The 57,671-nt window shown below is 56.7% G+C and carries 49 protein-coding genes and 1 tRNA gene (1 of these 50 running past the window's edge); 35 read left to right on the top strand and 15 right to left on the bottom strand.

What is annotated here, in order from left to right; genetic code table 11:
• The 3 genes from pheT to JAO29_RS04490 all read left to right on the top strand — a co-directional run.
• Positions 1 to 1,938: the 3' portion of a phenylalanine--tRNA ligase subunit beta gene (pheT, locus tag JAO29_RS04500; protein ID WP_334266990.1), read on the top strand. The gene continues 192 nt to the left of window position 1, outside the view; only the last 1,938 of its 2,130 coding nucleotides appear in the window; its start codon lies beyond the left edge, outside the window; the stop codon is at positions 1,936 to 1,938.
• A 109-nt stretch (positions 1,939 to 2,047) separates the two neighbouring features.
• Positions 2,048 to 2,305: a hypothetical protein gene (locus tag JAO29_RS04495; protein ID WP_334266989.1), complete on the top strand. Its 258-nt coding sequence runs from the start codon at positions 2,048 to 2,050 to the stop codon at positions 2,303 to 2,305.
• 14 nt (positions 2,306 to 2,319) lie between these two features.
• Complete coding sequence (locus tag JAO29_RS04490; RefSeq protein ID WP_334266988.1) at positions 2,320 to 2,688, top strand: cell division protein ZapA; 369 nt, start codon at positions 2,320 to 2,322, stop codon at positions 2,686 to 2,688.
• Between the two features lie 86 nt (positions 2,689 to 2,774).
• Here JAO29_RS04490 and JAO29_RS04485 read toward each other — a convergent pair whose 3' ends face one another.
• Positions 2,775 to 5,303 carry an amylo-alpha-1,6-glucosidase gene (locus JAO29_RS04485; RefSeq protein ID WP_334266987.1) on the bottom strand — a complete coding sequence of 843 codons (2,529 nt, stop codon included), beginning with the start codon at positions 5,301 to 5,303 and terminating at the stop codon, positions 2,775 to 2,777.
• A 231-nt stretch (positions 5,304 to 5,534) separates the two neighbouring features.
• Here JAO29_RS04485 and JAO29_RS04480 point away from each other — a divergent pair, with 231 nt between their 5' ends.
• The 9 genes from JAO29_RS04480 (at position 5,535) to JAO29_RS04440 (ending at position 17,417) form a co-directional block, all read left to right on the top strand.
• On the top strand, positions 5,535 to 5,804 hold the full coding sequence (locus JAO29_RS04480) for an acyl carrier protein (protein WP_334266986.1): 270 nt from the start codon (positions 5,535 to 5,537) through the stop codon (positions 5,802 to 5,804).
• A 24-nt stretch (positions 5,805 to 5,828) separates the two neighbouring features.
• Positions 5,829 to 7,049 (top strand): beta-ketoacyl-[acyl-carrier-protein] synthase family protein, encoded by a 1,221-nt coding sequence (locus JAO29_RS04475; protein WP_334266985.1) that lies wholly within the window; start codon positions 5,829 to 5,831, stop codon positions 7,047 to 7,049.
• Between the two features lie 259 nt (positions 7,050 to 7,308).
• Positions 7,309 to 8,514 (top strand): acetate/propionate family kinase, encoded by a 1,206-nt coding sequence (locus JAO29_RS04470; RefSeq protein ID WP_334266984.1) that lies wholly within the window; start codon positions 7,309 to 7,311, stop codon positions 8,512 to 8,514.
• 63 nt (positions 8,515 to 8,577) lie between these two features.
• Positions 8,578 to 10,986 (top strand): phosphoketolase family protein, encoded by a 2,409-nt coding sequence (locus JAO29_RS04465; protein ID WP_334266983.1) that lies wholly within the window; start codon positions 8,578 to 8,580, stop codon positions 10,984 to 10,986.
• Positions 10,987 to 11,225: 239 nt separating this feature from the next.
• On the top strand, positions 11,226 to 11,984 hold the full coding sequence (locus JAO29_RS04460) for a response regulator transcription factor (protein ID WP_334266982.1): 759 nt from the start codon (positions 11,226 to 11,228) through the stop codon (positions 11,982 to 11,984).
• 11 nt (positions 11,985 to 11,995) lie between these two features.
• Entirely contained in the window at positions 11,996 to 13,777 is a 1,782-nt protein-coding gene (locus JAO29_RS04455) for an ATP-binding protein (protein ID WP_334266981.1), read from the top strand.
• Entirely contained in the window at positions 13,774 to 15,339 is a 1,566-nt protein-coding gene (locus tag JAO29_RS04450; protein WP_334266980.1) for a hypothetical protein, read from the top strand. The genes JAO29_RS04455 and JAO29_RS04450 overlap by 4 nt, the downstream gene beginning before the upstream one ends.
• Positions 15,339 to 16,031, top strand: a complete 693-nt coding sequence (locus JAO29_RS04445) for a hypothetical protein (RefSeq protein ID WP_334266979.1) — start codon at positions 15,339 to 15,341, stop codon at positions 16,029 to 16,031. Before JAO29_RS04450 ends, JAO29_RS04445 begins: the two co-directional genes overlap by 1 nt.
• Positions 16,032 to 16,151: 120 nt before the next feature.
• Complete coding sequence (locus JAO29_RS04440; RefSeq protein WP_334266978.1) at positions 16,152 to 17,417, top strand: hypothetical protein; 1,266 nt, start codon at positions 16,152 to 16,154, stop codon at positions 17,415 to 17,417.
• Positions 17,418 to 17,444: 27 nt separating this feature from the next.
• Here the strand turns inward: JAO29_RS04440 and JAO29_RS04435 are convergent, their stop codons facing one another.
• A complete protein-coding gene (locus JAO29_RS04435) occupies positions 17,445 to 17,783 on the bottom strand; it encodes a DUF2934 domain-containing protein (RefSeq protein WP_334266977.1) in 339 nt (112 codons plus the stop codon).
• A gap of 98 nt (positions 17,784 to 17,881) precedes the next feature.
• Positions 17,882 to 18,172 (bottom strand): hypothetical protein, encoded by a 291-nt coding sequence (locus tag JAO29_RS04430; protein WP_334266976.1) that lies wholly within the window; start codon positions 18,170 to 18,172, stop codon positions 17,882 to 17,884.
• Positions 18,173 to 18,311: 139 nt separating this feature from the next.
• On the opposite strand from JAO29_RS04430, the gene JAO29_RS04425 reads away from it, so the two are divergent.
• From JAO29_RS04425 to JAO29_RS04415, 3 genes are all read left to right on the top strand, one after another.
• Entirely contained in the window at positions 18,312 to 18,641 is a 330-nt protein-coding gene (locus tag JAO29_RS04425) for a hypothetical protein (protein WP_334266975.1), read from the top strand.
• 236 nt (positions 18,642 to 18,877) lie between these two features.
• Complete coding sequence (locus JAO29_RS04420) at positions 18,878 to 19,390, top strand: O-methyltransferase (protein WP_334266974.1); 513 nt, start codon at positions 18,878 to 18,880, stop codon at positions 19,388 to 19,390.
• 70 nt (positions 19,391 to 19,460) lie between these two features.
• Complete coding sequence (locus JAO29_RS04415) at positions 19,461 to 20,132, top strand: BON domain-containing protein (protein ID WP_334266973.1); 672 nt, start codon at positions 19,461 to 19,463, stop codon at positions 20,130 to 20,132.
• A 15-nt stretch (positions 20,133 to 20,147) separates the two neighbouring features.
• Here JAO29_RS04415 and JAO29_RS04410 read toward each other — a convergent pair whose 3' ends face one another.
• The 6 genes from JAO29_RS04410 to JAO29_RS04385 all read right to left on the bottom strand — a co-directional run bounded on the left by JAO29_RS04410 (position 20,148) and on the right by JAO29_RS04385 (position 25,684).
• A complete protein-coding gene (locus JAO29_RS04410) occupies positions 20,148 to 22,811 on the bottom strand; it encodes an ABC transporter permease (RefSeq protein ID WP_334266972.1) in 2,664 nt (887 codons plus the stop codon).
• A gap of 18 nt (positions 22,812 to 22,829) precedes the next feature.
• The gene (locus JAO29_RS04405) at positions 22,830 to 23,156 is read right to left on the bottom strand and encodes a PadR family transcriptional regulator (RefSeq protein WP_334266971.1); all 327 of its coding nucleotides are present in this window, start codon (positions 23,154 to 23,156) and stop codon (positions 22,830 to 22,832) included.
• An 84-nt stretch (positions 23,157 to 23,240) separates the two neighbouring features.
• A complete protein-coding gene (locus JAO29_RS04400) occupies positions 23,241 to 24,062 on the bottom strand; it encodes a LytR/AlgR family response regulator transcription factor (protein WP_334266970.1) in 822 nt (273 codons plus the stop codon).
• A gap of 43 nt (positions 24,063 to 24,105) precedes the next feature.
• On the bottom strand, positions 24,106 to 24,654 hold the full coding sequence (locus JAO29_RS04395; RefSeq protein ID WP_334266969.1) for a zinc ribbon domain-containing protein: 549 nt from the start codon (positions 24,652 to 24,654) through the stop codon (positions 24,106 to 24,108).
• Positions 24,651 to 25,049, bottom strand: coding sequence for a hypothetical protein (locus tag JAO29_RS04390; protein WP_334266968.1), 399 nt, complete (start codon positions 25,047 to 25,049; stop codon positions 24,651 to 24,653). Before JAO29_RS04390 ends, JAO29_RS04395 begins: the two co-directional genes overlap by 4 nt.
• The gene (locus JAO29_RS04385) at positions 25,046 to 25,684 is read right to left on the bottom strand and encodes an RNA polymerase sigma factor (protein ID WP_334267206.1); all 639 of its coding nucleotides are present in this window, start codon (positions 25,682 to 25,684) and stop codon (positions 25,046 to 25,048) included. Before JAO29_RS04385 ends, JAO29_RS04390 begins: the two co-directional genes overlap by 4 nt.
• Positions 25,685 to 25,867: 183 nt before the next feature.
• Here JAO29_RS04385 and rlmB point away from each other — a divergent pair, with 183 nt between their 5' ends.
• The 7 genes from rlmB to JAO29_RS04350 all read left to right on the top strand — a co-directional run bounded on the left by rlmB (position 25,868) and on the right by JAO29_RS04350 (position 35,339).
• A complete protein-coding gene (gene rlmB, locus JAO29_RS04380; protein ID WP_334266967.1) occupies positions 25,868 to 26,668 on the top strand; it encodes a 23S rRNA (guanosine(2251)-2'-O)-methyltransferase RlmB in 801 nt (266 codons plus the stop codon).
• A 17-nt stretch (positions 26,669 to 26,685) separates the two neighbouring features.
• On the top strand, positions 26,686 to 28,773 hold the full coding sequence (locus JAO29_RS04375; RefSeq protein ID WP_334266966.1) for a hypothetical protein: 2,088 nt from the start codon (positions 26,686 to 26,688) through the stop codon (positions 28,771 to 28,773).
• Positions 28,774 to 28,842: 69 nt separating this feature from the next.
• Positions 28,843 to 30,711, top strand: coding sequence for a tetratricopeptide repeat protein (locus JAO29_RS04370; RefSeq protein WP_334266965.1), 1,869 nt, complete (start codon positions 28,843 to 28,845; stop codon positions 30,709 to 30,711).
• A gap of 64 nt (positions 30,712 to 30,775) precedes the next feature.
• Complete coding sequence (gene rnc / locus JAO29_RS04365; RefSeq protein WP_334266964.1) at positions 30,776 to 31,618, top strand: ribonuclease III; 843 nt, start codon at positions 30,776 to 30,778, stop codon at positions 31,616 to 31,618.
• Positions 31,615 to 32,466 (top strand): signal peptidase I, encoded by an 852-nt coding sequence (gene lepB / locus JAO29_RS04360; RefSeq protein WP_334266963.1) that lies wholly within the window; start codon positions 31,615 to 31,617, stop codon positions 32,464 to 32,466. Before rnc ends, lepB (JAO29_RS04360) begins: the two co-directional genes overlap by 4 nt.
• A gap of 149 nt (positions 32,467 to 32,615) precedes the next feature.
• On the top strand, positions 32,616 to 33,416 hold the full coding sequence (gene lepB / locus JAO29_RS04355) for a signal peptidase I (RefSeq protein WP_334266962.1): 801 nt from the start codon (positions 32,616 to 32,618) through the stop codon (positions 33,414 to 33,416).
• Between the two features lie 27 nt (positions 33,417 to 33,443).
• Positions 33,444 to 35,339: a DUF748 domain-containing protein gene (locus JAO29_RS04350; RefSeq protein ID WP_334266961.1), complete on the top strand. Its 1,896-nt coding sequence runs from the start codon at positions 33,444 to 33,446 to the stop codon at positions 35,337 to 35,339.
• 285 nt (positions 35,340 to 35,624) lie between these two features.
• Here JAO29_RS04350 and JAO29_RS04345 read toward each other — a convergent pair whose 3' ends face one another.
• The gene (locus tag JAO29_RS04345; protein ID WP_334266960.1) at positions 35,625 to 36,308 is read right to left on the bottom strand and encodes an anti-sigma factor family protein; all 684 of its coding nucleotides are present in this window, start codon (positions 36,306 to 36,308) and stop codon (positions 35,625 to 35,627) included.
• A complete protein-coding gene (locus JAO29_RS04340) occupies positions 36,305 to 37,021 on the bottom strand; it encodes an RNA polymerase sigma factor (RefSeq protein WP_334266959.1) in 717 nt (238 codons plus the stop codon). The genes JAO29_RS04345 and JAO29_RS04340 overlap by 4 nt, the downstream gene beginning before the upstream one ends.
• Positions 37,022 to 37,227: 206 nt before the next feature.
• Between JAO29_RS04340 and JAO29_RS04335 the strand changes: the two genes are divergently transcribed.
• Positions 37,228 to 37,303: transfer RNA gene (locus JAO29_RS04335), tRNA-Ala, on the top strand.
• A 1-nt stretch (position 37,304) separates the two neighbouring features.
• Here the strand turns inward: JAO29_RS04335 and JAO29_RS04330 are convergent.
• The gene (locus JAO29_RS04330; protein ID WP_334266958.1) at positions 37,305 to 38,549 is read right to left on the bottom strand and encodes a tyrosine-type recombinase/integrase; all 1,245 of its coding nucleotides are present in this window, start codon (positions 38,547 to 38,549) and stop codon (positions 37,305 to 37,307) included.
• A 74-nt stretch (positions 38,550 to 38,623) separates the two neighbouring features.
• The gene (locus JAO29_RS23415) at positions 38,624 to 38,833 is read right to left on the bottom strand and encodes a helix-turn-helix domain-containing protein (RefSeq protein ID WP_442886309.1); all 210 of its coding nucleotides are present in this window, start codon (positions 38,831 to 38,833) and stop codon (positions 38,624 to 38,626) included.
• A gap of 222 nt (positions 38,834 to 39,055) precedes the next feature.
• On the opposite strand from JAO29_RS23415, the gene JAO29_RS23410 reads away from it, so the two are divergent.
• The 8 genes from JAO29_RS23410 (at position 39,056) to JAO29_RS04295 (ending at position 48,777) form a co-directional block, all read left to right on the top strand.
• Positions 39,056 to 39,961, top strand: a complete 906-nt coding sequence (locus tag JAO29_RS23410) for a LysR family transcriptional regulator (RefSeq protein ID WP_442886317.1) — start codon at positions 39,056 to 39,058, stop codon at positions 39,959 to 39,961.
• Between the two features lie 367 nt (positions 39,962 to 40,328).
• Positions 40,329 to 40,880 (top strand): DNA methyltransferase, encoded by a 552-nt coding sequence (locus JAO29_RS04325; protein ID WP_334266957.1) that lies wholly within the window; start codon positions 40,329 to 40,331, stop codon positions 40,878 to 40,880.
• Positions 40,881 to 41,452: 572 nt separating this feature from the next.
• The gene (locus tag JAO29_RS04320; RefSeq protein ID WP_334266956.1) at positions 41,453 to 41,845 is read left to right on the top strand and encodes a hypothetical protein; all 393 of its coding nucleotides are present in this window, start codon (positions 41,453 to 41,455) and stop codon (positions 41,843 to 41,845) included.
• A 21-nt stretch (positions 41,846 to 41,866) separates the two neighbouring features.
• Positions 41,867 to 42,148, top strand: a complete 282-nt coding sequence (locus tag JAO29_RS04315; protein ID WP_334266955.1) for a hypothetical protein — start codon at positions 41,867 to 41,869, stop codon at positions 42,146 to 42,148.
• Positions 42,149 to 42,927: 779 nt separating this feature from the next.
• The gene (locus JAO29_RS04310) at positions 42,928 to 43,728 is read left to right on the top strand and encodes a hypothetical protein (RefSeq protein WP_334266954.1); all 801 of its coding nucleotides are present in this window, start codon (positions 42,928 to 42,930) and stop codon (positions 43,726 to 43,728) included.
• The gene (locus tag JAO29_RS04305) at positions 43,719 to 45,038 is read left to right on the top strand and encodes a S1 family peptidase (protein ID WP_334266953.1); all 1,320 of its coding nucleotides are present in this window, start codon (positions 43,719 to 43,721) and stop codon (positions 45,036 to 45,038) included. The genes JAO29_RS04310 and JAO29_RS04305 overlap by 10 nt, the downstream gene beginning before the upstream one ends.
• 1,422 nt (positions 45,039 to 46,460) lie before the next feature.
• Positions 46,461 to 47,747: a hypothetical protein gene (locus JAO29_RS04300; protein ID WP_334266952.1), complete on the top strand. Its 1,287-nt coding sequence runs from the start codon at positions 46,461 to 46,463 to the stop codon at positions 47,745 to 47,747.
• A gap of 10 nt (positions 47,748 to 47,757) precedes the next feature.
• The gene (locus JAO29_RS04295; protein WP_334266951.1) at positions 47,758 to 48,777 is read left to right on the top strand and encodes a hypothetical protein; all 1,020 of its coding nucleotides are present in this window, start codon (positions 47,758 to 47,760) and stop codon (positions 48,775 to 48,777) included.
• 869 nt (positions 48,778 to 49,646) lie between these two features.
• Here the strand turns inward: JAO29_RS04295 and JAO29_RS04290 are convergent.
• Positions 49,647 to 51,191 carry a peroxidase family protein gene (locus JAO29_RS04290; protein WP_334266950.1) on the bottom strand — a complete coding sequence of 515 codons (1,545 nt, stop codon included), beginning with the start codon at positions 51,189 to 51,191 and terminating at the stop codon, positions 49,647 to 49,649.
• A gap of 2 nt (positions 51,192 to 51,193) precedes the next feature.
• Positions 51,194 to 52,147: a catalase family protein gene (locus JAO29_RS04285; RefSeq protein ID WP_334267205.1), complete on the bottom strand. Its 954-nt coding sequence runs from the start codon at positions 52,145 to 52,147 to the stop codon at positions 51,194 to 51,196.
• 479 nt (positions 52,148 to 52,626) lie between these two features.
• On the opposite strand from JAO29_RS04285, the gene JAO29_RS04280 reads away from it, so the two are divergent.
• The 4 genes from JAO29_RS04280 to JAO29_RS23405 form a co-directional block, all read left to right on the top strand.
• On the top strand, positions 52,627 to 52,794 hold the full coding sequence (locus JAO29_RS04280) for a hypothetical protein (protein ID WP_334266949.1): 168 nt from the start codon (positions 52,627 to 52,629) through the stop codon (positions 52,792 to 52,794).
• 992 nt (positions 52,795 to 53,786) lie between these two features.
• The gene (locus JAO29_RS04275) at positions 53,787 to 54,956 is read left to right on the top strand and encodes a hypothetical protein (RefSeq protein WP_334266948.1); all 1,170 of its coding nucleotides are present in this window, start codon (positions 53,787 to 53,789) and stop codon (positions 54,954 to 54,956) included.
• 1,676 nt (positions 54,957 to 56,632) lie between these two features.
• Positions 56,633 to 57,238 carry a hypothetical protein gene (locus JAO29_RS04270; RefSeq protein ID WP_334266947.1) on the top strand — a complete coding sequence of 202 codons (606 nt, stop codon included), beginning with the start codon at positions 56,633 to 56,635 and terminating at the stop codon, positions 57,236 to 57,238.
• 230 nt (positions 57,239 to 57,468) lie between these two features.
• Positions 57,469 to 57,671 (top strand): glycosyl hydrolase 115 family protein (locus JAO29_RS23405; protein ID WP_442886316.1); only part of this gene is annotated, 203 nt, incomplete at its 3' end.

The following is a 57,671-nucleotide window of genomic DNA, read 5'->3' as shown; positions in this document are numbered from 1 at the left end:
GCACGTGAAGCCGCTACCATTTACGATCTGTCCGTCGATCCGCTCCGCCCAAAGCTCCCTATCGGCACACTAGTCGACAATCCCTTTTGCATACGCATCGCGGACGATGCTAAGGGCCTCTGTGGCCGGTTTACAGCTCAGGTCCTGCACGACGTGACCATTGGCGCCAGTTCCGGTCAGGTTGCGGAGTTCTTCGCTCTGCTCGGCCAGAAGCAGATCTCGAACGCAGTCGACGCCTCCAACTTCGTCCTGCTCGGCATGGGCCATCCCACCCACGCCTTCGACCTCGACAAGATCGAGGGCAGCATCATTGTCCGCCTCGCACGCAGAGGCGAAAAGCTGCGCCTCCTGGACGGAAGCGAACGCACTCTCGAGGCCGACGACCTGGTGATCGCCGACGAAGAAAAGGTCCTCTCCCTGGCCGGAGTGATGGGAGGCTGGGACTCCATGATCACCTCTGAGACGAAGAACATTCTTGTCGAGGCTGCATGGTTCGATCCCGCCAGTATTCGCCGCAGCTCGCGCCGTCACCTTCTGCATACTGACGCAAGTCACCGTTTCGAACGCGGTGCCGATTTTAATGCTGCTCCAATCGCCAATGGCCTTGTCTGTCAGCTCATTCTTGAGAGCGGAGGTTCTATCGAAGGCGAGATGATCGACCTCGTCGACCCGGAAGTAGCAAAGCGCACCGCCAGCCGTCCCGCAATTGAGCTCTCCGTAGCCCAGGTGCAGCGCCACCTCGGAACCACTCTCGACCCCCACGGCCTGACCGGTGACCTCATCTTGCGTTATCTCACCTCCCTGGGATGCGATCTGCTTCTCCACGGCATCGATATCTATGCCGTCAAACTGCCCTCCTGGCGTCTCGATCTGGATCGTGAGATCGATCTCATTGAGGAGGTCGCCCGCGTCTATGGCTACAACCGATTCGCCAATACCCTGCCGACCGCATTACCGGTCACCGGCTCCCCATTTGCAGCAGCAGAGCGTGCCGTACGCCAGCGTCTCCTCGATCTCGGATTCAGCGAAGCGGTCTCCACCACCTTCGCCGGCCAGCATGACGCGGACATCTTTTATAGCTCCCCCACCTCTTCCGCCGCAGGCAAACGACCAGTCCAGATGGAAAATCCTCTCTCCGAGGAGGCCTCGCTGCTGCGCCCGTCCCTCGTACCCGGGATGTTGACCATGCTGGCCAACAGTCTCAACCGGGACGTTCGCGAGGTCCGCCTCTTCGAGCAGGGGGAGATCTTTACAGGAAGCTCCACTCCCGACAGCGGCTTTATCACCGACGTTCACGAACTGCCGCAACTCTCCATCGGGATCACAACAGCCACACCTCCGGAAAGCCGCCTATACCCTCCGGCAGACGCGCCCATCTTTGAGCTCAAGGGAGTCATAGAGTCCCTGACCTCGCTCTTTGCAATTCCTGGAGGACAGGCCGCTCTCACGTTTGCCACGTCTGGTGCGCCAGCCTGGCTCGAGCCGGGCCGCTCGGCCCTCGCTCTGCTTGACAACCAGCCTCTCGCGAGCTTTGGCGAGCTCGTCGCCTCCGAGCGAGAGATGCGCAAGCTTCGCCAGCCCGTTTATCTGGCTCAGCTTGACCTCACCCGCCTTTACGAGCTGCCGCTTCGCCGCGTCACCTCTCGCGAACTCTCTCGGTATCAGGCCGTCGAGCGCGACTTCTCCTTTGTCCTACCCGACCACCTCCAGTGGCACACCATCGCGGCCGCGGTCGACGCACTGGCCATCGGCGAACTGCAAAGCCGTAGACCGGCCGAAATCTGGCGCGATCCTAAGAGATATCCGGGCGTCTACTCGCTCCTGCTTCGTACCCAGTTTCAGTCTCATGACCGGACCCTCCGAGACGAAGAGATGTCGACCTGGTCGAAGCGGATCATCGATGCCATCACGGCTCTTGGGGGAACTCTCCGCTCCTGATCCTGTGCTTCTGGTAATGGGTGGCACCCAACTCGATTCCCCCTTGTGAAAATCCACTTGGGAGGGTTCTATACTTTTCACAGAATCTTCGAAGCAGGAGTAGATGTCCATGAGCACAGCCACCGTCAGCGTAGACGAGTTCCAGGCCCTCGAACAGAAGGTGCTTCGCGCCGTCGAGATCATCAAGCAGGAGCGCGAGGCTCGTGCCAGAGCCGATGCCGAGATCACCAGCCTGCGCGAGCAGCTTGAGTTCCAGACCCTCGTCGCTCAGGAGGCCCAGACTGCGGTCAACACCCTGAACAAGGATCGTGACAACGTTCGTCAGCGTGTCGAGAAGATGTTGCAGCAGATGGATGAACTCATCTAAATCGAGGAGAACTGATGGATCCAAACTCTACCCAGACCGCTACCGCCTCCTCGTCCTCCCTCCAGGAGGAGAGCAAGTCCGTTGCCGTAGAGATCTACGACCAGATCTACCGCCTTCGCGGAACCGACCCCGCCTATATCGAGCAGCTCGCCCGGGTCGTAGACTCCAAAATGCGCGCCGTATCCTCCATGGGTAATACGGTCGACTCTCTTCGGGTTGCCGTTCTCGCTGCCCTGAATATCTGCGACGAACTTGAAACTCTCCGTCAGCGCTATGATGCCCTTGCAGGAAGCCTTTCGCTCTCGCAGGTCACCATGCGCTCCCGTGCCGGGTCTCTTGCCGGAATGCTCGACGAGATCCTCGAAGACCGTAGAGTCGGCTAAAACCTGTTTGTCTGGGGAGTGAGGCCGATCGGGGGCGATGAGGCGATTATCTCGATTCCGAAAGCCTATTCGATGAGATTGCCTGCTTACCAGGTAATCTGGACGGTGCGTTCGGAGTAGCCAGCAGATTCGCCTCCAGCAACGCGGATCCAGCTCTGATCGCGCTCTCCTCCCGTAACCTTCACGTCGCTCACGTTGCTCACGTTACCTCCATTCAGCCTCAGGAACAACTTGGCGCTGTGTCCTCCTGGAATTTGCAGTCTCAATCGCAGGTATCGATCACCATACTCCTGCCGCAGAACCTTCGGCTGCTGTGTACTGTCGCCCACAGTAGTTTCCTCCGTCTCTAAACCTAACTCCACAGGAGGTAGTGGAATCTCCAAGCTATGACTTCTCGCCTCAACTGCCCTGCACGGCGCTTCGTTGAAAAAGTCCTCGGATCTCTCGAGACACAACTTGACCGGCTTCTCAGAAGAAGCCTCGACCTCAAGCTTCGACCCGACTCTGTGCATCGTCACTGTCAGGCGAGCATCGCCAAAGGGAACATTGTTCAGAGTTGCTTCCGTCCACTGCGGTGGCAGCTGTGGATCGACCCGCAGCCTGCCTGTGGAACGATCGGCCTCGACCCCAAAGAGTCCGCGTACTGCTGGTGTGAGGACCATGGCCGAGGACCATAGCTGGTGGGAGCTGCTTCTGCCCAGTGGCTGATAGAACTCACCAGATAAGACTTCCGTGACCGCGCCCGGGTCCTGGAGCCAGGTCAGCGTTGCATTTTGCTTGAGGCCGGCAAAGGCCGCCTGAGACCGCCCCGCCCGATACTCCGCGAGAACCGCCCAGCCGGTGTAGAGCGGCCACACCGAGCCATGGTGATAGCTGATCGGGTCGTAGGTTTGCTCCCCCTGCTCCATCGACCGCAGCCCCCAATCCGTCGCGAATCCTGGTCCTGCCCAGCTATCGAGCATCTGACCCGCCAATGGAAGCTTGAGATTTCCACTCCACCAGGCGACGGCTGGAAAGATAGTATGCCGACCGTCGAAGGTATCGTCGCTATTGCGGCTGAAGCTGTAAAACCCGTCGTTCTTTCGATAGGACGCCAGATATTCACCGATGGTCTTCGCCTTCTGCGCAGCCTCCGTCGCCAGAGACGGGTCATTCATCAATCTCGCGAGCATGGCCATCGACTCTGAGGATTGCTGGTCGAGCGCAGCCAGGTAAATCTCTTGGTGCGGCAGCTTTGGCAACCACTCTTCCACCCAGCCGGTACCCTGTGAGTTGTCATACACCCCATGGGTCGTATGGGCTCGAGTAAACGCGTATGCGTTCTTTACATTATTCCAATGCTCTCGCAGATAGGACAAGTCGCCGCTTTCCTTGACGTAATCGGCCATCTGCATGACAAACAGTGGCGTGGAGTCCGCTGCAGCGTAAAGATAAGGAAGGTGCTCCCAGTCCACCAGGTCGGCGGTCTGGGAGTATTCATGCATCATCTTTCCATCGGCGCGCTGATGCGCCAACAGAAAGCTCATTGCCTCACGGCTAAGCTGGAAATCACCATAGCTATTCACCGCATATAGCGTCCAAAGGGTATCGCGCCCGAAGAACCATCCAAACCCTGGGCGCGCAGAGTCGCCAGACGTGTACCAGCCGCCGGCCAGACCAAACCCCGCAGAATACGCGACCTTAGCTTGTTCGATCGCGATCTCCGCCCATTCCATTGCTTCATCGAGCTGGTGGTCGGGCGTGTGTGCGGTCAAACGGCTTTCGAAGAAGTGATCGAAGAAATCAGCAGTAGATCGGTAGAGTGCGGGGACTTTAGAGGCAGCATCCAATAATCGCTCGCGAAGCTGCGCCTGCGTGAGTTCCGGGCGGCCGCTCACTCCGGTCACTGCGGCAAGCAGTGGAAAGAATCTCCCATCGTCTTTCGCCGGATCATAGTGGATGTGGAACTCCAGCGGCAGCGTCTTCGGGCGCTCCTGATAGGGACGCAGAGGACCGGGATCGCTGCCCGGCATCGCGACCATTCCGAAGAAGTTGGGATTATCGGTCGCAAGCGTATAGATTCCTCCACTATCGGCCCGCATCCAAGAGGCGGAGGGCCGGCCAAAGTTAGGCGCCGGCCACTGTCTCTCCACAGAGGGCTCGAACTGCAGGGTCATGACAGCTGGGCGAATTGCATGGATTTCAAAGACCACGAGGGCAGTCGCGACACCCGGCGATGCCGATCGCGGAACGAACATGTGCTGCTTCACCGTGATGCCCGCGTGCGAGTAGGTAATCGTCGTATGGTCCGGCCGAACCTCTATCTCGGATGCGTGCTCATTAAGATCAATGGTCGTCTCGTAGCCTTCCAGGGTCGCCGTCAGACGGGCGTTGTGCAGTATCTTCACCGGCAGCAGCCATAACTCAAAGCTGCCGTCCTGTTGTCCGAGAATCGCACCCCGTTGCCCGGTTACGCTAAAGGGTCGATTGGGCTGCGCGGGCTGCCGGATCACAAGAGGATTGCTGCTGAGCGAAAAGCTTGAAATCGGCTTGAACGATGGACCATCCACGGCGAAAAGCGGCCCGGAGAGCAGGCCAAAAACCATACTGCACACGATATACTGAAAGTGCCGCACAAAACCTCTTCTTTCCATTGAAGATTCTACGGAAACGGCCGCTCCCAGAGCTATGGAATTCCATACCTGACGGACTCGCGAGTTCGACGCAAGCGCTGGAGGGCTGTCCAGGAAATCACATTAATCGGCAGTGCAGGTTGTGAAGTGACTACCTTTAGAGCCAACTACCTTTACACTACCCAAGGCGTCCTGTAACTTTGAGCACTCCAGTACAGAAAGGGGGAGCCACCCGTGAACGAAATAGCACAACGTTGCATCGCAATCATCGCCAAGGCTAAGAACATTCCTGCCGACTCGATCACTCTCGACACAACGTTCGAGGAGCTGAATATAGACTCCCTCGACAAGATCAACATCTCTTTCGAAGTTGAAGAGGCCTTTGACATCGCCATTCCGGACAATGCGCTGGGCTCTCTCAAATCAGTTGGAGACGTCGTGCGGGGTGTCGAACAACTGGTTGCGGCTAAAGAGACTTCAGGTTCTACCACAGCAACCTCGTAACTTTCCGGGAGCCCTCTTTCGATCGTGAATCGCGTTGTCGTTACAGGATTAGGCTGCATTACCCCAATCGGTACTTCTGTTTCAGAGTTCCGAGACTCACTCTTTGCGGGAAAGAGCGGAATAGCCCCCATCATTCATGTGCCCGACGCCCCTGACGGCAATCCCGGAGTCCGCTACTCCCAGGCAGCTCAGGTCTTCGACTTCGACCCCACGACTCACCTCGACTCCGGAGTCATCGCCGCAGCCAATCGCAATACCCACTTCGCCATCGTCGCCGCCCGCCAGGCAGCCCGGCAGGCCGGACTGATGGAGCATCACCAGCCCGGTGACATCGCCATCATCATGGGCTGCGCATGCGGTGGCCGCTCTTCAGAAGAGAGCGAGGTAAAGAATCTTTACACCCGCAATGCGCGGGCACATCCACTGACGATCGTTCGTACCATGTCCTCGGCCGGGGCAAGCAACATCTCCATCGACCTGAAGATTACAGGCCCCACCCTGGACATCTCCACCGCCTGCGCCTCCGCAACTCATGCGATCGGTCTGGCGTTTCACATGGTGCGCTCCGGGATGTCGACTGCGGCGCTCGCGGGGGGGCACGAAGCTCCTCTCAGCTGGGGCTTCTACCGCGCATGGGATTCGATGCGAGTTGTCTCACCGACCCGCTGTCGCCCATTCGCAGCCGACCGCGACGGCATGACGCTTGGCGAAGGTGCCGCCATGCTGGTGCTGGAGTCTCTTGAATCCGCGCAGGCGCGTAACGCCACCATCTTTGCAGAGATTGTTGGTTTTGGCATGTCTGCCGACGCCAACCACATCACCCAGCCCCAGGCCGAAGGTGCCGCCTCAGCAATGCGCAAAGCCCTTTCCGATGCGGGAGCTTCACCCCACGAGGTCGGCTACATCAACGCTCATGGCACCGGAACCCAGGCCAATGATGCGACCGAGGCGGAAGCGATCCATAAGGTGTTTGGCGAGCGCGCGGGGCATATACCGCTCAGTTCGACCAAGGCTCTTCACGGGCACTCTATCGGCGCCAGCGGCGCTCTCGAGGCCTTGGCAACCACACTTGCACTGCATGAAGGACGTCTGCCTCAGACCGCTGGAGTGGACAATCCGGATCCGTCGCTCGATATTGACCTCATCATCGATGAACCGCGAACGACCGGACCAACGCTGGCGCTCTCAAACTCCCTCGCCTTCGGGGGCCTGAATGCTGTCATCGCGCTCAAAACCTGGAAGTAGCGATACCAAACAGAATGGCCCTTCCGGTGTGCACGCCTTGAACCAGCAGACCACCACTCCAAGTAAAGTTCATCGTTAACAGCGTTCTCAAGTAAAGCCTGCCGGTACTCCCGTATCATCGGAGACGGTACTCCTGCTTCTTCCTTTCCCGACAGGGGCGAGAATAGCGCCGCTGGGGATCGGCTAATACCGCAGAGCTCGACCTCAGCTGTCTCACGGATCTAAGGGCTGGGTCCCTTTTAGAACGGAGGAACAACCTTTGAACCTGCTCGTTCTCAACAGCGGATCGTCCTCCATCAAATTTTCGATCTTCGCTGCATCAAGCGGCTCGCCCCGATCCCTCTTTGAAGGAGATGTTGTGGGGATCGGCTCGGATAATGCGACCTTTAGCTTCCACCCCACTGAGGAGAAATCCTCGCCATCTCCAATCAACGCTGAGACCCCTCTCGCTGCCATTGCGAACGTCATTGATGCTGTAACTCAACCATCGCTACCCCGGATCGATGCTGTGGGATACCGTGTTGTGCATCCGGGTCCAAAGATCGATCGTCACCTTCGTATCGATGACGCGGTTCTGCGGGATCTCGACAGCGCCGCCCTCTTTGCGCCGCTTCATGACCCCTCAGCGGTCGAGATTATCCGCGAGACCATGGCACGCCTCCCTCAGATTCCTCATTTCGCCTGCTTTGACACGATCTTCCATCAGACGATGCCGGACGTCGCCACCATCTATCCAATCCCTGTCAAATATCACGAGCAGGGTGTGCGTCGCTACGGTGCTCACGGCCTCAGCTGCGAGTCTGTGGTCGAGCGGATGCGTCGTTATCAACATCCGATTCCTCCGCGAATGGCGATCGCCCATCTCGGTAGCGGATGCAGCGTCACAGCTTTGGTAGACGGCCGCTCTATCGATACGACGATGGGCCTCACTCCAACCGGGGGAGTTGTGATGGGGACGCGCCCCGGCGACCTCGATCCGGGACTGATTCTCTATCTTCTTCGCCAACAGAAGGGTGATCGAGACGAGGCGGTCAACGCTGTTGAGCAACTTCTCAACCGCAACTCCGGCATCGCAGCACTATCAGGCCTTCCCAACGATATGCGCAACACGAGAAAAGCCGCAGAAGAAGGCAATTCTCGCGCCAAGATTGCTATCGACATATTCACCCGCAGCATTCGCAAGGCCCTTGGAAGCTTCAGCTGGATCATGGGCGGCCTTGATACGATCGTCTTTACCGGTGGCATCGGCGAACACGACCCGCAGAGCCGCGCCGGTATCGTCGCAGGGCTCGAACCTCTCGGAATGGTTCTCGATGCTCGACTAAATGTCGGTGAAAACAGAAGCCCCGAGAACCCGATCCAAAAGATCTCAGCATTAGACTCAGGGACAGATATATTGATTATCCCCGCCCAGGAAGACTGGATGATTGCCGTACACCTTCAGCGCATGATGGGAAAAAGCTAACGCGCTAAGCTTGTACTCCCCCGGCCAGGAAATCGCACCCCAAACCAAAGGAGATTCGAGGATATGCCGACAACGCGCTCCGAAAAACCGAAGAAGTCCGGCGAAGGGACTCTAAGCAGCGAAGAGTTGCGCAAGATGGACGCCTACTGGCGTGCCTGCAACTATCTCTGCGCAGGGATGCTGTACCTGCAGAACAATCCTCTTCTGCGCGAACCTTTGAAGCCGGAGCACATCAAGAATCGCCTCCTCGGTCACTGGGGCTCAGATCCCGGGCAGACCTTCACATGGGTTCACCTCAATCGGCTCATTAAAAAATACGATCTCGATCTGATCTATGTCTCGGGTCCCGGCCATGGTGCGCCAGCGGTTCTTTCCAACTGCTATCTCGAGGGTGTTTATTCAGAGATCTATCCGGATAAAAGCCCTGACATCTCTGGCATGCAGAAGTTTTTCAAGCAGTTTTCTTTCCCCGGAGGCATTGGAAGTCACTGCACCCCCGAGACACCGGGCTCCATTCACGAAGGCGGCGAGCTCGGTTACAGCCTTTCGCATGGCTTCGGAGCTGCCTTCGACAATCCAGACCTGATTGTGACCGTCGTGGTTGGCGATGGAGAAGCTGAGACCGGACCTCTCGCTACCAGCTGGCATGCGAATAAATTCCTTGATCCTGTTCGTGATGGAGCGGTTCTCCCGGTGTTGCATCTCAATGGTTATAAGATCGCCAATCCTACAATCCTTGCCCGTATCTCGCACGAAGAACTTGAAGCTCTCTTCCGTGGCTACGGCTGGACCCCTTACTTCGTCGAGGGTAACGATCCCGCGATCATGCATCAGTTGATGGCTGAAGCTACTGAGCGGTGCATCACGGAAATTCGTGACATTCAGGCACAGGCTCGCAGCAAACCGTCCAAATCGCCCGAGCGGCCGCGATGGCCGATGATCGTTCTACGCAGCCCAAAGGGCTGGACAGGTCCCAAGGAGGTCGACGGACATAAAGTCGAGGACTTCTGGCGCGCGCATCAGATACCGATCGGCGACCCCAAGACCAATCCCAAGCACCTCAAACAGCTCGAATCATGGATGAAGAGCTATAAGCCGGACGAGCTCTTTGACAAAGAGGGTCGTCTCATCGAGGAACTTCGTGAGCTTGCTCCCCAAGGAACTCGCCGCATTAGCGGCAACCCTCATGCTAATGGCGGTCTTCTGAGGAAACCTCTCGATCTGCCTGACTTCCGTGACTATGCCATTGAGGTGAAGCAGCCTGGACAGGTAGAAGTCTCTTCAACCTTCACGCTTGGGGGATTTCTGCGCGACGTCATGCGCCGGAACATGACCAGCTTCCGCGTCTTCGGCCCCGACGAGACAGCTTCCAATCGTCTGCAGGCGATCTACGAGGCAACTTCCAAAACCTGGATGGCAAACATACTGCCAGCCGACGCCGACGGCACAGACATTGCGCCGGATGGCCGGGTGATGGAGATGCTCTCCGAACACACTCTCGAAGGCTGGTTTGAGGGTTACGTACTCACCGGGCGTCACGGTTTCCTGTCCAGCTACGAGGCCTTCGTTCACATCATCGATTCCATGTTCAACCAGCACGCCAAATGGCTTGAAAAGAGCAAACTTGAGCTCCGCTGGCGCGCTCCCATTTCATCGGTCAACCTGCTGATTACCTCCCTGGTATGGCGGCAGGATCACAATGGGTTTACTCACCAGGACCCCGGGTTTGTCGACGTCGTCGCGAACAAGAGCCCGCATGTCACTCGCATCTATCTTCCTCCCGATGCCAATTGCCTGCTCTCTGTTGCCGACCACTGTCTGCGCAGTACAAACTATGTCAACGTCATCGTTGCAGACAAGGCACCGCACCTGCAGTATCTCAGCATGGATGAGGCCATCAAGCACTGCACCAAGGGAATCGGTATATGGGACTGGGCATCCACGGATGCAGGCTCAGAACCTGACGTGGTCATTGCCTGCGCAGGCGATATTCCAACGGCCGAAGCGCTTGCGGCAACAGCCATCCTGCGGGAGCACTGCACGGACCTGAAAATTCGTTTTGTCAACGTGGTCGATCTGTTTCGGCTTATGCCTGAAAGCGAGCATCCTCATGGACTTTCAGAGCGCGAATTCGACTCTCTGTTCACTCTCGACCGTCCAGTCATCTTCAACTTCCACGCCTATGCATCGCTGATTCATAAATTCACGTATCGACGCAGAAATCATGACAACATCCATGTCAGGGGCTATAAGGAGCAAGGCAACATCAATACGCCTCTCGAATTAGCCATCATTAACCAGATTGATCGCTTCGACCTCGCCATCGATGTCATTGATCGTGTCCCAAGATTGCAGTCGACGGCCGCCCATCTGAAGGAGTGGCTGAAAGACCAGATCATCGAGAGCATCAACTATGCGCACGCTAACGGCATCGATCGGGAAGAAGTTACTGCATGGAAGTGGCCCTTCTAGCTGAATCAGAAAGAATCCTGCCTCCCGCCCACCTGGCATCCTCGGGTGGGCGTGTTTTGTTCTACAGGCGCCTGCTCCGATCGCAATTCCTCATAGGGCAAATGGATAACCGGCCTCTGCCATCAACCGCATGGACCTGCAAAATATGTGTCGAGGGGAGAGGGACTTCATTTACATTTGTCTCTTAATTGTCAGAAGATTGTCATTCCTCAATCCTCGGGCGTAGATTCGCAGCTTTCGTGAGCAACAATACGACCATGATGCCGAATGACAAGTTCGCGATAGATGCCAGAACTCCTGAGTTTAGTCCTGCTTTGGCCGGCAAGCAGATACTCGTCGTCGAAGATGATCCGCGAATGCAGAAGGTCCTGCACAGGATGTTCCGCGAGCAGGGCTATGGAGTTACACTCTGCGACGATGGGCAACTCGCGCTGGAGACCTTCCGTTCCACCCGGCCCGCTGCGGTGGTGCTTGACCTCCTTCTCCCTAACGTCTTTGGACGCGATATCTGCAAGATGATCAAGGGCGAACGTCCGGAAATTCCGGTGATCGTGGTTAGCGCTGTAAGCGAGGTGGCAGACAAGGTTCTTCTGCTGGAGCTCGGTGCGGATGACTACGTGACTAAGCCCTTTAGTCCTCGCGAACTGATGGCCCGCGTACAGGCAGCATTGCGGCGACGCCATACGCCCGCGGCCACCGTAACCTACTCTTTCGGGAACTGCCAGATAGACTTCGCAAAGATGAGCGCCCACTGTGCCGACAAAGCAATATCTATGACGGCGCATGAGTTCAAACTGCTGAAGTACTTCGTGGAGAATCCAGAGAGGGTTCTCAGCCGCGAGGAGCTTCTCAACGAAGTCTGGGGATATCGCTCCTATCCTACGACTCGCACCGTGGATAATCACATTCTGAAACTCCGGCAGAAGCTGGAACCGGACGCAGCCGAACCCCGCTATCTTCAAACCGTTTATGGCGCGGGTTATAAGTTTGTTCCCTGAGAGTACATCCCGTGCTAAACGATCGTCACGGCCCCGGCGTTAGAACCCGCGTCCTTCTTCTGGCCTCTCTGGTCCTCATCATTGTTGCCACAACCACGTCCAGCCTCTTCATCATCCGCAACACTCTCCGGCAGCGTGCGCGCGAGATGCTGGCCACAGAACTCCAGCACTCCGCCTCCACCTTTCAGGACCTTGAGGCGCGCAGACTCGCGTCTCTGGATCGCGAGAACGCCGTGCTGGCCAGTATTCCTAGCCTCAAAGCCCTCATGACCACCAGCGATGCCGCCACCATCACGGACAGCGCGGTGGATTTCTGGCGGACCAGCGACAACGATTTATTTGCGCTGGCCGATCCCGACGGCGTTATTCTCGCCGCAAACGCCGAAAACTCCGACTCAAACCTGCTCAAGCGTGAACTGCAGAAGACGATCAGTAACCCGGCAAGGCATTATCTGATTAGCGGGGGTCATCTTTATGCGTACTCAGTTCGACCTCTTTATTTCGGAAACCAGAAGACCGGCACGCTTCTCGGTTACGTCATCAACGGTTATGCGATCGACCAGCAATTTCTCCTGCAGATCGGCCGGGGTGCCGGATCCGAGGCTGCGTTTATCACTCAGGACGGAATCGCCGTAACTACGCTGCCGCCGGAGCAGAAGCATGCCCTGCAGCAATCCCTCTCTTCCCTGAGGAGCAGCAATGAGGTGATACTGCAGGCTGGCCGTGAACGCTTTCTGGCAATCAGCCGCGACCTCACGGCCGCAGCCGGCCACCCGTTACGGCTGGTGATCATGCAGTCGTTTGATGCAACCGATCGAGCTGAGCGTGAGATCAACAAGCTCGTCTTCCTCAGCGGCCTCCTCGCCATGTTTGCCGGAGCCGCGCTTATGATTCTGCTGGCACGCATGTTGACCCGACCGCTGGAGGCTCTGGCTGCCGGGGTAAGAGCCTTTGGCGAAGGAAATTCCATATATTCTCTTCCGGAAGATGGCCCCCAGGAGGTCCGCTATCTCAGTCTCGTCTTCGCACAGATGCGAGATGAAATCCAGAAGACCAATCGAGCTCTGCTGGAATCGGAGCGCCTCGCAACCATCGGTCGCATGGCAAGCTCCGTCTCGCATGACCTGCGCCACTATCTTGCGGCGGTCTATGCCAATGCGGAGTTTCTCGCCTCTCCACTACTGCCAGCCGATGAGCGAGCTGAATTGTTCGAGGAGATACGCCTGGCGGTAAACGGCACAACGGATATGCTGGATACCCTCCTCATCTTCGGACGAACCGGCAGCGGTCTGCAACGGCTTCCGATAGCCATGAGCTCCGTCCTCGATCGTGCCGTCGCACTCGTGCGTACGCATCCCGATACCGCAGGTATCGACTTGCGGCTAAGCGCATGTTCCGCAGATACGACCGCTTCGCTCGACCCCAAACAAGTCGAGCGGGCGCTCTATAACCTCCTGCTCAACGCCTGCCAGTCCGCCCGTCAGAGCAGAGACGGACGCGAAGTCATCGCATTCGTCAGCGCGGATGAGTCTAATGTGAGCGTCACGATCACAGACAGCGGTCCGGGCGTGGCCGAAAAAATTCGCGAAAGCCTATTCGATCCCTTTGTAAGTCAGGGAAAACAGAAAGGCACCGGCCTCGGACTTACTCTGGCATGGAGCGTAGCGCGGGAGCACGGCGGCGATGTACAACTGGTAAGCAGCATCCCTGGAGAAACCGTATTCTGTCTCACGGTCTCCCGTCAGACATCGCAGGACCCTACTGTCAACCGGAGTCATTCGTTCACGCCATGATCTTCCGCCTGGAATACGACAGTTCACGGTCGAGATTCTGGCCACCCCGGATCTCCATACCCCTTCTCCTGTTCGGTCTGTCGTCAATCCTGGTTCACCCTGTACCCTCCTTCGCTCAAGCACCGACGGCTTCACAAGAGACCACTCAGGACAAGGTCAGCAAGCTGACCGCTGCCATCCAGCAGATTCAGTCCCAGATGAACTCCTATCAAACGCAACTGCAGAACTTGCAGAAGCAGTTGAACGCAGTTCAGCAAGAGCTGGCTGCGGAAAAAGCCCATGCCGTTTCCCCAACGCCGGCGGCCCATGTTTCTTCTGAGGTACAGCCCGGCGCAGCACCCTCCCAGGCATCATCAGCATCGCTCGAAGAAATCCGAGAGCGGCAGGCGATACAGGAATCTCAGATTGCCACCCACGAGCAGACCAAGGTTGAGACAGAATCTCGATACCCATTGAAAGTGACAGGACTCATCCTGTTCAACGCCTTCGTAAATACCGGTCAGGTCGATATACCCGAAGCTCCAACCTATGCCATCCCCGGGAGCGGAAGCACCGGGCTCTCACTTCGTCAGACCGTACTGGGTCTCGACGCACGTGGGCCGCGTCTGCTGGGAGCCGCAAGCGACGCCGACGTGCGGGCCGATTTTTTCGCGAATGAGGCACAATCGAACTATGCAGCAAGCGGTCTTCTGCGATTGCGTACTGCCCACGCAGGGTTGAACTGGGATCGAACTCGCGCCTTCGTTGCCCTTGACCGCAGCCTCATCGCACCCTACACGCCCAGTTCTCTCGTTGCCGTCGGTGAACCTGCACTTGCCTGGAGTGGCAATCTTTGGACGTGGATCCCCCAGCTCGGCCTGTCGCATCAGATCCCCATACATAGCTCTACGCTGAAAATCGCGGCGGGCGTTCTCGATGTCCCCAATCCTCCCCTGCTCGCTACGAGCACCGTCACCCCCTCCAACGTCACGCAAGCCCAGCGGAGCCGCTGGCCCGGAATCAACGGCCGCATAGCCATTGGAAAGGGAAGCGGAGACGAAGGCCCCGAGCTTGGGATCGGAGGATACTTCAGCCCACACATGACGGCAAATAACGTCCGTTACAACGCATGGGCAGGCAGTATGGATCTGCGGCTGCCACTCGGACCGCGCTTTCAGCTCCTCGCAACCGGATATCGTGGACAGGCCTTGGGTGGCCTCGGTGGGGGAGGATACGTCGATTACGTCTTTGAGTATCAACCGAACGGAAGAGTTCTGTATCCGCTGGATGACATTGGTGGATGGACGCAACTCAAATTCAAAGCGAACGAGCGCCTTGAATTCAACGGAGCTTACGGGATCGACAATCCGTTCTCAAACGATATTCGCATGAGCCTGACCACCTCTCCGACGCAGACGTACGCCGGCCTCGGCCGCAACCGTACCGCCTCCGGCAACGTGATCTATAGTCCAAGCTCGTACCTGCTCTTCTCCCTCGAATACCGAAAGCTATGGACGAACTTTGCTTCCGGAACCTTGAGCACGGCCGATGCCATTGGTTTCGGCGCGGGATATCGCTTCTGATGCTTCAGCGCGTCCACGTCCGAATCTTTGTTTGCATGGTCGGTCTCTCTTTCTTCGCATCTACGGTCTCTCGCGCTGCCGATGTCTCCGCGCATCTTGCTGCCAAGCGGACAGACTCAGATACGGTGCCCGCAGCAGTTATATGGCTCAAGCCGGTTCACGAGAGCGCTTCCAACGCACTCCCTCCCGAACACTTCACCCTCACCCAAAAGAACAAGACCTTCATTCCACATCTTCTGGTTGTTCCACTCGGTAGTAGCGTCGCATTCCCGAACACGGATCCCTTCTTTCATAACGTGTTTTCCCTCTTTGATGGCAGGCGATTCGACTTAGGACTCTATGAGGCAGGCTCGACCCGAAGCGTCGTCTTCTCTCGCGAAGGGGTCTCTTACATCTTCTGCAACATCCATTCCGAAATGAGTGCTGTCGTCATCACCCTCACCACCCCGTTTTTCAGTGTTGCCGACCCGAACGGGCGATTCCAGATCACAGGTGTTCCGGAGGGAGACTACGACCTGCACCTCTGGATCGAAGGCCGCCAACAAAACGCTCTGGAGAAACAGCCTCGGCGTATTCACCTTGCAAGCGGTCGCCTCGATCTTGGGGAGATCGATGCCGGCCAGCCGGAGCAAGTGCCACATCGAAACAAATTCGGGCGTCCCTACGACGTCGACTCGCACCCGATCTACTAATCCGCTCACGTACAACACCTGACAGGCGGATTCGCATCGAAGCAGGAAAAGACAGAGCTAACGGGCCTCTCCATTCAATAAGTAATTCTCTGTCTGGCACTCCCCAGAGGGATTCTCCTCATGCAGAAGCTTGCATCCCTGATCCGGCCAAAACTGGCGGCCATCGTCGCCATTGCATTTGTAGCGCTACTCCTGTCTGCAGGGATCCACAGTCGTGGAACTGTGCCAGCGGCGTGGAATATGCTACACATCCCGGCCAATACACCCCTCTTCTCCGATACCAGGGGAATCACCCACGCTATCGACTGTGTGGTTCAGGGGCAGGATCCGTACAGGGTCAACCGTTGCGATCCCTGGCATCGGCTCTATAACTATCCGCCTATATGGTTGCTCGCTCGCCATCTGGGGATCACATCCCAGAGTTCAAATGCCATCGGCCTTCTCTTTGCCGTCGCGGCAATCACCGCTTATATCCTGCTGCTCAACTCTCGATCATTGCTGACCGGAGCTATCGTCTTTCTTGCAATCGCATCCCGATGCGTTCTGCTCTCCATCGAGCGCGGAAATACGGATCAGATCGTCTTCTTTGTTCTGGTCTTCGGATTTTTTCTCATCTATCGCCAGCGTCCGGAGATACGCGCCCGAAGTCTCAGTGTTCTCCTAGTGGCCCTCACCATTCTCAAGGTGTATCCCATCGCCGCTGTGACTATCTTTTTGCGACGCAAACGAGGGTGGAAACTTGCGCTTCTCACCGCAGGGGTAGCAGCAGCGGCTCTTCTGGCTACCAGCGGCCGCAGGCTCGCGTTTGTCATCGCGAATACTCCGCGAGATCCCGACACATCGTTTGGGACATTCCCTTTCTTCTTGACTGTCAGCCGACACACACTGCAATCGCTCGCTCCGCTATTCGCAGACCACCGCGCAGCCGCTCCTCTCGCAGCACTTGTCATCGCCAGTATCGGGATGTTCTGGGGCGCTCACGTCGGCACAAGGCTGGATCACGTGCTACCTCCGCTTGATCTCACACGCACGCGCGCTGCAATCGCGATTGCCTGTATCTCCATCTATTCCTTTGCGTTCCTTGCGGGCTCCAGCTACGACTACCGCCTCATCTACCTGATGGGTGCGCTTGCATGGCTTGTCGAGGATTTGGACAAGAGAAGAGGGCTGCGGTCCCTCCCGGCAACACTCCTGATCCTTGTCCTTCTCTGGAAGCCGTTATACCTATCCCTGACAGGTGAGCTCCTCGATGGACTTGTCTTCCTCATGAGCACTGCTTGGCTCGGGAACACGATATTTTCGCAGCGCACGGAAGATTCGTCGCAACTGCACTCTCCATCGCAGCCGGCGCCCCAAAAACATCCTTTTGCGGCGCCGACCGCCTGAACTCCCGGATACGTCGCTCCTTTTAAGCTACAAAATCTCTATCAGGAGTTCTTCCTGCGCCCGTAACCAGTCCTGATCGTGGAAGCCATGTTGCTGACCACGTTCCAGGAATAAGAAGTAGGCTCTTTCAGCAACCTGCGCATGAGTCGGCTGGGAACGCTGCTTCGGTTCCGCTGCCGCTGCTGCGACAGGCTGACTTGGCGCGGGATCTCCAACTGCTTTGGCGGGTGCCTTCTTTTTCGCAGCAGGCGGCTTCGGCGCTGCTGCATTCGTTTTCTTTTCGACCGGACCACCATCCGGGGCGGCAGAAGCCGTTTTCTTTGCGGGGGCTTTCCGTGGCTTCTTCTTTTCGTCTTCGACACTCATCGCAAACTGTCTCCTTACCTGAGAAATCTTCGCCACAACGTGCCGGGCTGCTTCTAGTCTAGTAGACGCGGCGCCGATTGCGCGCATAACCCCATCCATCATCGATCAAAATCAACTCCATGCCTCTCTACCCACCAGCAGGGATTTCCTCCTGTTTGCGGAATTCCCTCCGGCAGAAGCGAACGCGTGCAGCGGATCTCAATCGCTCCATCGGGATAATATTCCTCCTTGTTTCCTTTGAGGGAAGCAACGACGAAGCGGTTGACTGACACGACCTTATAACCTCCTCCGGCGAGATATCTTCCCTGCCAGATCAGCCAGTCCGAAGCCCAGACCGCTGCAGCTATCATCAGGATCCATACAACAACGCGAGTCACAATCCTTAACATTCCGGTTCTCCGAACGCAGTCTGTCGGCCTTCGCCGAATCCCGTATCTCTTGAAAATAAATGGTCAACGATATTGACAACCGGAGACAGCCAGAATTTCCTTGCACCATGCGCGATAAAAGACTTCTGCCGGGTGTCTTATGTCTCTGCCTGTCTTTCGCGGCCGGCAACTCACTCACTCCCTTGGCACGGAACACCGCCGCCTTGGCAGGGCTCGGAATCTCGATGCCAAGGACACGATCCAGGGAGGCCGGGATGTCATCTATGAGATCCTCACGGATCTCAACATGGAGAAGCTGGAAGCAAATACGAAACTCTTTCTTGCGCTTAAAAAGAGAATTCATGAGAGCAATAAGGCTCTGGAGCAGATTAAGGAACGGATCAACGCCATCACGAAAAACATCTCCACGGCTTCGAGCGTCATTGCGGCCATCAGCAAGGTGCTGAGCATTGCACCGATGGTCTTGTAGGCTCCTCGATCCTCATTCCGCAAAAAAGTGCAGCTGCCTCGGCCCTCATGCGCTCTGCGGGGTCGTCCTCCGTCTCCCTATAATGAATACCGGAAGGTAAGCTGCCGAATGGGTCTCTTCAGAAAGAAAGTCAAGCAGGAACACAAGGTTATGCTTCAGGCCGAACGGGCCGGCGGAGCTCTCTTGCCCGAATATCACGGCCTACGCCCGAGTGTCCTCATCCTGAGCGCTGGCACATGTATGACTCCATGACCGCCGAGGCCGAGGTGCTTGAATTCCTCTATACCTTGGTGACGACCATCAAACCTACTCTTGTCGTCGAGACCGGATCCTTCCTCGGAGTCTCCACGCTTTGGATCGCAAAGGCACTCAAGGCCAATGGCTTCGGCCGTATCGTCTCTTGCGAATACGATCCTCTTGTCTATGCCAAAGCGAAAGAAAAGATCGCCGCCTCCGGGCTCCAGGAATGGATCGAACTACGCAATGAGTCATCGCTAGAAATGAACATCGACGGCGTGATCGACTTGTTCTTCTCCGACTCGGATATGCCCATCCGCGAAGCAGAAGTTAAGCGATTTCTCCCGCAGATCCGTCCGACCGGGCTGATTCTGATGCACGATGCCAGTTCGCATCTGAAGGTCGTGCGCGATGCTGCAATCAAGCTGGAGTCCGAAGGCTTGATTTCCTGCATCCTATTACCTACGCCGCGAGGACTCGTTCTCGCTCAGAGAAAAGAGGGACGCTCCTGAAAGCCTACGTCCATCTCACTCGATTCTCTTTTCTCTAGAACTGCAATTCCATTTAGAAAAGGAGATCTCCATGGTGCGACGTGTTACATCCTGCATGGCAGCAGCCTTACTTCTCGTCTTGACCGTCCCCGGCTCCACACCCTCGTTTGCACAACAAGTTCAGCAGGCTGCGCCCATGTCGCAGGAAGACGGGATGCGCATCGTTAACGAGGTGCGGAAACAACTCAGCAGCCTAAGCGACTATAGCGTCTTCGACTGGATCACCTTCGGTTTTCGTGGCAGAACCCTGGTTCTCAACGGTTATGCTTCCCGTCCCATACTCAAAGACGATGCCGAACGGGCGGTAAAGAAGATCCCGGGAATCGACGGCGTCGATAACCAGATCAAGGTACTTCCGCTCTCACCCAACGACGACCGTATCCGTGCCGCGGTTTACAACCGCATCTACACCCAGAGCGCCTTGCGTAAATACAACGCCAATCAGGGATCACTCGCTCAGGCGTTGGGTCCTGGCGGCCGAAGCTTCGCGATGATGTCCGGTGGCATCACCAATGACCCGCCAATCGGCTATCACGCCATTCACATCATTGTGAACAATGGTCACGTCACCCTGTACGGCGTTGTTCTCAATAAAACCGATGCGGACATCGCCATGATGCAGGCCAACTCTGCCCCGGGAGCCTTCAGCGTCGACAATGAGCTGGTCGTCGAAGGTACCAATCCAGGGCAGGAGCCAAAATAAGCAGCACGCCAGGCACTACTCTGTGCGCAACGCCTGCATCGGGTCCACACTCGAAGCTCTCCATGCAGGCGCTGCACTGGCAAGTGCAGCCACTAACAGCAGCAGCGTAGCCATGACGGCAAAAACTGCAGGGTCCAGAGGTTTGGTCTGGTACAGCAGCGAACGAATCACATACCCCACAGCGACACCTCCGCCGATTCCCACAGCAAGCCCCACCCCCACAGGTCGCAGTCCATCCCGCAGCACCAGCCCCAGCACCTGTCCCCGCTGAGCGCCAAGCGCAATGCGTATGCCGATCTCCGGAACTCTTTGCGTCACGACATACGACAGAACGCCGTACAAGCCCACACCAGCCAGCAGCAGCGAAAGCCCCGCGAAGATCAGCACCAGCGATGCGGAGAAGCTCTGGTTCACGGTCGACTCACCGACAATCTGCGGAATCGTCAACACCTCGACGATAGGCAGCTGAGGATCGACGGTGGCGATCTCCTTCTGGATCGCGATCGCATAGTTCAGTGGATCGCCGGACGTGCGTGCAACCAGCGTAGACCTGTAACCTGTGACGCCGGAGAAGACCGGATAGTACATCGTAGCCTTCGTCCGCTCGCCGGCGCGCCACAGTGTATCGCCAACCACGCCGACAATCTCGTAGGTCCTCTTCTTGTTCGTGATGTCGGTACCCATCACGACGGTGCGTCCAATCACATTCTCGCCCGGGTAGTACCGCTTCGCCAGCTCTTGCGTGACGATGACCTTGTTCGATTGATCCAACCGGTCATGTTCGTTGAACACTCTTCCCGCAATCAGAGGAATGCCGAGCGTCGCAAAGTACGCAGGGTCTGCATACCGGATCATCGCATCGGGTTGTTTGTTCGACTCGTAGTTCGGACGCTCCGGAATGATAAAGACCTGGTCGCCGTCCCAACCGGCTCCGGGCACTGTCGAACCCAGGCCCACCGACTCTACTCCTGGAATGCGCCTCACGCGCTCCAGCAAAGACTGAGAAAAAGCCAGGCTCTGCTCCGGTTTGGTATATAGCTCCTGCGGCAGGTTGTATCTCAGCGTCAGCAGATGATCGCTGGCGATACCTAGATCCGTCGTCCGCAACTGGACAAAGCTCTTCAGCAGCAATCCCGCCGAGAGCAACAGCACAACCGTAAGCGCAATCTCGATACTCAGGAGAGTCTTCCGGAGCCGGGCCCGCGACACACCCACTCCCGCTCCGCGAGAGGTATCCTTCAGCCCCTCTAGAACTCCCCTCTGTGTTGAAGAAAGTGCAGGCAGCAGTCCCGCGACGATCGCGGTTAGACCCACGATGCCAAACGTGAACAGCACGATCACCACGTCGACGTGAATGGACGCCGCACGAGGCAGACCGCGCCAGTGCAGCTTCAGCCATGCCGTTCCCGTCAGCGCCAGCAGCAGCCCAATCGCCCCTCCGCAACCGCATAGAATCACCGTCTCCGTCATCTGCTCCCGCAGCAGTGCGAAACGGCCTGCCCCAAGAGCACCGCGAATCGCCATCTCCTTCTGCCTTGCAGCCCCTCGCGCAACAAGAAGGTTCGAGACGTTCAGACATCCGATCAGCAGCATGCACGCCACAGCCGCCATCATCATCAACAGCGGTGTCTTCACATCCTTCACCACATCATCGATCATCGGGCGCGACATGGCATCCTCTGCCACCGGTTGGCCCGCATACTGTTGGTGCATCCGGTACTGCAGCGCGCTCACCTCCTGTGTCACCGTCTTGAGGCTGACACCCGGCTTCATTCGCGCGACCACGTAAGGATAGTGATTGTCGTGCTCATGTAGCTGCTCTGCGGTCCTTCCGTCCGAGTAAGGAACCCACACCTGCGTTCGCGCATCGGGATACACAAACCACTCCGGCAGCACACCAACGACCGTGTAAGGCCTCGCAGCCATTCGAACCGTCTTTCCTACAATCGAGGCATCCCCGCCGAAGCGCCTTTGAAAGAAGCTCCATGTCAGTATGGCGACATGGTTATCTCCGACCCTGTCTTCGTCTTCACGAAAGGTTCGGCCAAGCGCAGGCGTAACTCCCAGCAGCGAAAAAAGATTCCACGTCCCCTTCTGCGCCGCCACCATCTCTGGCATCTCTCCATGGTCGCCAGTGACAGTTAAACTTGAGTAGTAGTACGAGGCCATGTCTTCGAATCCATGCGTGTGCTCGCGCCACTCATAAAAATCGCCGGGAGAAACGGGATTGTATGGATCCCCCGACGTGCTGGCGCGCCAATGCTCGTACACCATCACCAGTTTGTCGGGATCCTGGAAAGGCAGCGGTGACAGCAGCACGGCGCGCACCACCGTGAAGAGGCACGTCGTCGCCCCAATGCACAGCGCCATCACCGCAACAGCCGTCACGGTAAATCCCGGCGCCCGCATCAACGCTCGAACCGAAAAGCGAAGATCGCGCGCCAGCGTATCCAGCCAGCCCCAGTTCCAGCCGCGCCTCGCCTCATCCCGCAACAGTGCCGGATTGCCAAACTCTCGCCGTGCCGCTCTGCGAGCCTCCTCCGGCATCGCTCCCATCCGTATGCGCTCGGCCTCTTCCTGTTCGAGATGAAAACGCATCTCTTCATCCAGCCGGGCCGTCTCACTCTGGCGGCGAAAGAGCGTCGCCGCCGATCTCCTCACGCGATCCAACCAGCGCATACTGCCTCCTTTGGGAACTCAGCTCTCAACCACCAGATCGATCGCAGCGGACAGCCTGGACCACATCTCCCGCTCCTTCTCGAGCTGCGCCCGCCCAGCCGCCGTCAGCGAGTAGAACCTGGCCTGCCGGCCGGTCTCCGTCTCCGCCCACTTCGACCGGATCCAACCCTGCTGCTCCAGCCGTTGCAGCGCCGGATACAGCGAGCCCTGCTGGACCTGCAGCACATCGTTCGAGATCTGCTGAATCCTTTTCGCAATCGCCCATCCATGCTTGGGTTCGAGCGAGAGAGTCTTCAGAATCAGCAGCCCCAGTGTTCCCTGTACAAGATCATTCGGTCTTCCCATGTGTAGAACATCTACACAAGTGCGTTGTAGATAGTCAACACATACCTACGCAGCTCTCCCCACCTGGGTTCCACAAAAATCAAACTAAAGGTTGAAGAGTTCTTTCAGCCGCTTGGTCTGTGCCCGGCTGACCGGAATCTCGGTCTTCTTCGGATCGTCCATCCTGAGCTGGTAGCTGGACTTGAACCACGGCACCACCTCACGAATATGCTGTATGTTCACTAGGAAGGATCGGTGCGCTCTCCAGAATGCCTCTGGATCGAGCTGATCCTGAAGTTCCTCGATCGTTCGGCAGTTGGAGTTCCCCTCCACCGTAGGCGTCACCACCGTGATGGTTCCTTCGTCGATCGTCGCAAAGCAGATCTCTTTCTGATCCACCAGCAGCAGCCGATTCTGCGTTCGGACGATGACCTTGCCGGTATTTGCCTTTACGGCAGGAGCCTGCGACGCCTGCTCTCCCATCAGCTTTAACAGAGCATCCAGCTTCGATTCCGTATCTCCCGCTGTCGCCGCATTTCCTTCAGGGCGGTCCTCCTGGCTCATTCGGCTCTGCGCCTTCTCCAGAGTCTGCAGCACCCGCTTACGGTCGAACGGCTTCAGCAGGTAATCGACCGCATTCACCTCGAACGCCCGTACGGCATATTGGTTGTAAGCGGTTGCAAAGACCACCTGCGGCAGCGGAACCTTTCGGTCCAGAAGCTTCTTAAGGACCCCGAAACCATCCAGCCCCGGCATCTGCACATCCAGGAACACAACATCCGGCCTGTGCGTCCGTATCAGCTCGACAGCTTCGATTCCATTCGTACCTTGTGCAAGGACTTTTACTCCTCCGGCCCCCTCCAGCAGATATTGCAATTCCTGCCTTGCGAGTGGTTCGTCATCGATGATGAGTGCCGTAAGAGACATTTTCGACAGGTCGCAGCGTTAAGGTCGAATCAATAACGCGCCACTAGTCACTATACGCCCGCAGCCGCGCCGGAGCATGGTCTTCGGCCAGATCGTGTCCACACTGCGTGCAGTAGACGTCCGTAATCTGCACACCGCGAAAGCACCTCCCGCACACAGGAGCCATCTGAAACTGGCACTGCGGGCAGAAGTGGCAGCTCGACGCAATCTCTGTTCGGCAGTGGGGACAGGGCCGCAACAGAGGCTGACGAAGCAGGAAGTAGACCACCGCGCCGATTCCACCAGGCATCAGCACCACGATCAGCATCCATAGCGGCGCTGGCATCCGGCGACGCTTTACATCACGGCTTACATAACCCACCAGGAGAACGTAGCTCGCGAAGGCCGTTCCCCACGAGTAGCCCATCAGCAGCCGCATAGGCAGCATCTCGTGCTTGTGATGCGGCATCACCACATGAAAGAGATACTGAACCGCAGCGAAGACCAGGATCGACAGGACAACTGACCAGGCCGGAATCAGACTTAGTTCGTCTTCCTGACCGCCCTGCACTTCCTGCGCCCGGTTTTCATTCGGGACTGACGACCTCGTCATCGCGCCATCTCTTCCTTGGAGCGCCTGTTCTGCGTGCGGCGTAACCATACCATCACCAGCAGTGCGGTCGTCACAGGCAAAAACCAGAACAGAAGCACCACGTACTGATCGCTGGCATCCGGCATTCCGATGGGGTTCAACTCGTACTGATCCAGCATCGTCCACACCGCTGTCACCAGGATCACAACCATCGAAGCGCATACCGTCAGAGGCACCCAGAGGCTGCGGATCCTGCGTCGCCTCGAGGACATCTGTGCAGCCCGCTCCCGCACAACTCTGTGCGTACGATTGACCAGAGAGATCCGGGCGCTGACATCGAGCGATCCAATCGATCCGATCGCCTCACGCCTCAAGGCCTTCTCGCAATCCAATCCCCCATCGATCAGCTCGTTCATGCCCTCGCCTCCGCCACCACAGGACGATGCTTTCTCAATCTCTCCAGTTCAGGCTTCAGCGAAGCCAGCCCGCGATACAGTCTCGATTTGACCGTCGATAGCGGCGCACGCGTAACCCCCGCAATGTCTTCAAGCGAGAGTTCCTCATAGAATCGCAGCACCAGGACCTCCCGATACGAAGCATCGAGTGTCAAAAGAACCTCTGCAACCTCAGCCGAATCCTCCCGCGAGGCAAACTGCTCGAGCGGCGAAGGCCCTGCCATCGGGACCTCAAAGGGCCGATCATCCTCGTTGTTCTCGCTCATCTCATCCAGGCTCGACATCGTACGCTTTCTCGACAGGTCGATCACCAGATTTCGAGCGATGGTAAACAGCCAGGTATCGAACCGGGCTTTACCGTTGTACTGCGCGCCGCGAATCAGCACGCGCATCCATGTCTCCTGGAAGAGATCCTCCGCAACCTCTCTCCTGCCGGTCAAAAAAAGCAGGTACCGCAACAGGCGATGTTGATATTGCTCAATCAGCCGATCGAGCAGCTCGGGATCCTGGCGCTTGAGCCCGCGCGCAATTGCCGCATTCTCTTCCTGCGTCAGCGCGACCTGCGCTGCACTTAGAGCTAGGGCTCCGCCATTCATAGAGGTAGTGACGCGATTGCCTCTCAAAAAGTCTCGGTCCACAAGCGCCGGGCGGGAAAAATCTCTCTCTGCCCAGAGCGGCCCATGCGAACTCCTCTTTTAAGGCGTAATCGGCTCCTTCCTGCCATTCTACGGCGGCCGCGCCGGTTCGCCCAGCGGTTTCCAGCCTGTAAACTCAAACTTATGGAAGTTCTTTACGGCCTGCATCCCGTCGAAGAGGCCATTCGCGCCGGATCCGGTCGGCTTGATCGCATCTCCATCGCACGGGAGCGCCGCGACGCAAAGCTCGAGCGTCTCGCATCCCTCGCCCGTTCCGCCGGTATCCGCGTTTCGGCCGAGCCTCGCGATCAGCTCACCCGCCTCGCCAAGACCGACGCCCACCAAGGGGTCGTCGCCTACCTTCGCGAAAGAGCCTTTCTCACAATTGAAGATCTCCTGGTCCCTTCACCCGGGAACCACTCTCGATTCTTCCTCGCTCTGGATGGCCTGGAAGATCCCCATAATCTGGGGGCTCTTCTTCGGACTGCCGAGGGCGCCGGAGTGGACGGTATCCTTCTACCCGAACGCCGCAGCGCCCCCATCACAGCGACGGTAGCCAAGACCTCCGCCGGAGCCTCCGAACACGTTCGGATTGCACGGGTTACCAATCTCGTCCGCGCTCTCGAGCAGATGAAGAAAGCCAACATCTGGGTCGTCGGCCTCGACGAGCGAGGAACACCCGACTACACCGACTTCAACTTCTCCATGGACTGCGTCCTCGTCCTCGGACGCGAAGGCGCAGGTCTGCACGACCTGGTCAAGAAGACCTGCGATCATCTCCTCCGCATCCCCATGGCAGGACAGGTCTCCTCTCTCAATGTCTCCGTAGCCGGGGCAGTCGTTATGTACGAGGCCATGCGCCAACGCCGCGCTGCCTCCGTCCAACCGAAGGCAGCGCCTCCTGCTGCAACTCCAGGAAAACGTAAAGGTCTCGGCAGTCTGTAAATGATCCACCCTCTTGCTTGCACCCTTCCGCGCGTCTCCGGCTCGCCTTCTCGGCGGCCTTGGCCATCGCCGTCCTTCAAGCCACCCCTTGCGCCGTCGCCCAGCATCCCGCACACCCGCAGCCCCAAAGCCAGTCCCAGAGCCAGCCCCAAGGCCAACCCCAGCCCCAGGTTATCTTCCATCGCGACGAGGATCAGGCAGCCGCAAACGCCTCCCAGGGCGGCAAACCCGGCCGCACCCCCCAGAAGGACATCGATGCAATAACCTCCGCCGAGCGCTCCGCCATCTCCTTCACCGCGTGGGATCTCGACCTCCATCTCGAGCCTGCTACTTCCCATGTTGCAGCTCATGCGCGCTTTACCATCCGGAACGTCTCCCCGGCGCCCCTCTCGCAGTTCACGCTTCAGCTTTCCTCAACCCTTCATTGGGAGCACCTGACCGGGCCGGTCCAGCTCAGTTACAGCGAACACGCTCTGCCCACCGACGCCGATCACACGGGGCAGGCCACGGAAGCCCTCGTCGTTCTCTCCAAACCACTCCCTCCCGGCTCAACCCTCACCCTGACCGGGGTTTACTCCGGCACCATCGCCGCCTCCAGCGAACGCCTCACCCGCATCGGAGCCCCTCCCGAGGACGCAGCCCGGGCTGACTGGGATCAGATCTCTCCGGGCACTGTGGCACTTCGCGGCTTCGGGAACGTCCTTTGGTATCCCGTCTCCTCCCCTGCCCTCTTTCTTGGGGATGGCGCGAAGCTCTTCCAGGCCATCGGTCTCTCTCGGCTCCAGCAGGCCACCTCCTCCCTTCGGGTCCGCCTCACGATCGAGTATGTTGGCGAGCCCCCGGTCGATGCCTTCGTCAACGGTCGTCGTCAACCTCTCCAGAACGTCGCCGAAGAGCCCAACGCACCGGTCGCCGAGTCTCACGGCGTCGCCACTGCCGACTTCGCAGCCGCTCACATCGGCTTCCGTACGCCCAGCCTCTTCGTGACCTCTTCAAATCTTCAGCCGTCCAGCAACCAGCTTCTCCAGGTCGCCACGACCCGCCCCGAGGCGATCGCGCCGTTCACCGCAGCCTCCAGCAACGTTGCTCCCCTGCTCCGCGACTGGCTCGGGCAAGCCCCTCTCGCGCCGCTCACAATCATCGACCACTCCGGGCAGCCCTTCGAAGACGGCGCCTTTCTTGCAATCCCCTTGACCGCAACCGATGCTCGCCAAATCACCCCGGCGATGGTTCACTCCCTCACCCACGCCTGGTTCCGTTCGTCGCTCCCCTGGCTCGACGAAGGCGTTCCCCAATTCATCTCTCTGCTGTATACGGAAAATACCGACGGACGCGAGAAGGCGCTCGCGGAGCTCCGCCAGCTCATCAATCCCCTCACCCTGGTCGAGCCTGAAGATCCAACCGAGACAGAATCTTCCCCTTCCACGGCACACTCCCCCGGAGAGTACAGCAGCAGTTCCAGCAGCTCCACCAGCCAGGAACCCGCACGCGATACGCCGCCTCAGCCTCTGCCGGCGACGCTTACCCCCCAGGCTGGCACCCCCGGACAAAGCCTCATTGCAGCCCATGACGAGGTCTACTACAGGGCCAAGGCGGCCGCAGTTCTATGGCTCCTCAAATCCATCACGGGCGACGCTCCCCTCAAGAGAGCCTTGCAGGCCTATCGCGACGAGATACGTCACGCCGATCCCAACACTCCCGAAGACCCTCACGCCTTCGAGCGCGTCCTTGAGGCCACCAGCCACAAGAACCTCTCCGGAATCTTCGACGACTGGGTCTATCATGATCGCGGCCTCGCTGATATCTCCATCGTCAACGTCACCCCGCGCGATCTTCCTGCTCGCAACGGCAAAGGAGTAAGCTGGCTCGTCGCCGTGGAGATTCACAACGCGGGGTATGTCACTGTAGATGTGCCGGTTACGGTGCGCTCCGGATCGCTCACCTCGACCGAGTACGTGCATCTTCCGCCCCGATCCACCACCTCCACCCGCATCGTCTTTGAAGGTGTTCCGCAGGAGGTGCAGGTCAACGACGGAACCATCCCTGAGACGACGGAACCGGTACACATCCGCAAGCTCAACATCGCCGCCGCTCCGACTTTTTGAACTCACTGACCGGCAGGCCGCGGAATCACAAAATCAGCTTCGTTTAACTGTAGAGAGACGGCTTCGGTCTTGAATCTTGCCACTGCCTCCCCCGCTCCCCTAAACTCCCTGAAAGAGTCCAATATTCACGTGCTTTTTTCTTACAAAACCGCGGCATTCCTTCTGGTTGCATCCACGTTGTTAGGCCCCACGGCCCGAGCCCAGTCCTCAAGCTCCTCCAGTTCCTCGGGCTCGGAGTCGACTCCTGCGCTTGAAAACAACCCCCGCCAGCAGCTTCCCGCGCGTCCCCGGGTCGCGCAGCCGGAGGCTGGGGGAGCCGCCATTACGCTCGAAACCAGCGAGTCGCTCTTTGATCTGGCAGCTGCGCTCAACACCTGCGGCTACGACGCTGACCTCGAGAACTCGGCACCGGTCCGCAAGGCTATCCGGCAGGAGATCAACCAGACCCTCGCCTCGGCCACACCTGCAGCTCGCGATCACCGCGACGCTCTGTGCGCCTACATCCGCCAGCACCAGCTGGGCGAGCCAGGGCTCAATCTTGCGCAGTACATCTCGCTCTCCCTTTACCTCAATCCCCCACCGCAGCTCACTCCTTCGGTTGACCAGCCGGAACTCCCGCCCGACTCAACTCAGGTCGTCAACATCCTCCCTCTGCTCCGGAGCTTCGCTGAAGACATCAACCTGCACACCATCTGGGTGACGCACCGCTCGGAGTACGAGGCTTTGGTGGAGAAGGTTCACGACCCCCTCACCCGAACCATCCTCGACACAAATATCTACCTTCATCTGCCTGTCTCCAGCTATGATGGGCGCCGCTTTCTAGTTCTGCTCGAGCCCATGCTGGCACCCGCCACGACCAATGCGCGCATCTACGGCAGCGACTACATCGTCGTAGCCTCGCCGGCCGGCAGTCCCCTCGGGCAGGTCCATATGGACGAGATCCGTCACACCTATCTGCACTATGAGATCGAGCCCTTGGTCTATGCTCGCGCCAGCGCCATGGACCGCCTGCTGCCACTGCTCAAAACCGTGCAGGATGCTCCGATCGAATTTACCTACAAGTCCGACATCTCCGCCTTCATCACAGAGAACCTGATCAAGGCTGTAGAAGCCCACACGATGGACACAGGCTTTCCTAAACCGAAGCGCCCCAGCCAAGTTCGTCAGCGGTCTGACATGACCAACTATGAGGCCGAGCTCACCGCGTGGGAGCGCCAGGCCGAGACCACACGCCGTAAACAGGTGGATCTCGATGTGCGCCAGGGCTGGGTACTCGCCAGCTATTTTTACGACAAGCTGACCCAGATGGAGAAGGACGGCACCAGCCTTAAAGAAGATATCGCCGAGATGGTCTACGGCATGGACGTCGATCGCGAACGCCACGCCGCCTCGCAGGTCGCCTTCCTTCCCGAGGGCAGTCACGACGCCATCAAACGTGCACCTCGCCAGCTCAGGGGCATGGATCTCGCCGAGATGAAGCTGATGAAGGGGGACGTCGATGGCGCCGGAATGATGGCTGACGAAGCCCTCAAAACCAACCCCAGCGACCCACAGGCAAACTATCTCGCCGGGCGCGTTGAGCTCGTCCAGGGCGATCCGGAATCGGCGATGGCTCACCTCAATAAGACCCTCACGCTCGCCAAAGATCCCCGCACCCTCGCCTGGGCTCACATCTATCTGGGCCGTCTGTACGACGTCGCGCGCGATCCCGAGCACCCGGAGCAGGAACATCCCGAGCGCAACAAGGCTCTCGCGGAGTACAAGGCAGCCCTTGCCGTCCGCGACTCACAGCCCGACACCAAGGCCGCGGCCGAGAATGGGCTCAAAGAACCATTTCTCCTTCCCCGGCGATCCGACGATAATCAGGATAATGAGCCCCTAGACCCAAGCGGCAAAGCAGAGAAGGAAGCCTATCGCCCACAGCAACAACCCCGATGAGTACCTCCTCCCGGCTTGGGAGCGTCCAATATTCGGAGCTGCTTGATTCCAAGAAGAGGATGTAATGCAGACGCGCCGCAGAAGGTCCGCACGAATTTCATCGACCGAGACGCTCAATCCTCCTTGGGATCACCGTTTCAAGCGGCCCGATCTGCTTACCCTTGCCCTCACTCATCGTTCGCTCGCTTACGAGACCAATCCTGAGACCCTGCAGAATCCCGCCACGGACAACGAGCAGCTTGAGTTTGTGGGCGATGCCGTCCTCGGCCTTGCCGTCGCCGAAAGCCTCTACCGCCGCTTCCCCGACTCCCGAGAAGGCGAGCTGACCCGGCTCCGTGCCTCTCTCGTCAGCCGCAGGCATCTCGGAACCGTCGCCCAGCGCATCGGCCTGGGAGCGATGCTCCGGCTCGGCCGTGGGGAAGAGCAAAGCGGAGGCCGCCAGAAACAGGCTCTGCTCGCCAACGCCCTCGAAGCCGTGATCGCCGCCCTCTATCTCGACGGCGGCCTTGAGGTTGCCCGCACCTTCATCGAGCACCGCATCATCGAGCCCTCCCTCCCCGCTCTCCAGGGTGCCCTCGACTCCGGAAACACCTTCAGCGGAGCCATCGGCGATCACAAGTCCGCGCTGCAGGAGTACCTGCAGTCCATCGGATCCGGTCAGCCCCAATACGTGCTCAAAGCCCAGACCGGTCCCGACCATCAAAAGCTCTTCCGCGTCGAGGTGCGCATTCCGGACGGCTGCGGCGGCTCTCGGCCCCTCGCGGAATCCGAGGGAACCACCAAGAAGCAGGCACAGCAGCAGGCCGCCCGTATCGGAATAGAGCTGCTGCACGCTGAGGGAAAGCTCGAATCCCTGGACGACGAAGCCTCCAGCGAGAACCCCCAACAGGCTGAGGCCACGCGATGAGTGCTCCCGCCCTGACACCGGTTCCAGTCAGTCAGGGCGAGAACCGCGCCCCGGCTCCCTCACCGCGTCCCACACCTCCCTCCGGTTCCGCTTCTCGCAGATCCGCACCCTACGCCCGCTCTGAGCAGCCCGGAATCCTGCCTGCAGTTCAGTCCCTTATCACCATCATCGTGGTCGCCGTCTTCATCGTGACCTTCACCATCCAGCCCTTCCGGATCCCCTCCGGCTCCATGGAACCCACCCTCCTCATCGGCGACTTCCTTCTCGTCGACAAGCAGATCACCGCCGACTCCGCGAACTCGTTCTTCCTTCCGCCCCCCACCGTCCACCGCGGGGACATCGTCGTCTTCCACTTCCCCATCAAACCCGAGATGCACCTGGTCAAGCGCGTCGTCGGCATCCCCGGAGATCACATCCGCCTTCGCGGCGGTCACGTCTTCGTCAATGGCCTTCGGCTCAACGAGCCTTACACCATCTATCGCCCCAGCGGGCCCGACAACTTCCGAGACAACTTCCCCCGCCTCCAGAATGCAGATCCCGCCATCGACTCTCGCTGGTGGATGCGCATGCGCAGGCTCATCGACGATGGCGAGCTCATCATCCCCGCCGGAAATTACTTCGTCCTCGGAGATAACCGCAACGACAGTGAGGACAGTCGCTACTGGGGCTTCGTACCCCGCGAGAACATCGTAGGCCGCCCCTTGATGATCTACTTCTCCCTCAGCCAGGGTGAGAGTTCCGCCTACGCACTCCCCCGCTCTGCCGGAATCGCCCTCCGCCCCCCTCCCGGCGAACCGACATTGCTCAGCTTCGCCCGCTGGGACCGAATCTTCCGCGTCATCCGCTAGTGCTCCTGAATATGAACCTCCCGCCGACCCTGGAATAGCGCGGAATTCTTCCCCACATCTATCCCATACCTCTCTTCCTTCCGGTTTTTCCCCGAACTCTCTGGACGCATCAGCGATACACTGGAAGGAAACGTGGAGAAAGCCGCTTAATGAAGACCATGGAATCCGTTGAGAAAGACGAAGCCGTAACCCAGACGGAGAGGCAGACAGAGACTCCCCTTGAGTCGCTGGCCTCCATCGCCACGGTGCTCGCCGTTGGCCTCTTCGTCATGACCTTCGTCTTTCAGAACTTCGAGATCCCCTCGGCCTCCATGGAGAAGACCCTGCTGATCGGCGATCACGTCCTGGTGGACCGTATCTCGCTCGCACCTCCCACCGCATGGGCTCCCTTCACGCACTACCGCGACGTCCGCCACCGCGACATCATCGTCTTCCTTAAGCCCGGTGAGCCCGACCTCTTCCTCGTCAAGCGCGCCATCGGTCTACCCGGCGATCACATCCATCTTCGCAACGGCGTGGTTTACGTAAATGGCGTCGCCCAGGATGAGCCCTACGCCGCCATGCCCGCCGCCGACGGCGACCCGCAGCATGAGTTCAATCCCTATCGGGACGACTTCCCCAGCATCCCCCCGGATCCCATGTATCAGGTAACGGCGTCCTGGCAGTACGACCTGCCCCAGCATATCCAGAACGGCGACCTGGTCGTTCCTCCTGGCAAGATCTTCGCCATGGGCGACAACCGCCCCGACTCGCTCGACAGCCGCTACTGGGGATTCGTTCCCCGCGAAAACATCGTCGGTCGCCCCTTGTTCGTCTATTGGTCCTTTGAGACACCCGCCGACCAGATCGACAAGCAGAGCGTCGGCCAGCGGCTCGCCTTCATGGGGCATATCCTCATCCATATCTTCGATCAGACGCGCTGGAATCGCACATTCCACATCGTCCGCTAGCTCCGGACCGTTTCGCCCCTATCGTCCATGCGGCAGATTCATCCATCACAGAGTGGCACACCGGTTCAGCAGGAACCCTCGCTCCAGCCGGAGATCGAAGCGGGATACGGGACTGCCGACTCTCGGATTGAACCCGAAACCTCGGTGCAGGAAGCCGCAGTTCCGTGGCCGTGGTCGCATCTCCGTCGCTTCCGCTTCCTCTTTATCGCTCTTCTTGCGGTGTTGCTGCTGGCCTTTCTGCCGCCGCTCATCAATCTAGGACGCTACCAGCGCAGTATCGCGACCAGCATAGGCAACAGCCTTGGCCGCCCTGTCCACCTCGACCGCATCTCGCTTACGCTGCTGCCGCTTCCCGGCTTCACCATTCAGAATCTCGTCGTCGGCGAAGATCCGGCCTTCGGAACCGAGCCCATCATTCGCGCAAACTCGGTCCATGCCACCCTACGCATCTCCTCCCTCTGGCGCAGGCACGTCGAGTTCTCCACCATCAGCTTCAGCGAGCCCAGCGTCAACCTGGTGCATGCCGCCGATGGCCGCTGGAACATCGAAGGAGTCCTGCTTCAGGCCTCTCGTATCGAGACCGCTCCCACCGCGCAGCGCCATGCCGGCCCGGCTCCGCGCTTCCCCTACATTGAGGCCACGGGAGCCCGCCTCAACTTCAAGCAGAGCCAGGAAAAGCTTCCCTTTTCGCTCGTCGATTCAGACTTCGCCCTCTGGCTCCCCGATCCACATCAATGGCACTTCCGGCTTCGAGCGCACCCCACACGCACCGACCGCAACGTCTCCGATACCGGGACCATCGATATCGAGTCCACCCTCAGTCCGGGTCCTTCTCTCAGGCAGGTCGCCCTCAATCTTCAGGGCCAATGGCATGATGCGCCTCTGGGCGAAGCCAGCCGCGTGCTCTTCGGCCGCGATGCTGGCTGGCGGGGGCAGATGAACCTCGCCGCCAACATCCGTGGGACCTTCGGCGACAGCGCCGTCACCACCCGTCTCACGCTTACGGACGCCCGTCCCGCCGACTTCGTCCCGGAGAAGCTCCTCAACACGCAGCTGGAGTGCTTTGCCACCGCCAATGGAATCTTCCACTCGTTCCAGGACATCCGCTGCAGCTGGCCTCCCGCCGCCTCATCCCATAATCCGGTCGCGACGCTCACCGGCTCCATCCCCAACATTCATAAGCTGAGGGAGGCTTCGTTCCAGCTCACTGCGGCGAAGGTGCCCTCTTCTCTGCTCGTCTCAGGCCTCCGCATTCTCAATCCACACGTCCCCTCGGGCATCACGACTACCGGGAACCTAAACGCCAGCCTTCACTACGGAGCGTCTTCCTCCGACAGCACCACGCCCTCCCTTGCAGCAGCAGAGTTATTGCAGGGCCGGCTCTCGCTGACCGACGCCAGTCTCAAGGTCCCCTCGGCCCACAGCACGAATCAATCTCCTCTGAGTGCGCTCACTGAACTGGAGAAGGCCGCCGCCAGCACCATGGAAGACTCCGATCCCACCTCCGGAGTCACACTCCTCTCGCAGGACGTGCACATCTCTTCGGTCAATCATGCTCCTGCTGGCCAGCCCGCTCCCGGCAGCTCCCGCGACAACGCCCCCGGCTTTACTTTGGCGCCCACCTCTCTCCTGCTCGGCGGCCGCGACCCCGCCGTTCTTACTGGCCACTTCGACCGATCCGGTTACACCCTCCACCTGCTCGGAAACGTGACCGCCCCTCGCCTTCAGGCTCTCGCCTCCGCGTTGCCGCCCCTGGGGGAAGGTCTCCTTAAGGCGCTCCCTCCCGATCACCCGGTGATGGAACCCTTTCACGTCGACCTGACCGCCACGCGCAGCTGGCGAGGTCCCCAGTCATGGCAGCAGACGGCACGATCGGTACGGCAATCGGCTTCCCTGCACCATTCGTCTCGGCACACCAGATAAACAGCCGCGTTGCTTCAAAACAACGCAGGCTCACCCTGATCGAGCGATGGCGCTGTCAAGCCGGCAACAGATCTAAGTGGTTCGTGACAGGGTATTTACACAACGCCGATCTGCTGGTTGCTGCAGCGTAAATTTAAAGACAGAGCCCATGAAAGGAAGCGGGCGCAGGCTTATCACCCTTATTTTCAATGATTTGAGGGCAAGCCCATTGATTTCAAGAATTTACGTGCAAGTCCAACCCTAAACCTTCTGGAATGAAGATTTTGCGCGAATAGCACGGGGGGACTATCCCTGGACCGAGATCCCAGAAAATGTCATAACCACCCTGCTCCGAACCGGAGCACCAAAGACCCGGGCGGGCTCGAAGACGCTGAGCAGCAACTGATCGACGACCTGGTTCCGAACCGTAGTGTCCTCCGGCCCCGAAACTATGTTGTAGTCGTAGACCTGGCCACGGTCATTCACGAAGGCCTCGACGATGATCGGCGCATCATGGCTTGTGACGATCGGCCTCGGCATCACAGCCGAGTACAGATAATGTGGCGAGGTCATCGCGCCCAGCGGCTCGTCATTCGCCATCACCGGCTGGGGCGCGGCGAAGACTCCAAGCAGAACCATGATGGTTCCGACCAGCGCCACGGAGCATGCAGCACCCGCGGATACCTGGACAGCCCACGGGCGAATCGTATTCTCCCACTTCACCGCAAGCACATCTCTCCAGGTCTGCTTGCTGGCCGCTATCTCGTGAGAGATTGCCACCCGCAGACGAGTGCCCATATCGGCAGGCGCTCTGGCAGGACCGAGAGATGTAAGCGTATTCTGCATCGCACGCAACACTTCAAACTCGCTCTGGCACTCTGAGCATTCCTCGAGATGTCGCGCAATCGCCTGCATCTGCCGGCCACTAACCGCGCCATCAAGGTAGGGCGAAAATGAAGACCGTACTTTTCCGCATTGTGGGGAGTTCATCTCGTCACCGTCTCCGGACTGGAAACTGATCCGGTCTGAAGTTTGGATGGAAAGAGAGTTGTGGAAGGAGCAGAATTGTTTGGGGGCGAACTTAGAAGAGCACGCAGCGCGGACCGACCCCGGGTTAGACGCGATTTAATCGTCCCGACATTCACATTCAGGATCTCTGCGATCTCTTCGTAAGCGAAGCCTTCGATCTCCCGAAGCACGACGACCGTGCGAAACGCCTCTGGAATCTGGCGCAACGCCTCTTCGACCCGGCTTCTCAACTCAGCCTGCGCCGCATGATCGAAGGGAGAGCTGCCTCTATCTGCCAGAGTCGCAGCCAGCGAGATGCCTTCGTCGCCGGAATCTCTCGCATCGTGACTGGAATCGATCGTCAGCTCCTGCCGCTTATGCCTCGACCACCAGCGTCTCTGGTTTGAGGCCTCATGCAGCGCGATGCGGTAAAGCCAGGTGCGCAGGCTTGAATCGCCCTGGAAGCTGCGAATGCTGCGAAACACCTTGATGAAAACTTCCTGGGTGATGTCGGCAGCGTCTGCTGGATCAGTCAGACTGCGGGCGATCAGCGAAAAGAGAGGCTGATGATATTGAGCAATAAGAATTCCAAAAGCCTCTTCACTGCCGGCCTTCAGATCGGCGACAAGCGCCGCCTCTTCCGTCGTAATGCCTATCGCGCTGGTCAGATTTCCCAAGTACGTGCCCGCCTGCATATCGTGTGACCTCTACACTAAAACTTTTGTGTAACGCATGGCAAATGCACTGTTTCCGGTGCATAGAGCAGGCAAACTGCGCCGCCGGCGGCCGAGTGCTCGCTCACTCTACAGTCCTTAGACACCACGCCTCTCCACTAAGTTCCCGCAAGGTTTGACGAAACTTCACACCTAGAAGAAAATAGGAGATGTTCTTCCCTAGGAGTGGGCCTGTGGCGCAGCTGGGAGCGCGCTTCCATGGCATGGAAGAGGTCATCGGTTCGATCCCGATCAGGTCCACCAATTATTTCAACAAGTTATGAGTTTTTGCCAGATTGCTTGAGGGTCCACCAGGGTCCAATAAGGATTTCGGACCTACTTCTGCCCTTCTCAACATCTCTACGACCTTCGACTGAGCGTTCCGCTTGGCAGGGGTGATCGCTTGCGCATAGACCTCAAGCGTCATCTTCACCGTCGCGTGCCGCAACAGCTCCTGCACCACTTTAACATCCTCACCGTTGGCTTTGAGCAATGTCGAGAACGTACGCCTGAAGGTGTGCCATCCGATATGTTTGGTGATCCTCGCCCGCGTTGCCGCTGGTCGAATGCACCGCTTCAGGATGGAGTCAGGACTGTAAGGCTGCTTACCCCTCTTCCGTGTACTTGCGAAGATCCAGTCCTCCGGCTGGTTGTAGGGAGCGGCACGCTTCCAGGTCAGTAGCTCCTCTGCGATCCATGGATCGAGAGGAACCGGCTTGCGTGAGATCTCCGTTTTGCACTTGCCTACACGTTGCCGGTAGATCGAGCGCGTTACTGAGAGTTCCAGTCTTTCGAAGTCCACGTCAAGCCACTTGAGACCGATCAATTCGCTCCGACGAAGCCCCGTCACGATATCGAGCAATACCATCGCCCGGTCGCGATGAGAAAGTTGATCGAACAACTCCATCATCTCAGTCACCTCCAGGATGTCCGGCGTCTTCATCCGCTTCGCGCTCTGCCGAACCATCGTGATCGGGTTCATGCCCTGAGGCAGGAATTCGTGACGGATAGCGTGATTGAACAGGACGCTCATAATGCTGCGGATTTTCGCCTTACTTCCCCGAGCCAGCTTCAACTTGTGGAGCCACTTCTCTACCGCGACTGTCCTCACCTCACACAGCTTCTTGTCTCCCCACTTTGGTGCTACGTGGAAATCCAGGATGTCGATATACGTGGTACGAGTCGAATATGCCCGCCCTTCATCGTCATCACCGTCTCCCACAGAGAGACATAATTCGTGCTGCTTGAAGTGGTCTATGAGAGCCGCTACCGAAACCGGCTGCTGGGACGGATGCGGCTGCTCTCCATTAATAGTGATGCGTAAAGATTCAGCAGCCTTGCGTGCGCTCGATTCGGTTGGATATTCCTTCACCGTACCGAGAACGACTTTGCGGCGAACCCGTTTTCCGTTGGAATCGGCTTCCCGCCAACGGAAAATCCAGCAATCCGGGCCCTGCTTTCGCTTTACGCGGTCGATCATTCCCTGTTGATACCGTGTGCGCTGAAACATGAATTTCTCCTGTTCCGAACGCCACAGACCGCTGGGTCCCAATATGCCATGATTTCAGCGACTGCGGTCGTAAATTAGCGGGTCAATTCTCGTATGTAGGCGTTCAATCCGGACGCGCGAAACCGCCAAACCTTCCCTAGCTTTATCCCAGGAAGCTCTCCGCGCCTCGCTCTCCGCTTAATCGTCTCCGGATGAACGCCCATCAGACTCGCTGCCTGTTGACTATCCAGCAAAGGCTCAAACTCCTTGGGCTTCAATCTTCCATTTGTGCTCTCTAGTGGCATCAGCCCTCTCCAGATTCCACTCCCTACGATAGGTATGATTAGCGCTCACAATTGATACCTTTTCGTGTCGACCTATTCCGCCTAAGTCGTAATTCGGAAGCGACGTTTATGACATAACCGAGATTGAACGAAAGTCGTCTGCCGCCCTGCTCATTTCCTTTTAGGACATGAGACGGAAAATTTTTCCATCGCATCTTGTTGGCCAGAGTTTACGTTCAGGTCGTGCGGGTCGAGATTGAGCTGCGGCAGATACAGTACTTTCTGGCAATAGCCGAGGAACGCAGCTTCACCCGGGCTGCCCAAAGATGTCATGTGGCTCAGCCGTCTTTATCGCGTCAGATTCACGAGGTGGAGAGAGTACTGGGAGCAAAGCTCTTCGACCGTCTCCCGAGAGAAGCCCGGATTACACCTGCCGGTGAGATCTTTGCAAAGGAGGCCTCTAGGGCCTTGGAGCACAGCCGCCGCGCCGTTGCACATGTCAGAGCACTGGAGAGACAGAACACCCAAAGTCTGAGAATTGGCCTCTCAACCGTATGTGATCTGCCCCGTGTTCGCGGCTTGATTAGAGTTGCCCAGCGATCGAGCAGCGGAACTTCAATGGAGTGTGTCACAGCCACATCAGCCCAACTCTCATTGGCACTGGTTCGAGGGAGAATCGATCTTGCCTTCGTCGATCTGCCTATTCCTGGACGCGGCCTGGATGTCTTTCCCATCCATACGGAGCCTTTGGTCGTGGCGCTCCCGACAAAGCACCCTCTCTCCCAGCGACCGATAGTGAGGCTATTCGAACTCAAGCACCAGCGAATCGGCTTGGTCTCGAAAGAAACAGATCCTGCCGCAACGACCATCGAGACAATGCTTCAGGAAACGCCGATTCGGTGGTCGGAGAATCTCATTGACCTGCTGGACGGGATTGCGACCGATGGACGAATCGGACTGCTCCGAAGCTCCGCTGCACGCTTGAAAAGAGACGGCGTCATCTATAAACCCCTGACCGATTCCATTGTGCTTCAAACCGCAGTCGCTGGTCGGAAAGGCGACCATCGGGCATCGGTTCAGTCATTCCGCGATGCGCTGCGTACGTTTGCTCTGCGAACATCATGCAGTTCAGCTTTAAGACGGGATTGAAGATTCCTTTCCGCCCCCCTGTAGCTCCTTCGTGCTCTCTTGCCTCGGGCACGCCGCTCGGGGTCTATCCGGCGTCCAGCGGCGCAGCGGCCCTCTGCTTTTCCGGTTCCTCCCAAAACAAAGTCCCTGCAGAGAACGCAGAGACTTTCTTTCGGTTGCCCTCCCCAAAAGCGGCCCTTGGCCTTGGAAGCCGGGCCCACTCGCTCTATGGGTGCCCCGAGTCATCGGGAGATCACCTCAGGAGCCAACATCATGTCGACGAATCAAAGCCCCATTCCATCCAATAGAGTCCTTCACGGCGACTGCATCTCAGTAATGCAGAGCTTGCCAACCAGCAGCATTGATCTCATCCTTACCGATCCACCGTATGGTCCGCTATCTTGACCGCGAAGGCAGGTCCATTCAGAACGACAGCAATGCCGACTGGCTTAGGCCGGCCTTCCAGGAGTGCCATCGCGTCCTGAAGCAAGACCGCTTTATGGTCTCCTTCTATGGCTGGACCAAGATCGACAAGTTCTTCGAGGCGTGGCGAAGCGCAGGCTTTCGCGTCGTCGGCCACATCGTCTTTCCTAAGCCATACAGCTCGAAAACGCGCTTCCTAAAGTACCAGCACGAGCAGGCGTATCTGCTGGCGAAGGGGAATCCGGTCCTTCCAGAGAGTCCCATTCCCGATGTCATCGACATGCCTTATTCCGGCAACAGGCTCCATCCGACACAGAAACCGGTTGCAGCGCTGAAGCCATTGATTGAAGTCTTCACCCGGAAGCACGAACTCGTCCTTGATCCCTTCTGTGGATCGGGTTCCACGCTTCTGGCTGCAAAGATACTCAATCGCCGGTTCCTGGGAATCGAACTCGATGCCCAGTACCACGCAGTCGCCTCGCGGCGGCTGCATCTAGATGGCATTCGTGCCGCGTAGAATCTTTGCGCCGCCAAAAGCCTGGGAGTCAAGGCCGTTGCCGCTATGCGGTGCGCCTCTCGGGCGCAGCCTTGACTCCTTCTTGCGGCGCTCTCTTCCCATCATGGCTTGAATGGCCTGTGTCTCGAACGCCTTTAAGCGATAACTTGATTACATATCCTAAAATAGTTCTCCCAGGAGATAGCTTGAATACTTCTCAGATATTGGCTGCCATCGACGCAGAGATTGCTCGTTTACAACAGGCGAGAAAGATACTGTCGGAGGTGAACGCAACTCCCACGCGCGGGCCGGGACGGCCGAGAACAATTGGTGCGGTAGCCATCAAGCCTAAGCGCCACTTGAGTGCAGAGGCACGTGCCAAAATCGCGGCTGCACAAAAGGCTCGTTGGGCTAAGGCTAAGAAGGCTGCCAAAAGCTGAAAGTATCAGACCGTCGAGACCACAATCCCTTGGGTCATCGATTCAATGCACAACTAAGCCGAATGTCTTCGCTTTTTCTTTGCTATTCTCCTTCCATGCTACTCCCCGCTTGGCTAGACCGGGAGATCAATTTGGAAGGGAAAAGGTAGAGCGATGACCACGCAGATCAAAAGCTTTTTTCAAGCCTTACTCTCAACGTTCGACCAAAGTTCGGAACTGACCTGGTCGACGATCAACGACACGATAACCGTTGCGGTGTTCTCGACGTCTGGCATGAATGTCATGGTTCGCTTCTCCCCGCTTGATGTCAGCTGTCTCGTTGATTACCAGATCACTGGTAGGCGCACCTCCACCACAGAGTGCGTTCGATCGTCTCTCTCCGTGTATAGCGGTGTGCTGCACGCATTGCGCATCTTCCATCGTGTTCACGGACCGGTAGCCTATCGGTTCGCAGAGGATGACCAGGCGCTTGCGGAGCTTTGGGACGCCTACCGGCAATGTCCTCGTCCGTCAGGCTATGAAACCCAACACGCATTTGCCCACTAATCATCATGTCAGGAGGTACCGATGATTGCTGAATATAAGTTGATTGCAGTTCCTTTCCTGAAGAACGAGGGAGAGGCGAAGGGAGCTCTCGAGACGGTAACGTTCATCGCTGCCTCCGTAGCAGCTACGCACAAGTGGTGGTGCGTCAACGTCGGCACCTTCGAGAAAGACTTTCAGAGGATCGTCTCTCCGGAGCTGGCAAAGCACGCTACCGAGACTCTCAAGGCAGGTAAAGCCTTCGAATTTCCGAATCTCTATGAATTGGATGAGGTCAGAGGTGGCTTCGGCGGTAGGTGGGAATAGGGGATATGTCGCCGATCCGAGGATTCGGAAGTGCAGAGATACAAATATGAATGCGCGTTTTACGACTACCAGCTGCCCTTCAAGGTGGTTTGTCTCAATGAGTGCATTGCCCTGTTGTCAACAGTGGAGACTGGTAGGACCACTGAGAGCCGAGGGATGGCGAACAAAGAGATTCTGTGTTTTCCCGTGGCTTCGGGCTCGTTTCCTTGGTCGTACGCTGCGCGCTCAGGGACGCGGTGGGAGGGTGATCCCGGCTCATCGTGTCGGGACCTTTCCTGATCCAAGTTGATTTCCTTATTGGGATTTGCAGTTTGCCGACATTATGTGCTGAGTGCATTTCATGGAGCGGCCTTTGCGTTTGACCAGCTTAAGCTTTGTCGCGAGCTACTCAAGTAAAGCATTCACAAAAGATTTCTTCGGAGAGACGAATGAGTGTCGGTTGACAACAGAAAAGTTCTGTTAGATTGTGTTACTGATCCTCCCCCGGCCACGTCACGCTTTTTGAATATGTCGAGTACAACTGTCTCTGACGGGTGTAGAAATGAAAAATATCTTGGCAAATGTGGTTCTTAGCCGACTGTGGGCCACTGTCCTGAGGTCCATTTGTACCAGGTATTTGCTGGATACATGCACGATCGTCAAGCACATCAGGCAAAGCTTCCACCTCTCCTCCCCAAAAAGATCGGCCAGCTTTTTATGGAAATTCCTCAATTTCGATCATTTGATTGGCGGCCATCGGATTCTTCCGTTGAGAACATCTTGTATAAGGACTGAATTCCATGGTCGATGAAAAACTCCTGCCTGCGAAACGAATACCGACCAACATCGTAGCGCTTAGCATTTGCGGTGTTGCCATTGGTTGGATGATCGGCTTGGCCACATCTCCGGTCATCGAAAGAGTGCTTGAAAGTATCTTGGGTATCGCAGGTGCAGTTGTCGCCACGCTGGCCGGTATAAAGGTAGCGGCAAAGGCGGAATCTGATTCTTCCAGCGGAATTAATGCGGACGCGGCAAAGATCGAAGCTAAAACAAAGGTAGAGCCCAAATCGCTAATCGAGATAAACGCTTGGCCTGTCGCTATGTTTTGCCTTCTCTTGGCGGGCGGCTCCAGCCTTGGCTTGATGGCTAGAGCGCGCGATTGGTTCAGGCCCGATCCAAACCGCTTCATCGGTAAGTGGAGCGCGAGTACGAAGCTGAAGCCAGAAGTGTTGGCTAAAGTTCTTCTTGGTTCGGAATATCCAGAATCACCCTCCGCTGAGATGCGCGAAGAGATGTTGCCTCGGTTCGCCAAAGGAGGTCCGGAAGTTACATACGCGGATCTTAGTCGCGTGATCGCGGCAATGTATCCAGTGAGACCGGCGGGGCAAGAGGTAAGCGGGCATCCGAGTGAAGGATTTGGGTTGAAAGACGACCAAGCAAACCCACCGACCTGTAGGGCGATCCTCGACGCTAAGAAGGCGAATCCTGCTGATTTCGACCTCGCGAACCAGATATCAAGTAAGTTCACTGCAGACTTCACTAAATGCAGTAGCAAAGGGGCGGCTTGTGCGCTAAAGATCTGGAGCGATAAATGCATCTGAGCCATCTGTCACGATTACCCACGGTTGTGGTCTACCTTTCGGTTTGTCTACGATGCTATGCACAATTAGAGGCTGTACAGAATACGAATGAGTCGTGGGATGGTCTATTCCAAGTTCGCGAAGTAAACGGAAGATCGCAGCGTATTTTAACGGGCTTCCGAGTGAAGGGGAGCGCAGGACTCTATACATGCTTGCACGGTGTGATTGATGCTGCGATTGATCCTCCGCGGCACAGCATCGCGGTAAATGTCCGCGGCGATCAGAATAAAACCACAGCTGTGGAGATGGTCGTTGGAACTGTCGACCTCAAAGAAGATCTCGCGCACTTGGTTCCGGTGAGAGAAGCGGAGTGGGACGCGGCAATCAGAGCCACCTCTTCATTTGAGTTTCAGCCGATCGAGAACGTAACGCACTCGCTAAAGCCGAACGACGTCGTCTTCATAAAGGGAAATCCTGCATCATCAGGATTCGTGCAAAGCAAACAGGGAAGTATCATAGGCTTATCGAAATACACACTAAGCGGATACACGACAGTCAGAGGTCTGGAATCGCTCGCGCAACGTCATAGCCCTGAAACAACCTATCCAATAATTCCAGTTCTGGCGGCCATCACGCACGGCGAATCGGGAAGTCCCGTGCTCAATACCGCTGGGAAGGTTGTCGGTGTGATAGACGGAGGAATGTCTGAAGGCCAAAATTGGGCGATTCCAGTACAGGTAAATACGTTTGCTCCAGGCAATCAAGCATTCGAGAACCCACGAAATCCCGCCGTGATGGCAGAATTAATAGCTATTGCTGGAATGAAAGTTGAGGCCCTGACCTCGCTCGACCGAGAGTCAGATCGTTCGTGTGAAGATGCTTTCAACTCCGGAGAGTTACGCAACGGTGCGACAGATGTGCAAATCAAAAACTGCATTGTCCAGAGCCTTCGCGCAAACAAGGCAGGCGGGCCCGCTGCCCTCTTATTTCGAGAACGAACCCAATTCTACCTATGGTTGAAATTTCCATTTGGCAATCGCCGGATAGTCGATAAGGCCTGCTACAGTGTCGAGGGCGTGAGACCATCACGCTTCAAGCAAGTTTTCGGGACAGGTTGTCCTAAAGATGGGCTCAACAGCTGCGTTTATTACGCGGACGCCCATCACAATGCGAAGGTTGGATTGGTTCCGTGGCTGGGGGCGGAGTGGGATCCTGAAGCAACTGTGACTGTACACGTTGAGATTCGCGGCAATTGGTATCACGTAGAGAATGTCCCACTTAGTTTGGCGCAATTTGAAGAGTTGCCTGAAGACTCTGATGATCCTTGTTGAGTACTTTCGTGGCCTCGTTAGAGGAACTGAACAAGCCGCAATGATGGAAAACTGCGCGAACGCGATCGCATCCTACAATCCGTTTAGCCTTGCAAACACGGGGAGTTTTCAGAAGCCGCACACCAAGTCTCTAATTTCATCGTTGCAATCTGACGAAAAGCTAAAGACGATTCGAATAATCCTGTAGCAAATGAAAGGGAAAAAGATGGCGACTGGCTTGCATCACTGTCAAGGCGACCTGAGCGATCCCAATCCAACAATCATTCAGGACGAACTCCGCTTCCGAGTCTGACGCCGATTCTCCCGGTGGTGGTGACCATCAACTCACGGACCACCTCTTGGATCGATGGAAGGCGGGTGAGAGGGCCCGTCTTCTTCGGACCGCTAAACTTTTCAAGACTGTATGGGGCTCGCAGGAGTTCAAGGACAGGACACTGTCCATAGCAATGTTAAGCTGGCATATTGGCTCTACCGACGAAGATACTTTGCCATCTATGATTACGGGACAAAATCTTTATGGAAAGTTGCTCGCTTTGCGAAATATAACCATGAACTTGGATCGCAGTGCAAATCCGCGCAGAGGCGAGACAGCGGACACGGCAGACGATTTCACAAAATCGCGGCGTTGGTGGGCCGACGAAGCCACCGTCTATAACCTTTGCAACACGCTCAGCCATGAATACACGAACTACGAGGTCCCCTGGAAATGCTCGGGATCAGGGATAACACGGTCAGGAAAGAGTTTGTCTCATATGGCATCGATGCGCTCACAGAAAACTTGGCTGCTGGGGCGTTCGCTGCGACGACGGATCCGACCGCGTAGTTTCTGCACTACCCTTCTAAGAATTCGTGCGATTCACAAGCAGCATCTAGCATGGGCTTACCCTGTTTGTCAGCGCGATTCATTGAAAAAGCATCCGATTATCAGAGATTCGGTAATTATAGAGCCGCCAAGGTGCCCAATCGGCTATGCAGAAATCATGCGAGGTGTACCAATCTACCTAGAAACGCGGACATCCCAAGCTCAGCCGATTCTTAGGTCCAAGCTTCATTTCTAGGGTCCCTTCTTGTCGGTCTGGGCCAGCGCATACTGCACTGACGAACACTGTTGTCCTCAAACTCTACGATGTTTCGGCTAACCTAAGCTACTGCGGATTGTGACCTATGCGGAACCGTCTATCCACACCCAATTGTTGCTGCTTGTTCTCCACCGTTGCATACTGTGGCCTCCTTGCCGCCTCATTTCTGGTTCCAAAACCTGGCGTAGCTCAAGGCGGCACGGAGCAACGGTCTCCTGGTGTCCCACCTCTCGCGGGCGGCCACGTCCGAATCGACCTGGACATCCCGAAAGATAATCGCGTGCAGCGCCGACGCAGACCCTCGGCGACCGATTGCACACGCGCACCTCAAGTCAAAGCATGTATGGCGCTTGCCGATGGAAGCGCACAACTCGCCTATGGAACGGCGCTTCTCTCTGCGGGCAAGTACGCAGTTGCGCGCACGGCTTGTCAGGCTGCACTTAATGCTGCGGCGACCGCCACGGCTCAGTCTCTAGAACCCGGTCTGTCGAGTGCCGTGACAATGGTTGCCACAAGACTTCAGAAGGAATCGATTCTATGCATGGCACGCGCGGATGAAAGCATCCATCACGGTCAAAGCGAGGCGATCGATCTAGCTCTGCAAGAAATAGAGAGGCAGCGATGGAGCAAGGATTCCGAGCGGGCGGTAGCCATGCTCGACGACTTGCGCAAACGTTATGCGGATGACCTCTATGAAAAAGGCGGGGCAGCGGAACAGCTAAACGGTAAAGTCCGTAGGGCGAAAACAATGCCAAGCTGGCGAAACGCGAGAGACCTTATCGTGGAAAGCTGGTGGCCTGCCCTGCCCTTCGCTATGAAGTTCCTCGCATTCGTTCTCATAATGTTTGTTCTATGGGCAAGTTTCCGGCTCTTTATGCTATTCGGTCTCCGCTCCACGGAGAGGCAGAGGCGTTATAAATGGCGGGTTTGGAGCGTTATAGACAAAACCGAACAGGGAGCGGCTGGTCCCATTATGGAAGCCCTTGACCTGGGTAGCAATGCGCTCCTTAAGCGCTACTTTGATCATGATGGCGAAACCTATTCCATCCTGCTATCCCCGTTTGCAGCCGTACGACGCGATAGCGAGGCCCCTGTTGAAGGCGATAGGAAACTGCGCCGGGAGGAGTCTCCTAGATCTGCCTCTCCAGACGCCGCCCCGCCCATTTGGCTGAACTTCCTTGGGCCTCGTGGCGGGCCACTTACTATCGAATCACCCCCCATCGCGTCAATGAAGGAGCACACCTTCGTGTTGCAGGAAGCCGTCGAAGAACTTGATTTCGCCATCGCGGGAACAGAGGTCAAGGGAATCGTCGGCGCCGCGAGGGCCGTCCGTAGGTGGCTCTATAAAGGTCTTCCCGCTACCGCCGCATTTGCCTATCGTGGAGGCTCTGACGGAGCGAAGGACGCCGTCGTGCGACTCACATGTGTTAGCGGTTGGGGATCCTCACGTACCTGTTCTGTTATCGCTTCCACCGAAGAGGGCGCATACACCAACGCGCTTGATCTCGCTGCGCATCGTGCAGCATTCAAGCTTTTCTATCGGCTTGCGGTGCCGACCATGTACGCAGATCAAGTTACGGCTATCGCGGCATTTCAACAGGCCCTGCTTCTCATGATGCTCTACATCTGAGGAAAACTAGATGGAACAAAGAAGCAATTTTGAAGATGGTAATCTGGACGTCCCCGTTGCACGTTCGTCTGAAGCGGCAAGCAGGACTACGGAAAGAAACAGCGAGGAATATGCCGAGAGACGCGCGTCAACTCACCTTCGCATCGCTCTTGAAAACCTCAAAGTCGCACGGCAGAACCTTCGAAATTCGAAGTTTTCTCCCGACGCAAAGCTCGTCTCATTCTACGAGGGCATCGCCCACGGAATGGAAAGCCGCCAGGCAGCAAATGACAACTTCAGAATGCGCCGCCTTCGCTTCGAGGAAGCGCTCGATTTGATAGACGCAGAGGACGTCAACGCTCGAGTGATCGGTCTTGAAGCATTGTGTAATCTTGCAACCATCAAGCAAACAAAAGCGCTAACCGACTGGCGGTTCGGTCCTCCTAGAGCCTTACCGCTCAACGAACCCTCGCAATCCGCACCGTCTACGCCCGGTTATGAGGCTATCACCTCCTACAATCTTTCAGAAGTCGTCCTGGACAAAAATCTTTTGGAGGACGCAGTCGACAATTATCAACTGCTGCTCAAACTCTTGCAGTCCGACATCCTAATGTCGGCAGCTAAGCACACAAATCATTCCGCCCTAACGAAGTCGCGTCTGGAACTGACCGCCAACTCAGGACTTATCATTTGTCGCTACGCACTATGGCGTGACACTCCCTCTGACCAACTCGCAGATACAATACGATTTGCCGCGAAATCTACCCTCGCCATGGCAGAGAATCTGCGACAAAGCCTAAAATCCGAGGAAGGCGCTCAACTCAACGCGCAGAACCCTTTGGATGGCCTCACAGGGAGTCTGTATAACCGACGGGATAATGCACCGCGATTCAACGAGATGATGCGGAAAGCGCTCAACGTTTTTCGCGGGCATGTGATGAAACCCCAGCCAACCAAAATATCAGACGCTGCGGCGACGCTTGTTATTCTTAGCGAAATAGTTTACTTCGTTACTGCAATACAAGAATTTGTAACTCTAAGGCGCACTTAATGAGCCGCTGAGGTTCGGAGAATCTAGAAGGATCCGATCCAGGCCGAACTGTTCATGATCCGGATTCAGAAAAGACTCAGCTCGGATGACCTAAGCCAAGTTATAACTCCCATCCTCGTTTAGTGGCGAAAATCTCAGTGAGGTAATGTTGGACCGTTGGCATAGGACAATTAGATACTTTTCACATGAGTTATTCGGCTCCGTCGATAAGGCGGATCAATTGGCAAGAGCTTGCGTAAGGTGACTTAATGTACACACGCAATGTATTTGCCGAGTGCGGCTTTCGGCCACAGATATTCAGGGAGATAACTATGCTTTCGCCTTTGCGTTCTGTGCCTACCTCGACTAAACTTGAGGCTTCAAACAGATCTATTGGACCTAGATTCTTCTGGTCTCGACGGTTCCGCAGCGTTCGACGACCTCTGCACAAGTCACTGATTTCGATGAACATTCGCCATAAACTGGAGCAGACCTCAGTTTCCTGGCGACCGGGAGCTAGCTAGAGCGCAAGCTGCAGCATCCGATTTGCATATGCGATTTGTCGTCGGAATTCCATAACTAGAGCACGTTACCCACCTTACGGGAGCCTCTCTGCAGAATGAGCGTTACGATTGAAGGTCGTTTGAGCTCCGGAAAGGAGCTGCCTGCCGCAGTCCGCAAGTTCGATCTGTACGGTACGATCGCCAGTCGCAGAATCTGCGACGGTAGTTGTACTTTTTAATTTTGGTACTACGCGCCGCAACTGCTTGATTGACGTTTGCTGGGTACCGGACCGCAATTATTGTTGCGCGTCGTGGCCGACAGGGCAGAAGAAATAAAACAAGAAGCCAACGAAAGACGCCCTGCTTTCCGACCCGTGTGACGCAGAGTCAGGGACGGTACCAGCCGTAATGCCAACTAGGCTGGGTCATGACAATCTTGCCTGTATCGATAGTGGCTCCCTGCCGCTTCAATATATCGCCCAGAGAATGTGTTTGTTCGATGAGGTCGAGCCCCCACGGAGTGAACGTTGCAGAGTTGTAAACATGCTCCGATAAAAGGGGATTAGTCAGCGCCTGAGAAAAGGCATCGACACCGACCATTCTCATCAGTAAGCTGGGCAAAGTTGATTTGTCGACGCGGTCTTCTGCGAACAACCCCGGATAGAACTCCACCTTGTTGATGTCTCCGTAGATATTTCTTAGGAGCTCAACGATCTTGGGATTGCTTGAAATGTCACTAAAATCCTGGGCTTGTTCCATGCCGTAGGCCGCTCGGTAACTGTTGTAACTGGCCAGTCGATTGGCGCGTCCCTGCTGAATTGCCAACTGCTCTATCGGCAGCAGCGCCCAGCCCGTGTTGAAGGGGCCAAGCTCGGCGCTCGGTTGACTGGCAGTTGCCAGGAATGCCTTCACCAGGCCTACCTCCATCAATGGACTGTTATCAAGCACAAAGTCTCCAAGCTGAATCGCCCGGGTCGGCCACTCGATCTCGTCGGGCATCAGCGAGTGCCACCGATATAACAGGCTGAATTCTGCGGTCATCCAGTTTGGGCGGTTCCAGTTTGCGGACCAGGCTACCGACGGGTCCGCCACCAGATTGAACGGTATAGGGGCGATGTGATTTATATATTGCTCGATCACTATCTTGATGAAAATTGGGATCATAATGTTTCGGGCAGTTTGGAACACGCGCTCATCGTCCCACCCCGGATTCTGCTTTTCCAGTTCGCCCGCGATGCGATTATGTTCCCGCAACAGCAGCGTGTTCATCATTGCGGTAAAGGGCGTGGAATTGGCGCGGTCACCGCCAATTGCGAACAGGGTTTTTAAGCGCTCCACCGGCCAGTCCTTCACACCCAATGGCGTGTCTAGCTTCTGGAAGCTGGGGTCGGGGCCGCTTCCGTCACGCAAGTAGTAGTAGGGCGACCATTCCTCGCCGTTAATGATCTGGCTTGCTAGCCGGCCTCGACGGCCGGGCGTAGGATCGAGCAGCCGCAACGTGACCGTCTGCACCTCAGTTCGTCCGTAAAGCGGGCACAGATCAATTTCGTGGTTCGATGTGGTTCGGGCTCTATCGTCATTGTTCGTGCGGATGAATCCGTCCGTTAGGTATTGCGCAAAGGCGGGGAACAGGCAGGTTGATTTATCAGACTTCCGCTGCTGTCCGGGCTCCCGCTTGAACAGCGCGACCACGGCGGTGACTTCCGGCAATACGCCGAGGTCGGCCGCGGGCAACTGGCGTGCTTGGTACGTCCTGTCGGTCAAGGTCTTCCATGAGGTGTAATCGGACGCGGTGCTAAACGGATGTGGACGGAACGGTGCCGAAGCAACAAGCGTATCAATCATTAGTTTGGATGCTGCGCGATCGGCCCAACCGCATTGGTCGATCGCGCCGCCAACTATTCCGACGATTCCATCTAAGAATGTGGACAAGATTATTCTCCTGGATTGGAAGTGGTTTGTGTATTGCTTATATTGACGGTCGGCTCGAAACGCTGAACGTGGTTGAGGTCGTGCCGCAACGCGGAAATGGTTTCATATACAATCCGTCGCACTCGGTTAATACCTCCAAGCGGACGATGGGCATCCAATCCATGCCACGGCGTAAATGAAAGTGCCTCACCAAACGCAACTCGCTCCGGCGTATCGAATATTTGTCTGTTGATGAGGAGGTGGGCCACGGGAATGAAAGGCGATGCTTCCTCGCTCCAAGCGATCGTCGGATCTTCGATCGGCATAGACCCTGTTGTCTTGCGTAGCTGCACACAGAACTCAAACGCCGCGTCACGGCTCGCCAGAGATGCAACCAGATTATGGTGCAGAAAGTTGGCGCTCGAGCGATCGACGAATGGGGACGGATCTCCCATGGGGCGACAGGAAAACTTACACGCTTGATGACCGAGTAAGTATGGCGTCATGCTGTAGTATTGGGTGTTTAGTGGGTTGGAAACGACGCGGCGAGTGATCCCAGATGCCGCAAAATATTCGTGGATACGGAAGCGAAAGGGATTCCAGCCGGGCAGGAAAAAACGCATTGGGTTTGATGCGGATTGGAATGCCACATAGTCAGATGCGTTCCGCACAAAAAAAACGGGGTTGTTGATCATGATGAAATCTTGGGTATTCGAGCGACTCGCGGTTACATTCATGACCTTGACGGCCATACCGCGCCCATCGCCGATTTTGTCGTCTTGCGGTGTGCCCGAACCATTTGAGAAGCGTACCCAACACGGATAGCTCGCCGGGTTGGCAAATAGTCCTTGGGCAACTTCGGTGGGCAGGTCGCTAAGGACCTGTAGTGTGGCAGCCAAGCAGCCATGTGCCTTGGGATGGGCATCACGAGTCGCTGGTCCGGATGTCGTCCTAGCGCGTACGCCGCCCGAGATCATCTCCGCGATAGCGGCCGCGGCAGCAGCTTCTCCTTCCGGAACTGATTCCAGAGGCGAGGCTCCGAGCGGTGACGTTGGTATGAGCTGCAGTAAGGCAGAATCGTCGTTCAATGGCGTCACCCTATCTTCTGACGCATGGGCAGTCAGCAAGACACCTAGACTTTGGAATTAGGGCCGATTGTGTGGCGATGGGAGAAGGAGTGGTGAGGTCAGGCTCGCAAAGTTGAAAGAGCAAAGCGTAAATCGAAAAGCATCATTGAGGCAGAGAACTCAGAAAGCGTTCGCTTATCAGATGAGAAACCGGAATACAATTGTGCTCCATGTGGTCCGAAATGTAACAGTCTTTGAACTTGGAAGATGTCTGGCTTAGCCACTTCAGTGCGATAAAGTTCTGGAGACTGCCATGTTTATCCGATCAAGCACTGCGATCCACAAATTGAACATGAATGTTGATGTGTCGCTCCTTCAACGTGCGAGGCATGACCATCGGGACAAACTACACTTGCGGATCCGTGGTCCACGGCTTTTGCACCACATTCCTCACAATCGTGATTGTCGGTGACGTCGTCAACGAGGTCGTCGTGCCCATTAGGGCAGCGAACCTTCCATTTACCAAAGAGCGGCATCTGCTCTGCCTCGCAGATTAGAAGACTACACTTATAGCGCGACAAGATTCGCACATCATTTGTAAGACGTCAATATTAATTTCTTTGTCTTAGGATCTTTGTTAGCTTTGACGTCGTGTCAAGCGCTCGGTTGCCTTGTTCGTCGATTTATCTAGCAAATGATTCTCGACCAGTTTGGGTTGAAACTGCAGTGACAATTCTCAGAGGCCGACCCGCAATAGACAATCGACCCCATCCGGTAAGGCTTCGAGCCTTATCTCGTGATTCGTGCGAGGTTCCCAGTTCGCCGAACGCACCGGACATGTCTGCCTGTCGTTTCGGATTTCTTTCAGCTTCCCGGCTCCGTACGCACTAGAACTGCTTGGTTGCACCATTCTGAATCATGTCGTTTCGATTAGAAGACTAATGGCGGTCCGGATGTGAGCACGTCGGCGGCGATATTCCCAGCCCGATGACCTTTGCCAACGAAATCTCATACGAGGAATCGATGCCCGAGGACACGCGGGTAACCCCGCCTGTCGGCCGCGACCAGCGTGCTGGACAGGACGACGTGGATGGCAACGAGGGAATCTTCGAGCGAAGTCTCTAGTTCTTGTTGTGATTGGGCAGGACGAAGAAGGCTTTGGTGTTCGGGATCACCCCCAAATGTCGTTCTGCTCGTGGTCCTGCCTCGCGTCACGGGCACCGGACGTCGTGCCAAGACAAGAATTCGGCGACCCAGTCCGCACGGTCGGTCCGCCCGTTGCGGAGAGGAAGGTGTCCGTGAGTACAGATTCGTCCGTGATGAGTCTCCTGCCGTGGAGTTTGAAAGCTGGGTTGTGCGCGGATCTTCGTGATACGAGTTGCGACTGAAATGTGCTAACGTTCTGGACGGACTTTCGTCCTTTTCAACCAGGCCCCCAGTAGAACATTGCGAATGCAAAGAGTTAGGAATTCGATCCCGGAACTCTTGGCGACCTTGCGTCAAAAATCAGGCCCATCCATAAATCCAAATTTCATTCAAAGGACTTCGTATGCTCACTTTTGGTTTATTGCTCAATCAACTTTCTGATCACCTCAATGCCTTGATACAGCAATTTCAGAATGCTGGACTGATTCTGGAAGTAAACGCTGGGTCACAGATCACAAACCTGATAGATGCCACGCGTGAGGCGTTCAAAGATTCGCTCAACACCGCAGAATCTGATCTGACGGCAGCACAACAACAAGCTAAGTCCGGTATCAGTGACCTGATTGATCAACTGCAGACCCAGGTTGTCGAGAACCTGACGACCAAGCTCCAGCAGATCGCCAACACACTACCGATAACGAACAAGATCCCACAGGTGACCTCATTTTCGGGTAACGTCGTAGCACCCAACATCGCTGGAGATATCATCATCAGCATCGCGGGGAACTTCGTGTATGTCGGAGAAGATGGCTATGATGCTCAACTGACTCTTGGTGACTTCACGACGCCGAACAAAATCAAAACAACCCAGTCCCTGACCTTCCAGATACCGCATGACAATTTCGCACCATCTCCTAACTCAGTCAGTTATGTGCCCTTCACCGTCACCATTCCGTATAAAGTCACCCATCTGGGAATCTTCCATAGCAAGGAGACGATGACGTTCAACTTTGTCGCCATCGTTCTCCCGCCGGCTCCTGGGTACTACATACTGCAAACGTCAGCGCTTGGGGACACCAGACAGGAGATCCCAGACAGTTGCACAGGTCTGATCTGGGACTCATCTGATAACGATGACGATGCAGTCAGGGGGGCCAATATGACCGACGGCTATCAATGCATGACCGAAACGGTGAGCTACCACTTCACACGAGAAGAGGGGGATCAGGGCAGCGATTGGTTTGATCTGGGCAATGCCAGCACCGCTACATTTGTCGGCTGGCACTTCAAGACAGAACATCACGGCCTCGGCACCAGCGGTAAACTTACGGTCAACCTCAACTTCCGCAAATACAAAAATGTGCAGCAAATGCAGACTGCCGTAGGGCCGAGTACGCCTCTATTGTGGGGTGACTCGAAAGTGATCACAATTGACCCGAGCGCTACTTGGAAGATCACCTTCAATCAGTTCAATGGGGTGAGTAAGGACTACTCGAGCAGTGATCGATCGAACCCTTATTTATCGATCAGCAGTGCGGGAAATCAGCTAACTCTGAAGGTCATTCCGCAATAGAGAAGGGGTCTTATGAACATGAAGCAGATCAGCACCCCTTTGTGTTATCCGAACGCGGCTGACGATGACGACACTGTCGACGTGCCGTTTACGCGATACGCGGATCCCGGCTGGTCATCCAGATTGGCTCATCCTCACTCCTACCAGTATTTAGGTCTGGCGACACGAGCACAAGATAGCTGTGGATGATGGTGAAAAGGTTGTATACAACGTCACAGCCGTTCGCCACGAAATTGGTCAATCAGTAATCAGATTCACCATGGCCGCTAAGGAATTGCAGCCCTGAATCTCTGATGAAAACCCGGCGTCAGTCCAGTCAACACGAACGGACTGACACCGGGGCATGTCACCCCTGAAGCCCGCTAATGGTCCAGTCAACACTCTCCGGCGTGATCGGAACGTAGCCGCCGTCGATCGAAGCCTAGAAGGATCAGATCCTCCGGAATTGGTTCACCCTTCGTCGCCCATGTACTGCGTGTGCTTCCACCTCTTGGAACCATCATTCATGGATTCGCCGGTCAGGTGTCCGAAGGTCACACCACCGATTGAGCGGAACGAAGCCGGAGGAAATGGTGCCCCCTGCGATGTGGCGGATAATACGGATGCTGATGAGATCAACGTAAGCGCGATTGTTGTAGGCCTTGTGTCCTCGAAGTAGGCCACTTTGAGCGTGGCGGTCTTCTTAGATCGCCCCACCGTCGAAGGTGAACATCGGGTTCTTCACTTCGATCGCGGTCCGAGCGAGCCGTCCTCATTGAGGACGGGGAAGACCCCGCTAATCCAGCCAAGCTGGGTGCCCTGCTCACAGTTGCGAATCCCACCACACCGGGTAGCTCAGGTAGGGAGACGAACGGATCGGCATCCCAGTACGCGGACGGAGGTTCCAGTCCTGCATCATCCTCTGGTCGTGTACGTACTTCCGTATCTTTACAAGGAATGGATCCCTGAATCTCGAAATATTGATCTTTCGCCTGATGTAATGGACGTCTTCTTGCTGTTCTTGATCGCCTCGTCGAGGAGCGGTGTTGAGAGAGCGTGTCCATACCGAGAACCTCGGCACTCCGTTCCAATTGTTGAATTCGAACTGATCGAAGCTTACTGGAGAGCACTACCGCCGGAATGCGAACCGCCGCTGGAGAAGGCACAGGGTGATAACGATTGAGATGAGCACCCAACTGCCCCGTGCCCGGTAGTTCTCACTCCCGCCGCCATGAACGAGCTCGTGATACCTCAACCTAGCGTGAGGGCGAGAATGCGCTTCCTGAGGAGGTTGTTTGTGAAGGGGAAGTCGAGGCCGCCATGTCAGGTAATACCGGATCGCATGGGCGACCTGGATTATGAGATCGTTCTATTTGAGATAGCTGATAACCCAGGTCTACAATCGCCCTTGCCGTAAGAAGGGCGTTATGCCAAACGACGACGAGAGGATTCAAGCGTCCAAGGACTGCATCTCCGCGAGGGACAACCGGCTTCTCAAGGGCGCGTTGCCATACATACCGGGGATACTTTATGGTGATTCCGAGGCAGTCAAAAAATGGCGGAAAAACAGTTAGCAGATACTCCACAGAATTGTCTGGAGCCGGTCAAAAAGCTGGAAACCCGAATCCGATACCTTGTTTATCGCGCAATAGACCTACGTAGCTAGGGTAATCATGCAGATTTCAGCGGAGATTCGTGTGTTCTGGTCTTCGAAGCCGGAAGCGTTCGTCACCTGGTTCAAAGACGAATCGATCCATCTCTGCGCGGCAGGTGGAGGTGAGAAGGCCAGAAAAGACCTGTACCTCCTCGACCCATCACAATTAGAGATGGGTATCAAGCGGCGAGGAGGAACGGAATTCCTAGAAGTGAAAGGTCTGGTTGAGCGTCAGACAGACCCCCTATCGATTGATGGTCTCGCGATCAATCCAGAAATCTGGACGAAGTGGCAGGCGAAGCACCTGACGTTTGGGCCGGACGTATCTTTCAGCACGAACAAACTTCGCTGGATGCGGAAGTTCGACGCTATCGAACTGCAGGAGGTTCGCCTGGCTCCCAATGAGAAGCCCATCGACGGTGTCCTACCTGCCGAAGGCTGCAACGTTGAACTAACCCAGATTACCGACCCGTACGGGAAAGTCTGGTGGTCACTTGGCTTTGAATCATTCGGCAGTCTGGTCCGGGTTGAATCGAATCTCAAGGCGACGGTCGAAACCTTCATGAATCGAACAGGGCGACCCGAACTGCCGCATGGAGCGCCGATGAGCTATCCCAATTGGATAGCTCATGTCGTCTTTCCAAACTAGCGATGCGCGGTTGGCGGATACCGACGGCGGAGGTGTGGAAGACTGTCCCGGGACGACCGCTCCATTCTCTGATGAGGCATCGGCATGGGCCGAGCATGTGGGACCTGTGGCTCAAAGGTAAAACTAAAAGCGCTGGCTTCATACCTCACACTGAACAGGCGGAGCTCCGATGGCGAGGCGTAGGACCTGAGTCGGCACCAGCTGACCCTGAAGGAGGATGGCGTAGATAAATCGATTTCGTCGCAGCGACGTATGTTCCGCAGGTGTTCTGGCTTTATAAGGAATCGTTGGACCTTTATCGCGCCAGAATGAAGATACCGGACGACGTTACGCTGGGCTGGACCGACGACAACTATGGTTACCTGCGCCAGCTTTCGTCAGCCGAGGAGCAGAAGCGATCTGGCGGTTCCGCGGTTTACTACCATGTGTCGTA

Source organism: Edaphobacter sp. HDX4 (genome assembly GCF_036877565.1).
GTDB lineage: Bacteria > Acidobacteriota > Terriglobia > Terriglobales > Acidobacteriaceae > Edaphobacter.
The sequence above is the reverse complement of the archived record's forward strand: the minus strand, read 5'-3'. Positions and strand labels throughout refer to the sequence as shown.

What these genes read in the sequence shown, in the direction of transcription:
- JAO29_RS04495 (WP_334266989.1), top strand. Translation starts at nt 2,048, where the DNA reads ATGAGCACAGCCACCGTCAGCGTAGACGAGTTCCAGGCCCTCGAACAG.
- JAO29_RS04490 (WP_334266988.1), top strand. Translation starts at nt 2,320, where the DNA reads ATGGATCCAAACTCTACCCAGACCGCTACCGCCTCCTCGTCCTCCCTC.
- JAO29_RS04465 (WP_334266983.1), top strand. Translation starts at nt 8,578, where the DNA reads ATGCCGACAACGCGCTCCGAAAAACCGAAGAAGTCCGGCGAAGGGACT.
- JAO29_RS04450 (WP_334266980.1), top strand. Translation starts at nt 13,774, where the DNA reads ATGATCTTCCGCCTGGAATACGACAGTTCACGGTCGAGATTCTGGCCA.
- JAO29_RS04445 (WP_334266979.1), top strand. Translation starts at nt 15,339, where the DNA reads ATGCTTCAGCGCGTCCACGTCCGAATCTTTGTTTGCATGGTCGGTCTC.
- JAO29_RS04440 (WP_334266978.1), top strand. Translation starts at nt 16,152, where the DNA reads ATGCAGAAGCTTGCATCCCTGATCCGGCCAAAACTGGCGGCCATCGTC.
- JAO29_RS04435 (WP_334266977.1), bottom strand. Translation starts at nt 17,783, where the DNA reads ATGAGTGTCGAAGACGAAAAGAAGAAGCCACGGAAAGCCCCCGCAAAG.
- JAO29_RS04430 (WP_334266976.1), bottom strand. Translation starts at nt 18,172, where the DNA reads ATGTTAAGGATTGTGACTCGCGTTGTTGTATGGATCCTGATGATAGCT.
- JAO29_RS04425 (WP_334266975.1), top strand. Translation starts at nt 18,312, where the DNA reads ATGTCTCTGCCTGTCTTTCGCGGCCGGCAACTCACTCACTCCCTTGGC.
- JAO29_RS04420 (WP_334266974.1), top strand. Translation starts at nt 18,878, where the DNA reads ATGTATGACTCCATGACCGCCGAGGCCGAGGTGCTTGAATTCCTCTAT.
- JAO29_RS04415 (WP_334266973.1), top strand. Translation starts at nt 19,461, where the DNA reads ATGGTGCGACGTGTTACATCCTGCATGGCAGCAGCCTTACTTCTCGTC.
- JAO29_RS04410 (WP_334266972.1), bottom strand. Translation starts at nt 22,811, where the DNA reads ATGCGCTGGTTGGATCGCGTGAGGAGATCGGCGGCGACGCTCTTTCGC.
- JAO29_RS04405 (WP_334266971.1), bottom strand. Translation starts at nt 23,156, where the DNA reads ATGGGAAGACCGAATGATCTTGTACAGGGAACACTGGGGCTGCTGATT.
- JAO29_RS04400 (WP_334266970.1), bottom strand. Translation starts at nt 24,062, where the DNA reads ATGTCTCTTACGGCACTCATCATCGATGACGAACCACTCGCAAGGCAG.
- JAO29_RS04395 (WP_334266969.1), bottom strand. Translation starts at nt 24,654, where the DNA reads ATGACGAGGTCGTCAGTCCCGAATGAAAACCGGGCGCAGGAAGTGCAG.
- JAO29_RS04390 (WP_334266968.1), bottom strand. Translation starts at nt 25,049, where the DNA reads ATGAACGAGCTGATCGATGGGGGATTGGATTGCGAGAAGGCCTTGAGG.
- JAO29_RS04385 (WP_334267206.1), bottom strand. Translation starts at nt 25,684, where the DNA reads ATGAATGGCGGAGCCCTAGCTCTAAGTGCAGCGCAGGTCGCGCTGACG.
- rlmB (WP_334266967.1), top strand. Translation starts at nt 25,868, where the DNA reads ATGGAAGTTCTTTACGGCCTGCATCCCGTCGAAGAGGCCATTCGCGCC.
- rnc (WP_334266964.1), top strand. Translation starts at nt 30,776, where the DNA reads ATGCAGACGCGCCGCAGAAGGTCCGCACGAATTTCATCGACCGAGACG.
- lepB (WP_334266963.1), top strand. Translation starts at nt 31,615, where the DNA reads ATGAGTGCTCCCGCCCTGACACCGGTTCCAGTCAGTCAGGGCGAGAAC.
- lepB (WP_334266962.1), top strand. Translation starts at nt 32,616, where the DNA reads ATGAAGACCATGGAATCCGTTGAGAAAGACGAAGCCGTAACCCAGACG.
- JAO29_RS04350 (WP_334266961.1), top strand. Translation starts at nt 33,444, where the DNA reads ATGCGGCAGATTCATCCATCACAGAGTGGCACACCGGTTCAGCAGGAA.
- JAO29_RS04345 (WP_334266960.1), bottom strand. Translation starts at nt 36,308, where the DNA reads ATGAACTCCCCACAATGCGGAAAAGTACGGTCTTCATTTTCGCCCTAC.
- JAO29_RS04340 (WP_334266959.1), bottom strand. Translation starts at nt 37,021, where the DNA reads ATGCAGGCGGGCACGTACTTGGGAAATCTGACCAGCGCGATAGGCATT.
- JAO29_RS04330 (WP_334266958.1), bottom strand. Translation starts at nt 38,549, where the DNA reads ATGTTTCAGCGCACACGGTATCAACAGGGAATGATCGACCGCGTAAAG.
- JAO29_RS23415 (WP_442886309.1), bottom strand. Translation starts at nt 38,833, where the DNA reads ATGCCACTAGAGAGCACAAATGGAAGATTGAAGCCCAAGGAGTTTGAG.
- JAO29_RS04325 (WP_334266957.1), top strand. Translation starts at nt 40,329, where the DNA reads ATGGTCCGCTATCTTGACCGCGAAGGCAGGTCCATTCAGAACGACAGC.
- JAO29_RS04320 (WP_334266956.1), top strand. Translation starts at nt 41,453, where the DNA reads ATGACCACGCAGATCAAAAGCTTTTTTCAAGCCTTACTCTCAACGTTC.
- JAO29_RS04315 (WP_334266955.1), top strand. Translation starts at nt 41,867, where the DNA reads ATGATTGCTGAATATAAGTTGATTGCAGTTCCTTTCCTGAAGAACGAG.
- JAO29_RS04310 (WP_334266954.1), top strand. Translation starts at nt 42,928, where the DNA reads ATGGTCGATGAAAAACTCCTGCCTGCGAAACGAATACCGACCAACATC.
- JAO29_RS04305 (WP_334266953.1), top strand. Translation starts at nt 43,719, where the DNA reads ATGCATCTGAGCCATCTGTCACGATTACCCACGGTTGTGGTCTACCTT.
- JAO29_RS04300 (WP_334266952.1), top strand. Translation starts at nt 46,461, where the DNA reads ATGGCGCTTGCCGATGGAAGCGCACAACTCGCCTATGGAACGGCGCTT.
- JAO29_RS04295 (WP_334266951.1), top strand. Translation starts at nt 47,758, where the DNA reads ATGGAACAAAGAAGCAATTTTGAAGATGGTAATCTGGACGTCCCCGTT.
- JAO29_RS04285 (WP_334267205.1), bottom strand. Translation starts at nt 52,147, where the DNA reads ATGATCTCGGGCGGCGTACGCGCTAGGACGACATCCGGACCAGCGACT.
- JAO29_RS04280 (WP_334266949.1), top strand. Translation starts at nt 52,627, where the DNA reads ATGACCATCGGGACAAACTACACTTGCGGATCCGTGGTCCACGGCTTT.
- JAO29_RS04275 (WP_334266948.1), top strand. Translation starts at nt 53,787, where the DNA reads ATGCTCACTTTTGGTTTATTGCTCAATCAACTTTCTGATCACCTCAAT.